Consider the following 57,521-nt stretch of genomic DNA (forward strand, 5'->3'; position numbering starts at 1 on the left):
GGACCAACCGCGGCGCAGGGACCAGGAACGGCGCGGGGACCGGCGTTGCGCGGATCGCGGGATGGGTTCGGGAAGCGGTTGGGTGGGTTGTTGGGTGGGTTCGGGGGCGGCGGGTTACGGCTCGGTCGCTTGTGGATCTCGGGCTTGGGGTGGGGGCGCTTCTTTCGCTGGCGGCTCTGCTTGTTCTGGTGGTTCCGGTGGTGGTTCGGTTCAGTGGGCTTGGGGACGCCGACATCGCGATCACCAACTGGGCTCGGTCGCAGTGGACGTCTGACGGCTATCTGTTCGCGCTCGATGCGGCGACCTTTGCGGATCCGGGGGTGTTGTTCGGGGTCGCGGCGGTGGTTTCGGTGGGGCGCTGGTGGTGGATGCGGCATCGGCGTGGGGCAGACGTCGGGCTGCTCACGGCGGTTGGGCCGGTGCTGCCGGTCGTGCTGTTGGCGGCCGTCTACGCGGCGGTGGCCCCGCCGGTCTGGGCGACCGGGCAGCCGCCGACTAGCGTGGTGTTCCCGGCGGTCAGTGAGTTCGATGGGTACATCCCGTTCGAGGTGGCCGGGATGATGGCGTCGCGGGCGGCCGGGCACACCGCTCAGCTCGCGGCCGCGGTCGGGCTGCTGGCCTGGATGCTCGCCGGGCATCTGCCCTGGAAGTGGCGGGTCACGGTGTGGACCGCGGCCGCCATCTACGTGGCGACCTGCGGCGGCGCCTGGGTCTACCTGGGGTGGAGCCGGATGAGCGAGACGGTCGCCGCAGTGGTGATCGGCGCCGCCTGGGCCGCGCTGAACGCCGCCATCTGGTCAGCGCCCCGCGCCAGCCTGGCCCCGGAAGCAACCGCCCCAGCACCCGCCATCGCCTAGCTCGTCGGCGGCCCGAAGCGATCCGTGACCGGACGCTGCCACCCCTGGGCCCCGTCATCGCGAAGCCAGCCGCAGCAGGCGGGCATATCCGCCATCGCTAAGGGCGGCCGAACCCTGAGCGACCGCCACACCCCGCCATCGCTAAAGGCGGCCGAACCTGGAGCGGACCGCCATACCCCAGCCGGAGGTAACCGCCTCAGCACCCTGCCGTCGCGCGGGGAACGTCTAGGGGAGGCGGGCGGCCGCGCCGTAGATGGAGACTTCGGCGGCGGTTGGGCGGGTGTCGGTGGACGGCTGCCAATCGCTTACCGCGACTATTCCGGGCGGGACCAGTTCCAGGTTGGTGAAGAAGGTGGCGAACTCGGCGCGGTTTCGGGCTCGGGCGTCGGTTCGGCCTGCGGCCAGCAGCTCCTCGTGTTTGGCCACCTGCTCCGGTGGGGCGTAGTCGAGCGTCAGATTGCTGGCCACCAGGTAGCTGCCGGACGGCAGCGCGGCCAGCAACTCGCCGACCACCCGCTCGGCCTCCGCATCGTCGTGCAGGAAGTGCAGGACCGCCACCAGCAGCAAAGCCACCGGCTCGCGCAGGTCAAGCACCTTGCGCAGTTCGGGGTGGCCGAGGATCACCTCGGGCGAGCGCAGGTCGGCCTCGACGTAACCGGTGCGGCCGGTGGGGCTGCCGATGGTCAGGGCCCGGGAGTGGGTCATCACGATCGGGTCGTTGTCCACATAGAGCACTCGCGCGGTCGGCTCGATCCGCTGGGCGATCTCGTGCGTGTTGTCGGGGACCGGCAGGCCGGTTCCGATGTCCAGGAACTGCCGCACGCCGGACTCGGCCAGGAACTGCACGCTTCGGCGCAGGAAGGCACGGTTTTCCAGCGCCGCTGTGCGCGCGGTCGGGAACGCCCGCACGATCAGGTCGCCGGACTCGCGGTCGGCGGCGAAGTGGTCCTTGCCGCCAAGCCAATAGTTGTAGCGCCGGGCCGGGTGCGCCACCGAGGTGTCAAAGCGGTCCACGATCAAACTCTACATAGGAATGTCAGTCGCCGTTCCACATCCAGGGCCGGTCGGGGTAGGCCAGCTGACGGCGTACGGCCAGAAGCGTCGCCGGACCATGCAGCGCCTGGCGCGAATGGCAAATGCCGCATCCTGGATGACGCGTCAGCGGCACGCAGTGCCGTTGCGCGATGGGGTGCTCAGGGTGTCCGGGCTGGCCGGTCCGCCCGGGTGAGGTCATACGCACCGTGACGGATGCGGTCGGCCGGCACCCCCATCCGGTCGAGGTGGTGCAGCGTCGACTCGACCATCGACGGCGAGCCGAAGACGTAGAAGTCATGGTCGGGCCAGGGCCCGTGCTGGGTGAGGAGGTCGGCGACGGTGCCCTGAGCACCGTTTTCGTCGGGTTCCTCGCTGGTCGCCCTGATCACGGTGAGCCACGGATGCCGGCGTTCCAGGCGTTCCAGGTCGGCCCGGTCGTAGAAGTCGCCGCCTCGTCGTTCGCCGCGGAACAGGTGGATCCAGCGGGTGCGGTTGAAGCGGGACAGCTCGTCGATGAGCGCCTTGGCGGGGGCCAGGCCGGTGCCGCCGGCCACGAAGATCACGTCGCGGCGCGAGTAGGGGTCGAGGGCGAGGGAGCCGTGCGGCTCGCTGAGCCGCAGCATGTCGCCGGGTTTCAGACGGCGGACCAGCGCCGCCGAAACCCCGCCCGGGCCGCCGGCCCGGACATGAAATTCCAGCGTTCGGTCCAGCCTCGGGGCGTTGGCGATGGCGTACGCCCGGGACTGCCACGGACGGTACGGGCATTCGATCGTCACGTGCTGTCCGGCGTGGAACGGCAGTGGCACGCCCGTACGGCACGTGAACACGGCGACGTCGGGACCACGTCGATCGTGCGTAAGCACCTGGGCGTGCCAGCCGTCCATAACGCCAGCGTCCTCGATCTGCCAGTTCGAGGGCGCACCGGAAGTGCGACTTGGCCTACAGGTCAGACAGCTCGACGCCCGGGTCGGCCAGGCGCGCCGGATCAACGACCGCGCCGGAGCGAATGAGGGCTTCGATCGGCTCGACCACGTCCCAGATGTTGACGTTCATACCGGCCGCCACCTTGCCGTCGACCAGCCAGAACGCGATGAATTCCCGAGCCGCGAGATCGCCACGGACGACCACGGCCGGTTCGGCGCCGGGCGCGACCCAGCCGATGTATTCCATGCCGAGGTCGAACTGGTCGGTGAAGAAGTACGGCAACCGGTCGTAGGAGACGTCCTGGCCGAGCATGGCCTTGGCGGCGACCGGGCCGGAGTTGAGCGCGGTGGCCCAGTGCTCGACCCGGATGCGGTGCTTGAGCAGCGGGTGGTCCACGTTGGCGAGGTCGCCGGCCGCGAAGATGTCCGGATCGCTGGTGGCCAGCCGCCGGTCGACAAGCACGCCGTTGTCGACGGCGAGGCCGGCGTCGACCGCGAGCGACACGTTCGGGGTGGCGCCGATGCCGGCGATCACCACGTCGGCCGGCAGCGTGCTGCCGTCGGCGAGCCGGACCGTGTCGCCCTCGACGGCCGCCACCCGGGTGCCGCCGAGCAGGGTCACGCCGTTGGCCCGGTGCAGGTCGGCGAAGACCGCGGCGATCTCGGCGCCGAGCACGTTCTGCAGCGGCAGCTCGGTGCTGCCGACCACGGTCACCTCGGCGCCGCGGCTGCGCGCGAACGCGGCGATCTCCAGGCCGATCCAGCCGGCCCCGGCGATCACGACCCGGGAGCCCTCGCGGACCGCCGAGGCGATCCGGTGCGAGTCGGCCAGGGTGCGCAGGGTCAGCGCGCCGGGCAGCGGCCGCGGGCTGGACCCGGTGGCCAGCAGCAGGCGGTCGTATTCGACCGCGCCGCCGGCGAACGAGACGGTCTTGGTGGCCCGGTCGAGGCCGGTGACGGTGGTGCCGGTGAGCAGCGTGACGTTGTGTTCCGCGTACCACGAAGGGGCGTGCACGTAGACGCTGTCCGGCTGGTCGTTGCCGAGCAGCAGACCTTTGGAGAGCGGCGGACGTTCGTACGGCCTCTCGGTCTCGGCCGCGATCAGCGTGACCGGACCGGCGAAGCCCTCGTCACGCAGGGTTTCCACCGCTTTGGCACCGGCCAGGCCGCCGCCCACCACCACGTAGGTCATGCCCCTATCCTGGCAGCAGCTCCTCGGCGATGCGATCGACCACGGTGGCGCCGTCGCTTGACCGGAACTTGCGGGCGAACAGCTTGCGGTGCCCGGCCTGCTCGGTGACCTGGGTGTGCGGGTGCTGTGACGGCGCCCAGCGGGCCACCTTGAGGCGGTCGAAATCTTCCTCGTTCAGCCAGCGGGGGTGATAGGAGTGCGCTCGCGGCCAGTCCAGGTACCATGCCCCCGAGGCGTTCAGCGGGAGCGCGGATTCACCGAACAGGGTGCGGCTGCCCAGCATCGATGCCGCGAACGACTCGTCCGGCACCAGCGTGCTGCTCCAGAACTTGATCAGGTCGGGCCGCTCGTCGACGAGTTCGAGCAGCCGGGTGGCGTGCTCCCGGCTGTAGATCTTCCACTGCGAGGCGGCCCGCAGGGTCAGCTCGGCCGGGATCTGCCGGGGCCACGGCATGCGCAACGGGAAGCCTTTGATGTAGAGGCTCTGGTTGTTGCGGGTGAGGTAGCGGTACCGGAACCGCCACATCCCGCCGTCCTTCTGCCGCGGGGTGTCCCAGTCCTGGTACGGCACCGGGACGTTCCACATCCAGGTGCGCCCTTCCCAGTGGGCGAGTTCGTCGTGCAGTTCCTCGACCGGCAGCAGCGGGAAGCAGGCGCCGGAGAGCACCGCGATGTGCCGCGCGTTGGTCCAGGTCAGCGCGTCCCGGACGGCCTGGAGCTCGGCCAGCACGAGCGACCAGCTCGACAGCGTGGTGGCCTGCCGCGCGCTGAACCGGACGTTGCCCGTCCGGGTGCTCTCCCGCATGGCGGCAAAGGTGGCCGCACGGGTGCGCGCATCGCAGTGCACCACGATCGGGATGAACGGCAACGCGTTGACCAACCGTCCGAGGTGCGCGGGATCCGCGTGCGCCAGGACCGCGACGGCCAGCGGCGTCATATATATCTGCCTCCGTAGTAAATGCGGGCGGTCTCTTCCAACCGGGCGGGTCGTTTGACGGTGGCGCGGCCGATCGCCGGAACACGCACCGGCACCCGAGCCGAGAACGTGGTGACCTCGGTGAGCATCGGCACCTCGACGGATTCCTCGACCACCGACGGCTCGTGCACCGGGGTCTTGCTGATCTGCCGGAAGATCATCACGAACCAGCCGACCGTCGCAATGCCCAGGATCACCCGGCCGGCCAGCACCGGAAGGCTCTCCGGGACGGTCGCGGCGATCAGGGCGATCGCACAGGCGCCGACCATCTGCAACAGGAGGCTGATCGGCGCGCGTCCGGGCGAGACGTCCCTACCGGCCCAGGCCAGGAACAACCACACCATGATGTACGCGATGAGAGTCGCGATCGCCGAGCCCATCAACCCGAAGTGCGGGATCAGCAGCAGGTTGAGCCCGAGGTTGACGATCGCACCGAGGAAGTTGGCCAGCGCGATCGATCCGGTGCGGCCGTAGGTCATCAGGGTGCGGGTCACGGCCAGCTGCGCGGCGAACGGCACCACCGTCACCAGTACGACGCTGACCAGGACCTGCAGGTCGTCCGGACGGTACTCAGCCGGGGCCCAGACCCGCAGCACCAGCGGCGCCCCGAAGCCGAAGCCGAGGATCACCGGCACCATCAACCGGCTCAGCGCGTCGCGGCTGTCCCGCAGTACGGCGCCGCGCTGACCCTCCTCCTCGATGCTGAAGAACCGCGGCATCCAGGCCGAGCTGAGCACCGACAGCAACAGCATCGGCATGCCGGCGACGTTGTAGGCGACCTGATATCGGGCCACCTCGGCACTGCCCAGCGCGGACTCGACCACCAGCCGGTCGGAGCTGGTCAGCACGAACGTGGCCAGCGTCGACGGCACCAGCGGCAGCGCGAAGAGCAGCGACCGGCCGATGAACTCGACGTCGCGCGGCCGGACGAACGCCGGCGGGATCAGCACCAGCGCGATCAGCAGCGCGAGCCCCTGGGCGATCGTCTGGCCCCAGATGAAGTTGTTGGCGGTCGGCGCGATGGCCTTGGACAACCCGAGGCTGACCGCCTCGGCGACGACCGACTGCATGAGGCCGACCACGGCGAACGCGGCCAGCCGGTCCTGGCTGCGGAGCAGGCCGAGCGAGACGTTGGTGACCGCCGACAACCCGGCCCAGATCACCGCGAGCTTGACCGTGCCGAGGCTGTCGGCCAGACCGAGCGGCCCGCTCCACAGGCCGACCGTCGCCCACCCGGTGAAGGTGAGTGCGGCGCCGGCCAGCAGGCCGAACCCGATCAGGCGGCGCGCGCCGAGCAGGTTGTCGTGGCCGGAGTGCTCACGCTGGACCGCTTCCTGCAGGCCGAACCCGGCCAGGATGAAGATGATCTGCATGACCGCGTTGGCCGAGGTGACCGCGCCGAACTGCTCGGCCCCCAGCACCCGGGTCAGGATCGGGGTCAGCAGCGCGGCGCAGAGCAGCTGCACCGCCCAGATCGCCAGGTAGGCCGAATCCCGTCCGAAGAGCTGAGCGACGTGGCTCTTCTCCTCGGGCTCGACTGAAGTATCGACTGACGTGCCGGCCATCAAGAACCCGTCCCCGTACCCGCGGTGTACTCCCAGACCACCGTATCGCCTTCGGTGAAAGCCTTCGTCCACAGCGACGAGGCGCTGAACGCGTCCCGCAGCGCCGTGAACTGCGCCTTGGTGTGCAGGCCGTATTCGAGACCGTAGTACTCGTTGGTCGGCGACCAGACCGCGTACAGGTGGAAGGCGCCGGTGGTGTTGGCGTCGCCGTACTTCACCAGCTGGCCGGTCATCCGGGTCATCGTGGTGTCGGCCGGATCGGTCAGCGTGTAGGCCTGCGGATCGATGTCCTCGCGGTCGATCGTGACGTAGGTGCCGGCCTCGGTCGGCGGTCCGTTCGGCAGGTCGCCGGGGCCGACGACGAGCAGGTAGCTCACCGTGTTCTGGCGCTGCAGCGCCTGCGCCTCGAACCACTTGACGGCGTCCCGATCGGACGGCCGCATCACCGCCGACGCGTCCATCCCGAACGCCGCGATGTTGAACGTCACCGCCAGGGTCACCAGCACCGCGCCCAGGCCGAGGTTGACCCGTCGGGTGCCGAGCTTCGCGAACGTGCTGACCGCGAGGATCGAGAGCCACGGGATCGCGAACAGGGCGGCCCGGAAGATCCCCTCATTGCCGTACGCGTTGACCGCGAGAACCGCGACGCCGACCGAGGGCGCCAGCGCGAAGGCCCAGGCGGCCGGGTCTTTCCACCGGCGGGCGAGGGTGACCAGGGCGAGCAGGCCGATCACCAGAATGCCGGCGGCCAGGGTGTAGGAGGCCAGGCCGACGATCGGCAACCGCTCGAGGCCGGTGGTGGCCGCGGTCTCCGGCGGGCGGAAGTTACTGGCGTTGCCGACGTCGCCCAGCGAGACGAACCCGCCCAGGTCGCTCCAGTGCAGGAAGGCCCAGGCGAACGCCTCACCGATCAGCGCGGCCGCGAACCACCACGGCTTGAGCAGCCGGAACACCGCGAAGACACAGAGCGTCCCGCCGATGATGTACGGGCTGAGCTGGTGCGTGACCGTGACCGCCGCACCGATGGCGAGGATGCCGCCGAGCCGCGGCCAGGTCGGCAGCTTGGACAGCGCCAGCCCGAAGATCGCCAGGCCGAGGACGAAGCCGACGGATTGCGGCGAGAAGTAGTCGGCGCCGATCGGGTCGGCGAGCACACCGAGCAGGACCGCCAGCCACGGCAGAACCCGGCCGCTGAGCACTTGGCCGGCCAGGTAGCGCATGGCCGCGATCCGGCTCACGCCGATCAGCACCGGCCACGCGGTGGCCAGCCCGAGCGGATCGCGCAGCCCGGTGACGTCGGAGAACCAGGCCATCGACGAGAAGTAGCCGGGCCAGCTGTTGTAGACGCCGACCGACGAGTCGAGGTGGTGGTTCTGCCGGATCTGCTGGATGAAGTCGAGGTGCTTGGCGGCCGACTGCGACCGGGGCGCGTCGTAGACCAGCGCGGCGGTGCCGGTCAGCACCAGCATCAGCAGGGTGACGCCGACGGCGAGCACCATCTCGTCGCCGGAGCGGGCCATCGCCAGCGCGATCAGGATGAGCGCGAGACCGACGTACCAAATCGGGCCGATCTGGGTGAGGAAGCCGCCGATGCCCGGGTCGAGGTGCCGGTGGGTGAGTGCCGCGATCAGGCAGAGAATCGCGCCGCCGGCCGCGATGGCCAGCGGCGGCCGGAAGGCCGGCCAGGGCCGGAGCGGCAGCAGCGGCCGATCGCGGACCGCCCGGAGTACGCCGAGAACGTGCACCGGCGCGGTGACCAGGATGATCATCGTGGCGGCCAGCGACGGATGCCAGGCGTCGCCGTACATCATCAGGATCGAGACCAGGATCAGGATCACCAGGGATCCCGAGGTGGCCGCCATGGTCCGCAGGGACAGGCCCATCCTGCGGTTCAGCGCCCAGGGGGCGGCCCCGGTGCCGAGCAGAAAATAACCGCCGAGACCGAGGACCCGCAGGGCCTCGATGCCGGCGATCAGGCCAACCAGGCCGACCAACAGGAACAGCAGGCTGAGGGAGGAGAGGACCAGACGGGCAGGGGCGGTTTGCCCCGGCGAGTCGGTGAAGGCCGTGGCCTTCGGTTCCTCGGCCGGCGCCGTGGTCAGGCGGTAGGCGGTGATGGTCAAGAGCCTACGGCCGATCGGCGTACGGCTTGGCGGGATCGGGCGTAAAGCAGCGGACCGGCCAGGTGACCGGCGAGCCGGCGCCGCCGGACCCCGCGGGGGGCCGGCACGACGCCGGTGAGCTGCCGGATCGTGGCCGGGTTGGCCCGGGCGAGGTGGAGCAGACCGGCCGGGATCCGGCGCAGAACCTCGCGGCGGGTGGTGTGGTCCAGCAGGAGCTTGGTCAGGTAGGCCGTCAGGCCGCTGCCGTAGCCGTACATCTGGCGCAGCAGCGACTCGTCGTCGGCCCGGTGGTGGTGCCAGGCGACCGCGGACGGCTCGTAGGCGATCGCCCGCCCGTCGAGCAGGATCCGGACGAAGATGTCCAGGTCTTCGCCACCCCGGGTCAGCGTGCCGGCGCCGAGGGCCTCGTCGAAGCCGCCCAGCCGCAGCAGCAGCTCCCGGTCGAAGGCGAAGTTGGCGCCGGTGCCGAACAGGCCGGCCGCGAACGGGTAGAGCACGCCGTAGCGTGCCTTCTCCGACATGTCGTAGAGCTGCGGCTTGCACCGGCTCCACCAGGTCGAGACCCGGGCGTCGAAGTAGGCCTCGGACCGGTTGGAGATCTGCGCGGTGCAGACCAGCCCGGTCACGCAGCCGACGTCCGGGCGGCGACTCAGGCCCCGCACCAGGCCGTGCACCCAGCCGGTGTCGACCGCGACGTCGTCGTCGGTGTAGGCGATGTAGCGGCCCTTGGCCGCGGCGAGGCCGGCGTTACGGGCCCACGACAGTCCGGGACGAGCCTCGCGGACGTAGCGGAACCGGGAGTCGTCGGCGGCGTACTTCTCGACCAGCCGCTCGGTGGAGTCGTCGCTGGGCGCGTTGTCGACGATCACGAACTCGACGTCGGGGTAGGTGACCGCGGCCAGCCGGTCGAGGCAGCCGGGCAGGGCTCCGCTGCGGTCCCTGGTGCAGACCACCACGCTGACCAGGCCGGCCGCTTCGGTCTTGTTCGGGCAGGTGCCGGGCTGGGCCGGGGCGATCCAGCCGGCCCGTGCGGCCTCGGCCGGAACTGGCAGGCCCTCGGCGGTCAGGTGCTCCGCGATGGCGTCACCGAACGTGGACCACAGGACCCGGCGGATCGCCTCGACGTCGGCCGGCGTGCCGGTGCGCGGAAGCGCCAGGTAGCCGAGTGGCTCGCCGTGCAGCCGGACGAGCACCCGCATGGTGGTCTCGTCGGTCGGGTCCACCATCGAGGTCGCCGGACCGTCGCCGGCTATCTCGAAATCGCAGCACCAGACCCCGGTGCGCGCGGTGGTGGTGGTCAACATACGGGGCTCCATCGGTGTCCAGAGGTGGCGCTCGGAAGGAAAGTTACGCGGCCGGCTCAGTGGCCGCCGACCGTCACCTGACCTCGATGGAGGGACTCGACCACGTAGCCGAGAACCGTGCTGCTCAGGCCGATCACGACGACTCCGGCGCGCAGCAGCCCGGCCGGGCGGCGGACCGCACCGGTGACACCCTTGATGACCGCGGACGGCAGGGTCACCCGGACGTATTTGCGCTCCGAGGAGAGACCGGCCTCGGTCCCCTGCAGCATCGAGACGATGCGCTTCGAGCGGCCCTCGTGGTAGCAGCGGCTCACGAAGTACTTCATCGTCTGCCGCACGGCCGGCACGTAGTGATCGACCGCGGAGAACGGATCGAACACCACCTTATAGGTGGAGTCGTGGGCCGAGACCCGGATGCAGAACTCGGTTTCCTCGCAGCCCACCGGCTTGGTGCCGACCCGGCCGATGGCGTCGGAGAAGCCGCCCACCTTGCCGAAGATCGTGCGGCGCACCGCCATCGAGGCGCCGATCGGGTTACGGATGGTGGTCTTCTCCTCGGGCAGGCCGCGGTAGCTGCAGCCGACGACCCAGCCGAATTCCTCGGGGAACCAGCGGGGTGCGCTGCCACCCTCCCAGTTGGGGCGGACCGTGGTGCCGGCCACCGCGACGTCGTCGCTTGCGAAGGCCGTACGGAGGCCGGTGACCCAGCCGGGACGCGCGACCGCGTCGTCGTCGAGGAAGGCGATCACGTCACCGCGGCTGGTCTCGACGCCGGTGTTGCGGGCGTCGGAGAGGCCCTTGCGGCCGGCGTTGGGGACGACGCGGGCGGTGGGGAACTCGGAGCGGGCGCGGGCCAGCAGACCGTCGTTGTGGTCGACCACCACCACGAGCTCGTCGCCCTCGCCGAGCTGCTCGAGGACCGAGACACACGCGCGCTGGAGGTCGTCCCAGCGCCAGTCCGCGTAGCTGCAGATCACTACGCTGATCGTGCGGCTCGCAGCCGGGGTCTGAGCGGGGTACAGATCGATCTGGTCCACCGGGTCCTTGATCCTCTCCAGCACAGCCATTCGCGAAACATGCCGTTCATTAACCTGCAATAGCCAGGTGAATTCACGGGTTGCGAACGTTCCGTACGAAGGCATGGGGGCATCCTCCGCGCGAGTCACAATACGGTCCCCGATGCCCCATTCTTGAATGCGCCGGAGAGAAATAACTGTCCGTATCCGGTGCCCGGCCCCACGGCGGGGGCTTCGACCGGTTTTACCCTTGCGGTTCAACCGTTCGCACCGTTACCCCCGCCGCAGGTACCGACTGGCGTATAAGCCTCAAATACTGACCAATACGGGCAATATCACGCCCGTTTTGGGTCATTAGTTAAAATTGAGGCCACCGGTACGCGTTCGCTTTAGCTCGAAGAATTCCGGGTACGACGCGAGTGCCACGGCACCGTCGAAGACCTTCACGGCCGTCTCGCCACGCGGAATGCTGGACAGCACCGGCCCGAAGAATGCGACTCCATCGATATGAATCGTCGGCGTACCGACGTCCTCACCGACCGGGTCCATGCCCTCATGGTGACTGCGCCGCAACTCCTCGTCATATTCACTGCTCGATGCGGCCTCGGCCAATTCGGCGGGAAGACCAACTTCGGCGAGTGCTTCCCGGATCACTACCGGGAAATCCTTGTTGTCCTGGTTGTGGATGCGAGTGCCGAGGGCGGTGTAAAGATCGCTGAGGACCTTCTCGCCATGCTTGGCGGCGGCCGCGGTGACCACCCGGACGGTGCCGAGGGAGCGGTCGATCAGCTCACGGTAGTTCTCGGGCAGATCACGGTTCTCGTTGAGCACGTAGAGGCTCATCACGTGGAAACGGAGATCGATCTCCCGGTGCTTCTCGACCTCGAGAATCCAGCGGGAGGTGATCCAGGCGAAGGGGCAGGCGGGATCGAAATAGAAGTCGACTCGAGTCACGCCTCGACGTTACGTCGATCCGGGGCCATCGACTCCACCGCGGCCATGATCAGATCGACGCAGAACGAGAAGTAGTGCTCGGTGTCCGGCGCCCGGGAATACGTGGCGCCGAACGCCACCATCATCGGGAACCGGTCGGCCGGCAGGCTCTCCAGCATCAGCCGCTTCTTCCGGCGCCACTCCGGGGCCTCGTCGACCGGCACGGTGGCCGGGCAGCCGGGCTGCGCGTTCACCGCCCCGATCGCGGCGTGCAACAGGTAGGACGCCACCCAGTAGGCCTCCTCGACGCCGAATCCGCCCGCGGCCAGCAGGGCGAGAGCGTCCTCGGTCGCGCGCTGGAAGCTCTCTCCCTCGTCCTTGGCCACCGAGTGCATCAGGTCGGGCAGGCTCGGGTGTTCCCGCATGACGGTGACGAGCACCTCGACCATGGCCCGCAACTGCTTGGCCCACGGGTCGGCGGCCGAGCGGTCGGCGCGGAGCGAGGCCAGCGCGTGGTCGACGATGCCGACCAGCAGCTCGTCCTTGCTCTTGAAGTGCCAATACAGCGCCATCGGCGTCACGCCCAGCTCCTGCGCGAGCCGGCGGATGGTGATCGCTTCCACGCCCTCTTCGTCGCCCAGGCGCAAGGCCCGTTCGACGACCGTTGCCCGGCTCAGCTTTTCCCCTGCCACTTGACAACCATACAACGTACAGGTGTCATGTACCTCGTACATGTACGACGTACAAGGACAACGTACAGGGGGAACCCGTGGAGAAGAACCGGCGGTGGTGGGCGCTCGTGGCGGTGGCGCTCGGCACCTTCATGACCTACCTCGACAACAACGTGGTCAACGTGGCCCTCCCGTCGATCCAGCGCGACCTGCAGCTGACCATCTCCGGCCTGGAGTGGATCACCAGCGCGTACGTCCTGGTCTTCGCCGGCCTGCTGCTGGCCGGCGGCCGGATCGCCGACGTGCTCGGCACCCGGGGTGCGTTCTTCGGCGGCCTGGCCGTCTTCACCCTCGCCTCGATCGGGGCCGGCCTCGCGCAGAACGAGGAGCTCCTGATCGGCGCCCGGGCCGTCCAGGGCATCGGCGCGGCCCTGCTGACCCCGGCCGCCCTGGCCCTGATCACCCAGCTCTTCCCGGACGCGCGCGAGCGCGCCACCGCGATCGGCATCTGGGGTGGCGTCGGCGCGCTGGCCCTCGCCATCGGCCCGTTCACCGGCGGCATCCTCAGCCAGCACGTCTCCTGGGGCTGGATCTTCCTGATCAACGCGCCGATCGGGGTGGCCACCGCCGTGCTGGCCGCGGTCTCGTTTCCGGCCGGTCGCCGGGGCGAATCCCGAGGCCTCGATCTGCCCGGCGTCGTCACCTCGTCACTGGCACTGTTCGCCCTCACGTACGCCCTCATCGAGGGTGAGTCGGACGGCTGGACCTCGGGCACCATCCTGGCCGCCTTCGGCCTCGCCGCGGCGGCGGCGATCGCGTTCGTGGTCATCGAGAACCGCTCCGCCAACCCGATGATGGATCTGAGCTTCCTGCGCAGCCGGGTGTTCTCCGGCGGTCTGCTGGTCATGGGCCTGTGGGCGTTCGGCGTCTTCGGCATCTACTTCTACATGGCCATCTACCTGCAGAACGTGCTCGGCTTCTCGCCCACCGAGGCGGGTTCGGCGTTCATCCCGATGGCCCTGATCATGGCGGTGCTGGCGACCGTCGCGCCGCGGATCGAGGCCCGGTTCGGGGCCGCGCGCACGGTGGCGGCCGGGCTGGCGCTGATGGCGATCGCGATCGGAGGCATCGCCAGCTACGGCGAGGGCACCAGCTATCTCGCCCTGCTCCCCTGGTTCATGCTCTACGGCATCGGCGGCGGCGCACTCGTCCCGCTGAACAACGTGATCCTCGGGGCCATGCCGCCCGGCCGGGCCGGTATCGCCTCCGGGATGCTCAACGTCTCGCGCGAGGTGTTCGGCCTGCTCGGCATCACCATCCTCGGCGCGATCCTGACCAACCGGTCCAACGCCGCGACCGGCACCGAGCTGCACCGGTACCTGGCCGGTTACCAGTTCTCACTGGTGGTGGCCGCGATCCTGGTCGGCCTCGGCATCCCGGTGGCACTGTGGTCGCTGCGCTCGGTTAAGCAGCCGGCCGCGGCCGAGACCGAGCTGGAGCCGGTGCTGGTCTGACCAAATCAGGCCGGCGGCAGACTCACTGTGAACAGGGTGCCGCCGGCCGGGGCCGGGCACGCGACGAGCATGCCACCGTGCGCCTCCACAATGGCCTTGGTCACGGCCAGGCCGAGCCCGGTGCCCTTGATCCCCTGAGCGGTCGCGTTGCTGGCCCGGAAGAACCGGCTGAACAGGTGCTGGTACTGCTCCGGCGGGATGCCGATGCCGGTGTCGCTGACCTCGATCACCACCCGGCCCGCCACCTCCTGCGCGACCACCGTGATGGTCCCGCCCTCCGGGGTGTACTTGATGGCGTTGGACATCAGGTTGTCGAGCGCCTGCCGCAGACGCTGCGCGTCGCCGAGCACCGGCAGGTGGGTGTCCAGCTTCTCGGTGATGGTCAGCTTCCTGGCGAACGCCCCAGGCCGGTGGTTGTCCACGACGTCGTGCACGAGGCTCCCGGCCGACATCGGGGTCGGCTCGATGTTCATGTGCCCGGCGTCTATCCGGGCCAGGTCGAGCAGGTCGTCGACCAGCCGCTGCAGGTGCCCGGTGGTGCGCTCGACCACCGACGCCTGCCGGCGGCCGACGTCGTCCAGCCGCGGGTTCTCCAGCATCATCTCGGTGTAGCCCCGGATGACCCCGAGCGGGTTGCGCAGCTCGTGGATGACCACCGCGGACAGTTCGTCCTTCATCCGGTCCAGCTCACGCAGTTGCTCGACCTGCTGCTCGCGCTGCTCGGCGAGCTCGCGGCGCTCGGTGACGTTGGTGCTGATCCCGTCGACCAGGATGCGGCCGTCCTCGATGCGGGGTTGCGCCCGGGTCCACACCCAGCGGACCACGCCGTCGTAGCCGATCATCCGGCATTCCAGTTCGGCGGGCAGGCCTCGGCCGAGGGTCTGGTGGAACACCGCGATCTTCCCGGCGTCGTCCGGGTGGACCAGGTCGGTGATGAAGGTGGCCCGGTTGTCGCCGGTGGTCTGCGGCACGCCGCCGAAGACCCCGGTGGCGTTCGGGCTGCCGTAGAGGAGCCGGCCGACCTCGCCGGGGACGACCTCGACGGCCCAGACGTAGTCGTTGAGCTGGCCGACGACCCGGTCGAAGTCGCGGCGGGCCTGGGACAGCGCGAGGGTCAGGTCCTCGGCCCGGCGGCGCTCCACGAACCGGCCCAGGTGGGCCGCGACCGTGTCGAGCATGGCCGCGATGTCCGGGTTGTGGGGCAGCTGGTCGGCCGAGTAGAAGGCCAGCACGCCGAGCACCCGGCTGCCCGAGCGCACCGGCACGCCGATCGCGGTACGCAGACCGGAGCGGGCACCGGTGTCGAACCGTCCCGCGTCCACCATGTCGGCCGGCGGCTTGCTCCCCCACACCTCGGTGCCGCGGTTCCAGACCAGGCCCGGCACGCCCGCGCCACGGGCGAACGTCAGCGGCTGGTCGCTGGTGAACGCGGACAGGTCGACGCCGCCGGTGACGTGCGAGCTGAGCCGTTCGATTCGCTCCCGGTCGTCGGTGACCTGCCAGTACTCACCGCAGGCCAGACCCAGCCGGTCGGTGATCACCCGGACCGCCTCGATGGCGGCCTGCTCGGCGTTGGTGGCCTCGGACAGCACCTGGGCCACCGCGTGCCGGGCGCGATTCAGCTCCTCCGCGCCGTACGCGTCGGTGATGTCGTGCATGGTGACGACCGCGCCCAGCCGGCGCCCGTCGCTGGTGTCGATCGGCCGGGCGTTGCTGAGAAAACGACGCGGCGTCCCGGCGTCCACCCGCACCACCAGGTGCTGGCCGCGCACGATCTGCCCAGCATTGGCGCGGGCCAGCGGGATCTCGTCGGCACCGAGCGGGGTGCGGCCGTCCGGCGCGTACAGGTCGTACTGCTGCGCCCAGGTCTCCCCGGACTCACCCGCCACCGCGTCGCGGCCGTGCAGCTCGCGCATCGCGCGGTTGAAGAAACTCAGGTTGCCGTCGCTGTCGCAGGCGGCCACGCCGGCGTCCAGGCTGTCCAGCAGCGCCTGCAGGAACGCGTGCTCGTTGTCCAGCTCCTGGCGCTGCCGTTCCAGCTCGGTCAGGGCGTCGATCCGGTCGGTGATGTCGTGCAGGAACGCGTGGAAGAACGGGACGTCCCGCTCGAAACACACCTGCAGGCTCATCTCCGCCGGAAACTCCCGGCCCTTGCGGTCGACCGCGGACAGCTGCAGGCGGGTGCCGGACAGCTCGGAGTGCAGGGTCTGCCGGACCCGGGCCATCCCGGCCATGTGCGCCTCGCGGAACCGCTCCGGGATGATCAGATCGGTGATCGAGCGGCCCAGGGCCTCCTCCGGGGTCCAGCCGAACAGCCGCTCGGCGGCGCCGTTCCAGGCCACCACGAGGCTGTTGGGGTCGATCGAGACGTACGCGTCGTGTGCGCTCTCCAGCACCGCCCGCATCCGGTCCGCGGCGATGGTCTGCTCGCTGTGTGCGAGACGCAGCGCGATCTCCGACTCGGCCGCGGCGGCGAGGTCGGCGACCGTGGCGAGTTCGTCGGTGGTCCAGTCCCGGACCCGGTCGTCGACCACGCAGAACGACCCGAGCACGTGGCCGCTCGGAGCCCGCAGCGGGAAGCCCGCGTACGCGGCCGCACCCAGCACGCTGACCGCCGGGTTGTCCCGCAGCCGGTGGTCGGTGCTGGTGTCCGGGACGATCATCGGGGCGTCGTCCTCGACCACGTACCGGCAGATCGAATAGGTCAGCGGCGTCTCGCGCCGGTCACCCAGGGCCGGCGGCAGACCGCACGCGCTGGAGAACTTCTGGTGTTCCTCGTCGATCAGCGTGACCATGGAGACGCGCGCGCCGACGAGCCGGGCGGCCAGCCCGGTCAACCGGTCCAGAGACGGCACCGGACCGGCGTCGAGCAGGCTGGTGGCCCGCAAGACGCTCAGCCTCTCGGCATCCCGGATTCGCGCGTGCTGCATGCACTGACTGATCGGCCGATGAGCGCCTCATCTGAGCAGCGTGCCTAGTGGCGCCACTTCTGATTACCCGTGCCGGAGCATTCCCACACCTGCAGGGCCACGCCGTCGGCACTGCTGCCGTCGGGCACGTCCGCGCACTTGACGACCTCGAGGTTGACCAGGTCGAAGGAGCTGTTCAGGTCCCACTGCGCGGCCGTCGACCCGTCGCAGGCCCCGGTGCCGACCCGGCCGCCGTTGCCGTTACCGAGAATCCGCACGCAGCGGCCCATGACCCGCAGGCTGCCGTCGCTCCGGACGTCGAATTTCTGGGCGTCGGTGCCGTTGCAGGTCCACATGATGATGGCGCCGCTGCCGGTGTCCATCTGCAGGCAGGTGCCGGTCTGCATGTTCTGCACCGGGCTGCCGACCGCGGCGGCCGGCTGTTCCGCCGCGCCCGCGGCGGTGGTCGTGGTGGTGGTCGCGGGATTGGCGGTGGTCGCGGTGGGTGCGACGGCGAGGGCCGTGGTGGCGGTTACGCCCGGCGCATTGGTCGCGCTGGGTGCCGACAAGGGCGCAGATCCGGAGGGTACGGGTACGGAAGGCGCCGGTGACCCGGGGTCGGACGACTGCTGTTCGACGCCTGCCCCCACGCCCGCGCTGGGCGGCGCGGCCACCTCCTCGGCCCCGGCGTCGCTGAGCACCGGACGCCCGGCGATCACGGCCGCCAGCAGCAGGACGGCGGCGCTGCCGACCCACCAGGCCACCCGGTTCCGGCTCGGCTTCCTCGGTGCCGGGACCTCGACCGTCTCGACCTGCTTGACCACGGTGGGTTTCGCGGGCAGCGGGGTCAGCACCCCGGCCACGCCGCCGGCCGCCGCCCGGAGCAGCTCCTCGGCCTCGTCGGCGCCGATCCGCTCGGCCGGCTCCTTGCGCAGCAACCCCGCCAGCACCGGCTGCATCACACCCGCCTGCTCCGGCGGCCGGGGCGGCTGGGTGGCCAGGGCGGCGAGCGTCGCCATCGGCGAGGACTTGTCGTACGGCGGGCGGCCCTCGACCGCCGCATACAGGGTCGCGCCGAGCGACCACAGGTCGCTGGCCGCGGTGATCTCCTCGTCCAGGGCGCGTTCCGGCGCCAGGTAGGACGGGGAGCCGAGCACGATGCCGGTGCTGGTCATGCCCGAGTCGCCGGTGGTCGCGGCCAGGCCGAAGTCGGTGAGCACCACCCGGCCGTCGTCGCTGAGCAGCACGTTGGCCGGTTTCACGTCGCGGTGCAGCACCCCGGCCCGGTGCGCGGCCCGCAGCGCGGCCAGGATGTCGAGACCGATCCCGGCGACCCGCTCGGGCGGCATCGCCCCGTCGTCCCGGACCGCCTCGAACAGCGAACGGCCGATCACGAGTTCCATCACGATCCACGGCGAACCGCCGTCGTGGATCACGTCGTAGATGCGTACGACGTGGGGGTGACTGACGCGGGCGATCGCCCGTGCCTCGCGGATGGCGCGTTCCCGCAGGTCGCGGATCTCGGCTTCGGGCAGGCCGCGGGGCAGCACGAGTTCCTTGAGCGCGACGTCCCGGCCGAGCAGCTCGTCACGCGCCTGCCAGACCCGGCCCATGCCGCCCTCGCCCAGCGCCTCTACCAGGCGGTAACGTTCGGCGATCACCTCGGACACGACGGAACCGTACCGGCCGTTCGCCATGGTCCCCGAGCGGCTGAAAACGGCATCAACAATTTGTCGACCGGGCCCGTATGCGCGATCCGCCCTGGTGAATGCGTGTGCCCACGTGGCCCTACGGGCGCCCGTTTCCCACATCGCGGGAACTGTGAGAACTTTCTCTATCCGTCCACCTTGGCTCGGACCAGCGCCGCCAGGCACGCACGGCACCCAGCACGGTGAAGGTGAGCGGCATGTCCTACTGACCTGCGTAGATGAAATAAGCCTTAAGCGTTGATCCGCTCATGGGAGCGCTCCCGTAACTCCACCTGTAGCGAAAGTTGTGCCCTAGGTGGAAGGCGCGGATCCCAATGTACAGATCTCGATCCCGGTTCACACGCGACCGACGATGGCAGATCGCCGCAGTCGCCGGCGTCGCGGTGGTCGTCGCCGGCGTCGGCCTGGGCGTAGCCTCCGCCGACGCGGCGGTCCCGACCGTCAACTGCCCGCAAGTCAAGATCGGCGTGGCGGTGCCGGCTCAGCAGCAGGCCGACGTGCAGCGCAACCTCGAGCTGCTGAACACCCAGATCACCGAGGCCAACGCCCGGCTCAAGAGCACGGTCGGCCAGGGTGGCCCTCAGTTCATCCAGAACGCGATCCTCGGCCCGCTGAAGGACAAGCGGATCGCCACCATCAACCGGATCGAAACCGCGATCGGCCGCAACGCGGCCAAGCCCGACCTGAACGCCGAGGGCCTCGCGCCCTGCACGCTCAACCAGGGTGGTGGCGCGTCGCCGCAGCAGAACACCGCGCCGCCCGCGACGGCCACCTCGGCCCCCGCCGCGGCGGGTGGCGGCGACGGCCTGCCGACGGTCGACTGCCCCGACGTGACGATCGGCGTGGCCGTGCCGGCCCAGCAGCAGGCCGACGTGCAGCGCAACCTGGAGCTCCTGCAGACCCAGATCGCCGAGGCCAACGCGCGGATCCGCAGCACGGTCGGTCAGGGTGGCCCCCAGTTCATCCAGAACGCGATCCTCGGCCCGCTGAAGGACAAGCGCTTCGCCACCATCAACCGGATCGAAACCGCGATCGGCCGCAACGCCGCCAAGCCCGACCTGAACGCCGAGGGCCTCGCGCCCTGCACGCTCAACGAGGCGGGTGGCGCCACCGCGGAGCCGACCACGGCGGCACCCACCACCGCCGCCCCGACCACCGAGGCGCCGGCCCAGCCCGGCGCGGATGCTCCCGCCGGTTCGCCGGTCGAGGTCAACGGCCAGCTCAGCGTGTGCGGCGTGCAGCTGTGCAACGAGGCCGGCACGGCGATCCAGCTGCGCGGCATGAGCAGCCACGGCCTGCAGTTCTTCCCGAACTGCGTGAACGCCGGCTCGCTGTCGGCACTGCGCAACGACTGGAAGGCCGACTTCATCCGGCTGTCCATGTACGTGCAGGAGGGTGGCCTGGAGACCGACCCGACCGGCTTCACCAACAAGGTGAACGGTCTGGTGGACCAGGCGACCGAACTCGGCCTCTACGTGGTGGTCGACTTCCACATCCTCACGCCGGGTGACCCCAACGTGAACCTGGGCCTGGCCAAGACGTTCTTCCAGAACGTCACCGCGAAGCACGCGGACAACAACAACGTCATCTACGAGATCGCCAACGAGCCGAACGGCGTCAGCTGGGACGGCATCAAGAACTACGCCGACCAGGTGATCCCGGTGATCCGGGCGAACTCGCCGGACAGCGTCGTGCTGGTCGGCACCCGCGGCTTCTCCTCGCTCGGCCTGACCGACGGCAGTGACGAGAAGGAGATCCTGGCCGACCCGGTCGACTTCAAGAACATCATGTACACGTTCCACTTCTACGCCGCGTCCCACGGCGCCGACCGCCGCGCGGTGGTGGCCCGGGCGGCGAAGGAGCTCCCGCTGTTCGTCAGCGAGTTCGGCACGCAGACCTTCACCGGCGACGGCAACAACGATTTCACCAGTACGGACGCCTGGCTGGACCTGCTGAAGGCCAACAAGATCTCGTACGGCATGTGGAGCCTCTCCGACGGCCGCGAGACCAACTCCGCCTTCAAGCAGGGCACCTGCGCCGGCACCAACTTCAACGGAGCCGGCGTCCTGACCGAGTCGGGCCGCTACATCCGAAGCCGAATCCTCACCGGAGTCGGCAACCCCAACTGAGTTCCCCGCACCGGCGCACGGCCCGCACCCATCCCCCCGGGTGCGGGCCGTGCGCTGTCGTGCATCCAAAGACATAGATGGTTACCGATCCTTGACTCAATTGAAACAAGTGGATACGGTCCCGGGTCAGGAAAGCGCTTACCTGTAGTCCCGTCCCCCCGCGGGCCGCTCCCCCGGTCTGGGTGAAATCCGCATCGGAGGTCCTGATGTCCACCCACGCTTCCCTGCGCTCCTGGCGAGCACCGCTGGCCGCTACCGCCACGATCGCCGCCGTCGCCGTCACGTTCCTGCTCTACGTTCCGGCCGCCTCGGCTGCCACCTTCAACCAGGAGGGCTGGTCCACCCAGGGCGGTGGCACCAGCGGCGGCTCGACCAGCACGACCGTCACCGTGACCAGCCTGTCGGCGCTGACCACCGCGGCGAAGTCGAGCACCTCGCAGACGATCACCGTCAACGGCAACTTCAGCTGCTCGGCCGACGTGACCGTGGCCGCCAACAAGACCATCGTCGGCGTCGGGTCCAGCTCCGGGCTCACCGGCTGCGGGTTCAAGATCAATGACGTCAACAACGTCATCATCCGGAACCTGAAGATTGCCAAGGTCAAGGCCGGTACCGGCAACGGCGACGCGATCCACATCGACGGCGCCACCCACGTCTGGATCGACCACCTGGACCTGTCCAGCGACACCACCAGCGGCACCGATTACTACGACGGCCTGATCGACATCACGCACGCGGCCGACTACATCACGGTGTCCTGGAACTACGAGCACGACCACATCAAGTGCAACCTGCTCGGGCACAGCGACGACAACGCTTCCGAGGACACCGGTCACCTGCGGGTCACCTATCACCACAACTACTTCCGCAACTGTGACCAGCGCGGACCGCGGGTGCGCTTCGGCAACCCGGTGCACGTCTACAACAACTACTACTACAACAGCGGCACGTACGGCATCGCGACCACCTGCAACGCCGGGGTCTACGTCGAGCGCAACTACTTCGAGAACACCCCGAACACGGTGGTCACCACGACCGGCTCGTCCCCGGCCGGCAACGTCAAGCTGCTCAACAACTACCTGGTGAACTCGGGCACGCCGGCCACCCGTAACGGTGCCAGCGTGGCCGCGATCCCGTACTCGTACACGGTCGACGCGAACAGCAGCGTCAAGTCGATCGTCACCGCGAGCGCGGGCACCGGCAAGATCTGACACTCCGTCCCCACCGCGAAGCCGGGAGGTATCCACCGCCTCCCGGCTTCGCACTTAACTCTCTTCGCGTACGCGTAATTGAGGCTGCCCGCCGGCGCAGGAAAGCTCCACCTTGACCCGGTCGTGGTTGTCGCGGTTTCCGCGGAATTCGCCCTCCCGGGCGTTCTGCTCGTGCACCGACCAGCCCTGGGCCGGCGCCATCGATTCGATGCGCTCGCAGGTCACCATGACCGTGCCGCCGGGCGTCTTGACCGCTTGCGCGGTTTGCGGGGACTGACCGGCCTGTTCGGAGGGCGCAGCCGAGGACGGGATCGCCGGCGAAGCAGAGGTCGTGCCCAGTGCCCGCTTCACGTCCTCCTCGCTGATCGGCGCACCCTGCCGCGACGTCAGCCCGGCCCCCACCAGCCCGATCCCGACGACACCGACAAGCACGGCCAGCACCGCCGCCAGGACCCACCCGGCGACGATGACCATGGGCCGACGGCCCAGCCGATCCAAGAAACGCATACCGCCTACTCTGCGGCCTCCGACGCTAAGGCAGGCCCCCGGGATGGATAACGGAGGGTTAAGAAGCCGCCGGTTGGCAGGTCACAGCGGCTAGCGTGCAGCCGTGGCGAGACTGTTGCTGATCGAGGACGACCCGGCGATCCGGGCCAACCTGCTGCGCGCCCTCCGCGAGCGCGGCCATGCCGTCGCCGCGTCGCCGGCCGCGATGGAGGGCCTGCAGACCGCGCTGGCCGAGAAGCCGGACCTGATCGTGCTGGACCTGGGCCTGCCCGACCTCGACGGCCGCGAGCTGCTGCGCATGCTCCGGGCCGTCTCCCGGGTGCCGGTGATCATCGCGACCGCCCGGGACGAGGAGACCGAGATGGTGCGGCTGCTCGACGCGGGCGCCGACGATTACGTGGTCAAGCCGTTTACGGCGGCCCAGCTCGATGCCCGCATCCGGGCGGTGCTGCGCCGCGGTGCCGCCAAAGAGGAGCAGGCCGCGGTGATCACCGTCGGCGAGTTGCGGATCGACCCTGGCGCACGCTCGGTGACCCTGGAGGGCAACGCGGTGGAGTTGACCCCGCGCGAGTTCGACCTGCTGCACCACCTCGCGCTGCGGCCCGGCCAGGTGGTGACCAAACGGGAGCTGCTGAGCGAGGTGTGGCAGGTGCCCTACGGAAGCACCGACAAGACGGTCGACGTGCACCTGTCGTGGCTGCGGCGGAAGCTCGGCGAGACCGCGCTGCAGCCCCGCTACCTGCACACCGTGCGTGGGGTCGGGGTCAAGCTGAGCGAGCCGCCGGCATGAGGGCCCGGCTCACCCTGCTGGTCGGCGCGACCACGGTGCTGGTGCTGCTCGCGTTCCTGGTGCCGGTGGCGCTGCTGGTTCGGCAGGTCGCCGTCGACCGGGCGCTCAGTCGCGCCGACGACGTGGTGCAGACCATCGTTCCGCTGGTCGGCGACCCCGATGCGCTCCGGTTGGCGGTGCCGGTTCAGCCCGTACCCGTCACGGTTTTCCGTCCCGGCGAAAGCCCGATCGGCGCGCCCAGCGCGACCACCCCCGCGGTGCGGCTGGCCGCGGCCCGCGGCACGGCCCTCACCGTCGTCACCTCCGAAGGCCAGGAACTGGTGGTTCCGGTGGTCGGCACCGGCGGCGTCACGGTGGTACGCACGATGGTCACCAACGCCGAACTCACCCGGGGTGTCGGCCGGGCCTGGCTCACCCTGGCCGCCCTCGGCATCGCCCTGGTCCTGCTCGGACTGCTGGTGGCGGACCGGCTGGCCCGGACCATCGTGGTGCCGATCACCCAGCTCTCGGCGGTCTCGCACCGCCTGGCCGGCGCCGAACTGACCGCCCGCGCCGAACCGTCCGGCCCACCCGAGCTGCGCGAGGTGGCCGGCGCCCTCAACCATCTCGCCGGGCGCATCCAGGATTTGCTGGCCGCCGAGCGCGAACGGGTCGCCGACCTGTCCCACCGCCTGCGCACCCCGCTGACCGCGCTGCGCCTGGAGGCCGAGTCGCTGCGCGACCCCGAGGAGGCCGCCCGGGTAGCCGCCGCGGCCGACGGCGTCGCACGCGCGGTGACCGCGGTGATCCAGCAGGCCCGCCGGCGTGATGTCACTCCGGTCGCGGCGAGTTGCGACGCGGCCGCGGTGGTCACCGACCGGATTGCCTTCTGGGCGGTGCTGGCCGAGGACACCGGCCGCCTCCTCACCCGGGACCTGCCGGTTTCCCCGCTGCCGGTCGCGGTAGCTGCCGACGATCTGGCGGCCGCGCTCGATGCCCTGCTGGGCAATGTCTTCGCACACACCCCCGACGAGACCGGCCTCGCGGTTGCCCTGCATGCCCGGCCCGGCGGAGGGGCGGTACTCGAGGTCTCCGATGAGGGTCCGGGCTTCGCCGCGGAGGCCGCTCCGCGCGGCGCCTCCGGCGGCGGATCCACCGGCCTGGGCTTGGACATCGCCCGGCAGGTGGCCGCCGGCTTCGAAATCGGCACATCCGCCTCCGGCGGAGCGTCGGTCCGGCTGGAGATAGCCGGTCCCTGACCCTTTGGGTACGCCGTGCGCACCCGCCCGCCCCCGGAATCAGCGAAGCGCCGGACGGTTGCCCGCCCGGCGCACCTCAAGGCTGTTCAGTAGTCCGACCGCTCAGTCGTCCGACCCGTGCCCGCCACTGCCGTGGTCGTCGCCCTTCTCGGACCCGCGGCCACCGTGGTCGTCGCCCTTCTCCGAGCCCCGGCCACCGCGATCGCCACCGTGGTCGTCGCCCTTCTCGGCCGCCTTCGACGCGCGGCGGCCGCCGTTGTCGTCGCCCGGCTCGGCCGTCTTGGCTGTCTTGCGGGTGCGGTCGTCGCTGCCGCTGTGCCGGGTGGAAGCACTCGCGGATGCCCCACCCTTGATCCGGTGCCGCAGCACCGTGCCGGTGACCGCGTCCACGTCGATGTCGTGCTCGACCCCGTTGACCAGCACGTCCACGTCCCACACGGCCCGGCCGTGCTCAACCTCCCGCTCCACCGACTCGACGAGCCCACCCCCGGCCGCCCGAACCGCGATCTCCTTGGCCGCTGCCACACTCACCGAGAGCCCGGCACCAGCGCCGGCCGAGACGCTCGCGCTAGGCGAGACACGCACGCTGGGCGAGCTGCTCGCGCTGGGCGAGGAAGTCGCCCGGGGTGCCGCGTCATCGGCGCCGGCCGCGAGCGCCGTGCCCGCGATCCCCAGTGCCGCCAGCGTCCCGCCGGCCACCATCGTCGCCATCCGCTTCTTGTTCATCGCTAAGTCCTCCCAGTCGTTCGGTACGACCCAAACAATCGCTGGGAGGGCCCTATGCGCACGCTGTGCGACCGTTAAAGCCCGGCTAAGGCGCCGCCACCCGCGGGCGCTCGGCGAGGAGTACCGGGGACGGAATCCTCGGTCGCCGGCTGGATAGGTCGCGGTCAGGCAGCGTTGCGGCGCGGCTGGGGGGCGCGCATCGCCTGCAGGTGGCCGAGGAGAGCGGCGGTGTCGCCGTGTTCGCCGTTCACCAAGGGCTCGGTGATCTGCTTGCGCTCGGCGGTGGGCAGCGGCTCGAGGGTCAGGCGCATGCCGAGCGCTGCGGCGATCTCGGCGACCGTGCTCAGGGTGGGATTGACCGAGCCGCTGGTAAATAGGCGGCGGATCGCGTCGGGGTTTGCGCCGATGGTGCGGGCGAGGGCGGCCTTGGACAGGCCGGCCGCCAGCCGGGCGTCATCCAGGGCGTTGACCACCGCGTCGATGGTGGCGATCCGAACCGACTCCACGACGTACGCCCGCAGGAACTCAGGATCTTTGAGGTCCTCGGCCAGGTCGTCCCAGAAGGCATTGCTGCCGATCGTCATGCCCGCCCCCGTCGCACCTCAGTCCTGCGACCGTAGCATAAATGTCACACCTACGCGGGGTAGAGGCGGCGGTAGAGCAGGACGCCGGCTATTGCGGTGGCGCCCAGGCTGAGGGTCAGGAGGGTGGCGGTTCGGCCGAACAGGAGCGCTACCAGCGGCAATGCGATATATAGCGACGCGCCCAGGATCGGCAGGGTGGGGAACGGGCGCTCATCGACGGGCGTGCTCATCCGCGCCGCAAAGTCGGGGTCCTCGTCCTGCAGGTGCCGCTCGATGTCGTCGAGGGCCTGGCGGTATCGGCCGTCCAGCATCGGGCCTCCGCCCGGTCACCCGGCACCCTTGCCGGGTCCGCCGGAGATGTGCTCAATGCTCGGAAATCGAGCGGTTAGGACGGTTAGAAGCCTATAACAGGAGGTGCGTAGAGGTTTCCTAGACGCGATATCCGAGGAGCTCGCATGACTACAGTCGCCCCCCGCCCGGTCACCACCCGGCCCTATCCGGTCCGGAGACAGGTCAAGGGCTCGGCGCTAACTCGGATTCTGCGGACGACCGACGCGAAGCAGATCGGGATCATGTACATGATCACGTCGGTCGTGTTCTACATGGTCGGCGGCATCATGGCCCTGCTGATGCGGGCCGAACTGGCCCGGCCGGGCATGCAGTTCCTCTCGCCGGAGCAGTTCAACCAGCTCTTTACCATGCACGGCACGGCGATGCTGCTGTTCTTCGCGACGCCGATCGTGTTCGCGTTCGCCAACTTCGTGGTTCCGATGCAGATCGGCGCCCCGGACGTGGCCTTCCCCCGGCTCAACGCGTTCGCGTACTGGCTCTATCTCTTCGGCACCCTGATCGCGATGAGCGGGTTCCTCACCCCGGGCGGCGCGGCCGACTTCGGCTGGTTCGCGTACTCCCCGCTCAGCGACTCGCTGCACTCCCCCGGCATCGGCGGCAACTGCTGGGTGGTCGGCCTGGCCATCGGTGGTCTGGGCAGCATCCTCGGCGCGGTCAACCTGATCACCACGATCCTGACCCTGCGCGCACCGGGCATGACCATGTTCCGGATGCCGATCTTCACCTGGAACCTGCTGGTCACCAGCCTCCTGGTGATCCTGATCTTCCCGTTCCTGGCGGCCGCGCTGTTCGCCCTGGCTGCCGACCGGGTGGTCGGCGCGCACGTGTTCGACTCGGCTACCGGCGGCCCGATGCTCTGGCAGCATCTCTTCTGGTTCTTCGGCCATCCCGAGGTGTACGTCATCGCCCTACCGTTCTTCGGCATCATCACCGAGGTCATCCCGGTGTTCAGCCGCAAGCCGGTGTTCGGCTACAAGGGCCTGGTCGCGGCCACCCTGCTGATCGGCGCGCTGTCGATGAGCGTGTGGGCGCACCACATGTTCGTCACCGGTCAGGTGCTGCTGCCGTTCTTCAGCTTCCTGAGCTTCCTGATCGCTGTACCGACCGGCATGAAGTTCTTCGTCTGGATCGGCACGATGTGGCGTGGGCAGATCAGCTTCGAGACACCGATGATGTTCGCGATCGGCTTCATGGTCACGTTCCTGTTCGGTGGCCTGTCGGGTGTGCTGCTCGCCGCCCCGCCCATCGACTTCCACGTCTCCGATTCGTACTTCGTGATCGCGCACTTCCACTACGTGCTGTTCGGCACGATCGTGTTCGCGGTGTTCGCCGGCATCTACTTCTGGTTCCCGAAGATGTTCGGCCGGATGCTCGACGACCGGCTCGGCAAGGTCCACTTCTGGCTGACGTTCCTCGGTTTCCACGCGACCTTCCTGGTGCAGCACTGGCTGGGCACCCAGGGCATGCCGCGCCGGTACGCCGACTACCTGGAGTCGGACGGCTTCACCACGCTCAACATGATCTCCACCATCGGGTCGTTCGTGCTGGGCCTGGCCACGCTGCCGTTCGTCTACAACGTCTGGCACTCCTACAAGGTCGGCCAGCTCGTCACGGTCGACGACCCGTGGGGCCACGGCAACTCGCTGGAGTGGGCCACCTCGTCGCCGCCGCCGCTGCGCAACTTCGACCGGATGCCGCGCATCCGCTCGGAGCGCCCGGCCTTCGACGCCAAGTTCCCGGAGCTGGCGGCCGGCGAGCAGTCGCTGGCCGGCCCGCCGGAGGGTGGCGCCAAAGTGCTGAGCAGAGCGTCCGACGGCGGCGCCACCTACCAGGAGGACATCAGCTCCGACCGGGACCGCTGACCGGCGCCTCCCAGAACGGATCGTCGCGGTCGGTGGTCAGCCGGGCCCGGGCCCGCTGCGCCCGGCGCAGCGCCAGGCGCCGGGCAATCAGGCCGGACGCCAGCCGGGCCGGGCGTTGCAGAACAAAAGGCAACAGCAGGAGTACGCCGAGAGCCACCGCGATCCACAGCAGCACCCGGCTCAACGTGCCGAGACCGCTGGCCGGTTTCGCGGTGGCCGCGTTCACGCCGACCCCGGCCGGCAGTGCCGTGGTGACCGCGGCGACCGGGCTGACCAGCCGATCCGTGGCCGTGCTGAGCACCTGCCGGGTCACCTCGGCGGCACGCAGCCCGGGGTGCGCGGCACGGACCAGGGCGACCGTGCCGGCCACGTAGGCCGCCGCGTACTCGTCGCCGCTGACCGCCCCGCCGATGCTCGCCACGCTGACCCCGGGGGCCAGCACCTCGATCGAGTCGGCGGCGTAGGGGAAGGCTGGCTGCTTGTCGGCCCCGACCGCGCCCACCCGGAGCAGACCGTCGGCCGCCTCGCCCTTGGCCCACGCGGGCAGTACGACCACCACGTCCCGGGATATCGCGTCGCTGATGGCCGCCCGCACGTCCGCATCCGAGGCGTCGGCGCCTACCCCGAGCAGCACGACCCGGGCACCGGCGGCGACCGCGACGGAGATGCCGGTCGCGGCCGAGCGCGGCTCGGTGCCGGCCCGGACCGGCACGATCCGGGCGCCCGGCGCCACCCCGAAGGTGTCGTCGTCGCCGGCCACGATGCCGGCCATCGCGGTCCCGGCGCCGTCGCAGCCGTTGTCCGCGCGCCCGGCGCCGGCCACGACGTCGGCGCCGGCGGCGACCCGCCCGGCCAGTTCGGCCGCGGAGCCGTCCACCCCGGCCGCGAGGACGGCGACCTTGACGCCCGCGCCGTTCGTCACCGCCCAGGCCCGGCTCGGGGTCAGCAGGGTCTGCGCCCAGGACGCCTCAGCCGGGGCGTCGGCCCCGCGGGCGCAGCCGGACGACGACCCGGCGCTCGCCGGCAGCGGGCCGGAGTGCAGTTCGGCGCCGACCGCGTCCCACGGCAGCAGGAGCTGCCAGCCCGCGGCCAGACGACCCGGCTCGGCGAGCCGGTCGCCGTCCGGCTGCACCCGGCCCGAGTTCAGGTCGAGGATCTCGCCGGCCCGGTTCGCGTCGCCGAGGAACCGGGTGGCGACCTCCCACAGGTTCTCCGGCGCGCTCTGATAGGACGCCGTGACCGTGTAGTACAGCTGGTTCTCCGGTGGCGCGGCCTGGGCCGGCGTCGCGAACCACAGGGTGCCCGCCGACAGGACCGCGGCCACCCACCACCTCATCGTCGGCATCTCACCACTCGGATTTCTCGAGGAGGGCCCACTCGTGGTCGTCGTTGGCCAGGCACGGCACCAGCGCCAGCCGGACGTCGGCGCCGCCGGTGCCCGCACCCGGCACGTCGAGGCACATCCCGGCGACCGTGTTGCGCAGCCAGTAGTAGACGAAGCCGCCCGCGGTCTTCTTCGGTTCCAACCGGAAGTACTGGTTGTCCTGGTCGAAGCAGCCGGTCTCGACGAGTTCGGTGCCCGATGCGACCGCCTCGGCGCCGGGCGGATCGATGCAGAACCCGTCGTCGGTGTTGCGGATCCAGTAGAGCTGGTAGCCCTCGCCGTCGACGGCCCGCGGCTCGAACGTCCACTCCTGGTTGTCATCGCCGGTCTTGGCGCAGGTGAACTGGGCGACCGGGCCGTCGCGCGGTCCGGCGCCGTAACCGGGCAGGTCGACGCACATCTTGGTGACCAGGTTGAGGATGAAGTACGGCCCGTAGCCGCGGCCGGTGGAGTCAGCCGCCTTGATCGCCGGCTGGTTGTTCCGGGCCGGTTTGGTGGGCTTCGGGCTCGGGCTCGTACTGGGAGTGGTCTTGGCCGGCGTCGGTGCCGCAGAAGTGGGTTTTGCAGCGATCTGCAGGCGCGGGTCCTTGGCGTACTCTGCCTCGGCCTTGGTCACCGCCTCGGCCGACGCCGCCCGGTCGAAGGCGGCCAGCGCGGCCGGGTACTGGCCGCCGGCCTGCTCGATCAGCTTGCACATCGCCCGGCCGAGGGCCGGGATGGCGACGCCCGGGTCCCACGGTGAACCGTCCTCGATCCAGGCCTGCGGCTGGAACTGGGCGATGCCCTGCTCACCGGCCGCGCCGAGCTTGGTGGCACTGAAACCGGAGGTCGCCATGAGCTGGGCCGCGACCCGGCTGGGCGGCAGCTCGGTGCAGTTCTTGCCGGCGTCGACGACCGCCTGCAGGTACGCGTCCGGCACCGGAATCGCCGCCGCCCCACCGGCCGCGGGCGAGGGAGCGCTGCCACCCAGGGCCGGTTGCAGGGCGTACCAGGTGGCGTACCGGGAGACGGTGTCCACATAGTCCTTGGCCTTGTCCGGGACGCCGCCCGCCGCGACCACCTGGTCCATCCCGAGCCGGAACGCGGCCAGCGCGATCCGCCACGGGTCCTCGTCCAGGTGCAGGGCGCGGGACTGGCCGACGAGCCGGCACATCAGGTGGGCGAGCCCGGTGATCGCGGCCGTCCGGTCGGTCGGCTCGGCGCCGGTCCAGGGCGCGTTCTGCTGCCACTGCGCCGGGGTCAGCGCGGCCACCCCGGTGGCGCCACCGGCCCGCAGGTCGCCGACCGGCCGGTCGGTGAAGTGCGAGGCCACCATGACCTGGCCGGCCAGCCGGGCCGGGGTCAGCGCGGTGCACGAGGTCGCGGCACCGGTCAGGATGCGCACGTCCGGTGCGGTGAGCTGGTTGCCCTGCAGGGGTTCGGCCGCGTTGGCCGCCTGCCGGGCCGCGAAGCCACCGGCCCCGGTGAGGACGGCGAGCGCCAGCACGATGCCCAGCGCCACCGGCCGGGTCGGTCTCGGGAGGCGGACCATTACCGGGGCATTCCTTCCAGGATTTCGTCCTCGGTCGGCAGGTCGGCGTCCGGGGCCCAGCGCAGGGTGGTGACGACCGCGTCGAACAGCAGCACGATGGCCTGCACCGGGTCGGCCTCGACGTCGCCGTCGCTGAGCACGGTGAAGGTCAGCACGCCCCAGACGCCGGGAGCGCCGGGCGCGGCCACGTAGTAGTTGACGCGTACGGCCGGGGCCTTGCGTTTGATCGGTTGACTGTCGACGACCTGGCGGACCCGGGCCGCCGGGCAGCCGTCGATCTCCAGCGCCATGCCGTCCGGGCCGGCCTCGGCGAGGATCGAGTTCAGCACCGACCGCGGGTCCTGCGGCTCGCCGTCGTCCTCGATCACCGACAGCAGCAGCGTGCCGGGCATCCGCATGCCGTGCATCTCGGTCACCGGCAGCACGACCGCCCGGGCACCCTGCCGTTCGGCCTGGTCGGTCGCGTCGGTGAGGTCGCGGTTCAGCATCCGCCGCCACGGCCCGGCCTTGTCCCGGGGCAGCGTGTCGGGCAGGGCGTGCCGGACGATCGCCTCGATCGTCCTGGCTCGCACCCGGCGCAGCTCGGGCAGGGTGGGCACGTGCACCCAGCCCTCGGGAACGATGAGCTCAAAGTCGAGCATTGACGAACTCCAACGGCTGGGCGGCGATCATGTGCAGCACGGCTTCCACCCCGGAACCGATCACCGCGAGCTGGTCCAGGGCCTTGACCCGGGTGGTCAGCAGGACGTCGACCGCCTGGTCGTCCAGCCGGAGCGCCGCGTTGACCCGGCCGTGCAGTCCTTCACCGTCGGAGCTGGCCAGCGCGAACACCCGCACACCGTCGCCCCGCTCGGTCGTGACGTAGTCAACCGCCGGTTCGCGTACGTCATCGGCCAGGCCTTCGGCACCCACCTCGGCCATCAGATAGGCCGGGTCTTCCGGCCGGGCCGGCCGGAATTCGGCCAGAATGAGCAGCGGAAGCCACCGCGGCCGGTCGGCGAGGAAACCGCCGCCCCAGATGAGCCGGAAGTTGGCGGGCATGCCGTCGGTGCGCGCGAGCAGATCGCGAGCCAGCGCGGCGCCCATCTCGGGGGCATCGACGCCGGCGCCGAGCCACTCGTCGAGCAGCTTCACCAGCGACGCGGTCCAGTCGTCGCTGCCGGCCGGCGGCACGAAGTCCCAGTACCAGGAAATGTCGGTCATACGTTCTCGAAGGCCGGGTTGGAGGTGGCCTGCAGACCACCGATGATCAAGCCGGCACCGAGGTTGAAGATCTGGTTGATGCCGCCCCACGACCCGAAGATCCACTTGAGACCGCCGGCCGCCCAGCTGAAGCCGCTGCCGAACGTGCCGAGACCGCTCAGCCAGCCGAGGTTCTTGAGGTTGCCGAGCTCGAACAGGCCGCTCAGCCAGCTCTTGCCGAGGTCGAAGAAGCCGGGCTTCCCCGCCCCGATCATCAGCGGCTTGCTGAAGTCGAAGAGCTCGATGATCTGCCCGTTCGGCCCGAGGCCCGGCTTGAACTTCAGGTACGGCAGCCCTTTGAGGAACTTGGTGAAGCCCTCGATCGACTTGCCGAAGGCGCCGAACGCCGCGCCGAGGCCGGCGAAACCCAACCCCACCGCATCCAGGACGACGCTGAGCACGCTGCCGTCGCCGCCGGCCAGGAGAATGCTGTCGGCCACCAGGAGTACGGCTCCCGCCGCGAATCCGGCTATCGCGAGCACGTTGAGCCCGGGTATCAGGAAGGCCAGCGCGGTCAGGACCATCGCGATGATCCCGAAGATCTCGCTGATCTTCTTGAAGATGGCCATCACCCGCCAATTGATCTTGTCGGTCAGCCCGTCGTCGTAGTTCTTGCAGTTCACCGCGTCGCCGAAACGTTTACCGGCCACGTCCAGGGCGTCCAGCGCACCGGTCAGCCGGTTCGCCGCCGCGGTGATCGCCGAGTTCGCCTCGTCCTGCGCGCGCTGCTTGTCCGTACCCTTCTGCTGTTCCGCCGGCGGGATGTTGCCGTCCGCGTCCTTCTGCGGATCGGGCAGCCCGTTGGCCCTGGTCAGCGAGTCGGTGCCGGCCGTCGAATCGCGCTCGGCCGCGTTCACCTCGTCGATCGCGTGCTGCAGGTCCGGCTCGTACTTCTTGGCCTCGTTGGCGACGTCGCGGTAGCGCACCGAAGCCTTGGTGAGGCTGTCCTTGAGCGACTCCGCGTCCTCCTTGAGCGGCTCCACCCACTGGCCGCGCAGGCCCTCGTCCCCGGCGTCGACGATCTTCTGCAGTTTCGCCACCGCGTCGTCGATGGTCATCGAGATCTTCTCGTAGCGCTTCTGCGCCGCGTCGATCTCGCCCGGATCGGCCTTGCGGAGAGTGCCGAGGCGGCCGTCGCTCACTTGTCGCCCTCCTCGAGGCTGGCGACCATCTTGGCCTCGGCCTCGGCCCACGCCTGGTCGGCACCCTCGACCGAGTCGCGGAACTTCTTCATGGCCTCGACCATCTTGTCCCGGCTGCCGGTCCAGTTGTCGGCGAAGTCACCCATCGACAGGTTCGCGTTGAGCTGCCCCCACTGGCCCTTGAACTCGTCCTGGAAGTCGAGCGCGCCCTCGAACTGGCTGATCAGTTCGCTGAGGTCCCGGGCCAGGTCGGCCAGGTCCTTGACCACGATGTCGGCCATCACATCACCGTTTCCCACGTTGGAATCTGAACGGTCTGCAGGGTGCCGTCGCCCAGGTGCACCCGGGCCATCCCGGGCACCACCCGGTCGGCCAGGTTGGCCCGGGAGAGGCGAACGCCGACCAGATCGCCGGCACTCAGGGTGGGCGGGGAGAGCAGCGCGCCACGGCGGTTCTTCTTGACCTCGACCTGCCAGCCGGAGAAGCCCATCGCGACCGAGGAGATCTCGCCGGCGATGACGACCGCCCGCCGCCGGCCGGACGCGGTCCGGATCAGCTGACGCAGCCAGTCCCGGCAGGTCACGTCCCGCCAGGCCTCGGCGTCGTCGACAAGCAGCGCGACCGGCCCCTCACCGGGATCGAGCAGCGCGGCGAACTCCTCCTCGGTGGGGCTGTCGCCGCTGATGATCCCGCGCACGCCGGCCCGGCCGGCCAGCTCGGTCAGCGGGGTCCGCAGCGGCGCGCCGATGACCAACTCGAAGCCTGCGCGCAGCATCGACTCGGCCATGACGCGCAGCGCGGTGCTGCGGCCGGAGCGGGACGGCCCGGCGATCAGGAACGTCGGCTGGTCGCCGAGCAGATCCATGCCGACCGGGGCGAGGTCGTCGCCGCCGACCCCGATCAGCGCGAAGCCCGGGGTCGGCTTGACCCGCTCCCAGGCCTGCGCAAAGGTCAGCTGGCTGGGCATCGCGGCGATCTTGGCAGGACGCAGCTTTTTATCAACCGAGGCCTCGCGCTCGGTGAGCGACGCGGCGATGGCGTGCATCGCGGCGACCTGGGCCGGGCCGCTCGGATCGGCGGCGATCAGGGATACCTGCACCTCGATCGCGCTGATCGCCCGGTAGCCGCGGCCGGGCGGCAGGTTCTCCGGGATCTTCCGCGGGTTCAGCCCGGCCATCGTGGCGTCGCTGCGGTCGGAGAGCCGCAGCACCAGCTTCTCCTCGCAGAGCGAGCTCATCCGGCCGCTGAGCAGGCTGTGGTCGCCGGCCACGATCAGGTGGACGCCGGCGCTGGCACCCTCGCGCATCAGGATGTGCACGATCTCGGTGAGCGTCCCGTTGTCGTGCTCGCTGAGGGTTCCCATGAACCCCTCCCAGCGGTCGAGCAGCAGCAAGATGTGCGGCAGCCGTTCCTCGGCCGGGACGGCCGCGCGCTGCTCGGTCAGGTCGGCGAACCCGCCCTCGCCGAGCACCCGCTGCCGGCGCTGCACCTCCTCGTGCAGCCGGCGCAGCAGGCGCGAGGCGCGCTCCACGTCGGTGCGCTGGGCGACCGCGCCGCAGTGCGGGAACTTGGTGAGCGGCAGCAGCGCGCCGTTGCCACAGTCCAGCCCGTACAGATGCAGGTCGGCGACGCTCGCGGCCGAGGCCGCCGCGGTGGCGATCGTGCGCAGCGCCTGCGACCGGCCCGACCGGGGTGCGCCGACGATGTGCAGGTGGCCGAAGGTGTCCAGGTCGAGCTTCATCGGGACCTGCTGCTGCGTACGCGGCAGGTCCTGCACGGCCCAGGTCCCGTCGGACAGATCGGTGACCGAGAACGCCGGCAGGGCCGGCAGCCAGGGCCGGCGCTGGGCCGGCAGACCCAGCATGTCGTTGGTCTGCCGGATCGCCGCCACCAGCACCGACAGGTCGGTCGCCTCGTCCGCCTCGGCCAGGCTGCGCGGGCGCTGCGGCACCGGCCGGCCCAGGTCCTGCCAGCCCACCGGGTGCAGGAACGGCGCGACCACCGCCTCGGCCTGGTTCGACCGCGGTCGGCGGCCGCCGACCCGGCCGGTCTGGAACGGGATCAGCGAGCTGTGCCCGAGCCGGGCGTACGCGCGACCCGGGGTCGACCCGGAGATGCTCGCCGCCTCCCGGGCGTCGATCACGTCGGCGCTCTCCCCCGCGTCGGTCACCCGCAGCGCGATCCGCAGGTTGGTGTTGGCCCGGATCTCCGCGTTCACCACGCCGTTCGGGCGCTGGGTGGCCAGGATCAGGTGGATGCCGAGCGACCGGCCACGCTGCGCGATGTTGACCAGGCCGGTGACGAAGTCGGGCAGCTCCCGGGCCATCGAGGCGAACTCGTCGATCACGATCAGCAGCCGCGGGATGGGTTCCGGCACCGGCCGCCGGGTCGCGTAGTCGAGGTAGTCCTCGAGGTCCTTGGCGCCGACCGCGGCCAGCAGGTGCTCCCGGTGGGTCAGCTCGGCGCCGAGCGAGGTGAGCGCCCGTTCGACCAGGTGGATGTCCAGGTCGGTGACCATGCCGACGGTGTGCGGCAGGTCGACGCAGTCCTTGAACGCGGCCCCGCCCTTGTAGTCGACGAGCACGAAGTTCATCGCGTCCGGCCGGTTCGCCACCGCCAGCGACGCCACCACGGTCTGCAGGAACTCCGACTTGCCCGACCCGGTGGTGCCCGCGACCAGGCCGTGCGGGCCGTGCTGGACCAGGTCGAGCGCGAACGGACCGTCCAGGCTGAGGCCGACCACCGCCCGGGTGCCGCGCGGCGACGAGGTCCACCGGGCGCTGATCGCGGCCACCGACGGATCCTCCAGGCCGAGCACCTCGAGCAGCCGGGCCGAGCCGGGCAGCGCGGCGTCGCCGTGCACGTCACTGACGTCGCGGATCGGGGCGAGCCGGCGGCCCACGGTCGGGAACCACTCGTCGATCACCTCGTCGACCCGGATGCCCTCGATCGTCGCGGCCCGCTGCTGCCGCAGCGTGGTGGGCAGGCCGTCGCCGCCGACCACCACGGTCGTGCACTCCTCCGGGAGGGTGCGCTCGTCGCTGTCCACGCAGACGAAGTAGACACCGACGGCCGGCCCGCCCAGCAGCACCGAGACCAGGCCGGGCAGGGACCGCAGCCGGCGGGCGCCGTCCAGCACCACGACCACGTCGGGGTCGCCGATCGCCGCGCCGGAGCCGGCATTCAGCCGGGCCTGCCGCCGGGCCTCGATCAGCTCGATCAGCTCGGCGATCCGCCGGGCGATCGTCTCGGCGTCGGTGCCGAGCAGGGTCAGGGTCTGCTGGCCCAGCAGCGGACGGGTGTGCGGCAGCCAGGCCGCCCACTCCCAGAGCGCGCTGCCGTCCGGGTCGGTGAGCACATAAAGCTGCAGGTCGCGGGGGCTCTGCGCGACCGCGAGCTGGCCGATCATCCAGCGGGCGAGGCGGCGCGGCCATTCGCCCCGGCCGGCTACGCCGACCACGCCGGCCTGCACGATCGAAAACGCGACGGGTACGTCGTTGAGCGGTCGCGGGGTCTGCCGGTCCAGCCCGGCCGCCTCCACCTTGATCGTGCTGGGCAGGTCGGCGATGCCGATCCGGGTCACCAGATGGTCGGGGTCGGTGCGGCGCCGCTCCCACAGCCGGGCCCGCGGGCCGGTGGCCACGATCAGCAGCTCGGCCGGGTCCGGGGCGGCGACCCGGCGGTCCTGTCGTTCCAGGACGGTGGTCTCGGCGATGTCGGCCTCGATCGCGGTGACCCGGGCCCGGTGCTCGGCGACCTGGGTCCGATAGGTGCGGCCACCCTGGCGGCGCGAGGACCACCAGTTGCCGACCACCATGACCGGCGACATCGCCGCGAACATCAGGTACATCGGGTTCCGCAACACCGTTGACATGACCACGCCGAACGCGGCCGGCAGCGCGGCGGCCAGCCACGGCAGGGCGTTCGGGGTGGGCGCCTTCGGCTCGGCCGGGATCTTGAACCTGTCCGGCCGCATCGGCGGCAGCAGCCGGGGCGGGCGGTTGTAGTCGAGGTACTCGCTCTCCGGCGACGGCTCGACCATCGCGTCCGGGCAGCGCACCGGGTGCGCCTCCAGGGCAGTGCCATCCGCGGTGAGCTGCGCGGTCTCCCGCCAGACCACCTCACCGCCGGCCAGGTCGGCCCGGTCCAGCAACAGGCCGTCCGCCGAACCCCGGACATACACCTCGGCGTCGAAGGTGACCCGGACGACCGCGGCCACCGGGGCCAGGCCGTCCAGCCGGACCGCGCAGGTCGGAGCCGAGCCGATCCGGTGCTCACCCGGGGTGAGGGACCAGATCCGGCCGGCCCCGGCGCCGGTCACGGCCCGGATCGTGACCAGACCGCCGGTGGCGTACGGGGCCGGACCCGGCCCGCCGACCCACAGCACCGAGCCGTCGTGCACGCCGGCGGCGGACAACGGAAGGTCGAGGTCGAGCGGCCGGTCGTCGCGGTAGATCGGGCCGTCCGCCGGGACAACGTCGAGGCTGTCGAGCAGGTTCTTGACGATGTCCCGTACCGGCGTGGCCGGATCGGCGTCCACCACCACGTCGGCCGACCACGCCCCCGGCGATGCGAGCGTGATCAGCATGCGCATTACTTGTTCAGCGAGCCGGCGAGCTGGGTGTCCATGTCGCGCAGCGCCTCGACGGCCTTGTCCAGCCACTCGGAGAGCAGGTCGAGGTTCTCCATCAGCTCGTTCGCCGCGTTCACGAACTCGGTGTGCACCTCGTCGAACTTGCCGGACGCCTGGTCGGTGACGAAGCCGGAGCCGGTCAGGTTGTCCACGATCGCCTTGCACTCGGTGAGCCGCGAGTCGATCTCGTTCTTGTTGTTACGCATCCGGGTCGCGCTGTCCGACATCTCCGTGTAGGTGATGTTCAGGTTCGCCATCGGGTCGTCCCTTCCCTGGTCCGGTCAACGCCGATCAACGTATGAATGACGACCGGCCCCGGTCCAGATCGAAGTACGCGAATGTAGGCCCCTGGGCCCACGGCTCTCGTTGACAGCCGCGGGCCCGGCCCTGACGATTCCGGCGTGCGAAGTGGAGCCTGGACCGTCGACCACGCGTTACGTGCCCTGGCCACCGGGTGCGCCGTGCTGCCCGCCGTCGGCGCGGTGGTGCTGGGCCCGGAGTCGGTGCGGCTGCGCCTGACCACTCCCGGCGAGACACCCCCGCCCGGCTGGACCGCGTCCGACCAGGGCCGCACCTGGGAGGCATCGCTGCACCAGCTGGCGAACGCGCCGGTGGACGACCGGATCCCGGAGCCGTACCCGCTGCTCGTCTCGGCCGGGGTCGTCGACGGCGGCCGGCTGCTGCTCAACCTGGCCGAGGCCGGGGGCCTGGTCGGCGTCGAGGGCGATCTGGAACTGGCCCGCGGTCTGGTGCGGTCGTGGTCGCGGCGGCTGACCACCAGCCCGTGGTCGGCGCGCGTCCGGGCAATCCGGGTGGGTTTTCCGCCCGATTCCGACTTCAACGGGTGGGATGTTGCACGGTTGGTGGAGGCCGCGGCCGAGCTGGACGACCCGTACGGCGGGGTCCTGCTGTTCGCCGAACAACCCCACGGCCGAGACGCCTACCAGGTCGAACGTCTGCTCGCCGAGCCCGCCCGGCGCTGGACGGTGGTGGTCGTCGGCGCCGTCGAGGCGACCTGGCGGCTCACCGTCGGTGTGGACGGCACCCTCGATACGGGCATGCTGGCCGAGCCGGCCCGAGCCGCATGAAGCATTCGTGAAGAAAGATCCCCCAGACTGACGCACGTGATCACGGTTCCCCCCAAACCGGGTGGCCGGGTGCGCATCGCGATCTCCAGTCCGGAGATCCTCGCCCGCATCCGCCACGAGTTCGCCAGCAAAGGCCTGGACGTGCAGATCGACGGCCTGCCCTCGGTCGAGGTGGTGGTCACCCCGGGCAGCGGGGTCGCACCCGCGACGGGTGCGCTCGCCGAGGCCCTCAACGGTCTGGCCGGCCCGCACACCCACCGCCGGGATCCGGCCACCGCCCGCTACCGGCTCGCCCTGGTTCCGCACGGCCGCCCGGCCGACCAGCCCCGGGACGCGCGCGGGCCGCTGTCGCCGCGCGAGGCCGAGGTGATGGACTGGATCAGCCGGGGCCGGTCCAATGCCGACATCGCCGGCCTTCTTCAGGTGCAGCCGAAGACCGTGAAGAACCACGTGAACCGGATCTTCACCAAGCTCGGCGCCCGCAACCGGGTCGACGCGGTGCTGATCTGGCAGCGTACCTAGGTCAACGCCGCTAGATAGGCACGGACCTCGCCGGCCTCCTCGGCGTCGATCTCCTCGAACCGGGCGAGAGCCCGGCGGGCGAGGGCGGCGCCCGCGCCGACCCGGGCCAGCCCGAACAGCGCCAGCCCTTCGTGGTAGCGGTCGCCGGCGTCCTGGCTGATCCGCAGCGCCTGGCCGAACGTCTTCTCGGCGGCCGGCTGCCGGCCGAGACCGTGCTGGGCCAGTCCGATGTTGATCAGCAGGTTCGCCTCCACCAGCTGGCTGCGGGACCGGCGCGCGTACTCCAGGCCGGGCACCCCCTCGTCGATCGCCTCGGCCCACCGGCCGGTCTCCGCGTTGAGTTCGCAGAGCACGTCGTGGGTGGCCGCCAGGTAGTAGTCGATGCCCTCCTGACGAGCCAGTTCGAGGGCCTCGCGGGCCGGTGCGCGGGCCGCGTCGTACTCCTTGGCCTCGCGCAGCGTCGACGCCAGGTTGCCGAGCAGGCTGATCCGGTGCTGCCAGTCGGCCGGCTGGTCGAGCAGTTCCAGCCCGCGGCGCAGCTGCTCGACCGCGGTGTCGTTCTGGCCCAGCCGGGAGTGCGCGACGCTGCGGTGGTTGAACATCATCGCGCGGGCCACCCGGTTGTCGGCGGTCTCCGCGGCCCGCATCCCGACGGTCAGCAGTTCCAGCCATTCCAGCGGCCGGCCGGCCGCGTAGAAGTAGTCGAACAGCAACAGCGTCAGGTGCCAGGCCGACTCGTGCTGCCCGTTGCGGCCGGCCCGGCGGGCCAGCGCGATGATGTTCGGCCACTCCTGGCCGCACCAGCGCAAGGATTCGCTCTGCCCGGCGAACAGCACCGGCGGAACGTCGGTGTGCGGCGGTTCCATCGGTGCGCCCCGGCCGACCTGCCGGTCGCCGACCATCGAGAGGGTGACGCGGTACCAGCCGAGAACGCGGCCGAGGGCGTCGCCCCGATCGTCCGGCGCGAGCTCCCCGGCCAGCTCCGCCGCGTACGCCCGGACCAGGTCGTGCATGGCGTACCGGTCGTCGTCCTCCTCGATCAGGCTGAGCGCGGACAGCCGGTCCAGCAGGTCCGCCGCTTCCTCGATGCCGGACCCGAACAGGGCGGCGGCGGTCGCCCGGGTGACGGTCGGGCCGGGGAAGACGCCGAGGAGGCGGAAGGCCCGGGCCGCGTCCGCGGCGAGCGCCGCGAACGACCAGGACAACACGCCGCGTACGGAGTAGAGCACGTCATCGGCGAGCTGCAGGGTGTCCAACCGGAACCGCTCCAACTGCCCGACCAGGTCCCCGATGCCGGTGCCCGCCGCCGACGCGACCTGCTCGGCCGCGATCTGCAGGGCGAACGGCGACCGGTCGCACAGCGCGATGAGCCGCTGCGCGGAGGCCGGCTCGGCGCTCACCCGGTCGGCCCCGATCAGCGTGCCGAGCAGCCGCAACGACTCGTCGTCGGTGAGCGCCCCGAGCGGGATCCGGCGGGCCGAGTGCCGGACGGCCAGCCCGGACAGCCGGTTGCGGCTGGTCACCACGACGAAGCAGGTGCTGCTGCCGGGCAGCAGGTCCTCGATCTGGTCGGTGGACGCGGCGTTGTCCAGGACCAGCAGCACCCGTTTGTCGGCCAGCATGCTGCGCCACAGCGCGGCCCGCTGCTCGCGGCCGCTCGGCACGTTCCGGGCCCCGGCCGAGGTGAGCAGCTGGTGCAGGGCGGCCTCGGGGGTCAGCGCCGAGTGCGACGGATCGAAGCCGCGGAGATTGAGGTAGATCTGCCCGTCCGGGTAACTGTCGCGCAGCAGGTGACCGGCCCGGATGGCCAGGGTGGTCTTCCCGATCCCGCCGACCCCGACGATCATGACGAGCCGCCGGCCCGGGGTCAGCAGGGTGAGCAGCTCCTCGGTGCGCCCCACGAAGGCGTCGTTGTCGTGCGGGAGCTGGGCCGGTCTCGGTGGCCGGCGGCGGTCGTCGGCCAGGATCTCGGCGTGCACGGCCTGGGTCGACGCGGACGGGCTGATGCCCAGCTCGGCGGCGAGCACCCGGCGCAGGTCGTCGTACTGGCTCAGGGCCTCGGCGCTGCGGCCGGTGCGGTGCAGCGCGGTCATCAGCGTGCCGCGCAACCGCTCGTCGAACGGGTGGGCCGGAACCTCGGCGAGCAGCCGGCCGACCACCTCGGCGGGCGGGGCGGTCTCGGCGTACTCGATGAGCAGTTGCAGCCGGCGCCGGGCCAGCCGGTCCCGGGCCTGCGCGACGAACGGCCCCGGCACCCCGGTGAAGGCCGGCCCGCTGTCCCAGAGCGCCGCTGACCCGGTCAGATCCTCGGCCGCGGTGACGTCGAACGCCTCTCGCTCGAGCCGCAGGCAATACCCCGACCGGTCGCTGGCCAGCTGATCCTTCGCCGGCCCGAGCGCGCGGCGCAGCCCGGAGAGATAGGTGTGCAGGCTGCCGGCCGCGGTCGCGGGCGGCGCCTCGCCCCAGATCCGGTCGATGAACTGCTCCCGGGTGACCGTCGTGCCGGCGCACAGGGCCAGCACGGCGAAGACGGCGCGTTGCTTCGGCGACCCCAGCTCGATCTCGTCACCGTCGACGAACGCACGGAAGGATCCGAGGCCCTCGACCCGCAACCGGCCATCCACCCATGCACTCCTCGCGCTCGCTGTCCCCCGCGCTCGCTCTTTCGTGCTTGATCGACGTTGACGATAGCGCGACGGGCTTTGCGGCCTATGTGCGCATTGGCAGAGGTGTTGTAACTTAAGCGGTTCAGCGACCGGCCGGAGGAGTGTCATGACCCTGACGGCCGCCGCCATCCTTGGCGGGCTGCGGCAACGGTCCTGGTCGGTGCTGACCGTCGCGGCCTTCCTGGTGCTGTCGGCCGCCGGCGCGGCCGGCCCGATGTTCGCCGAGGCCTCCGACAACGCCGCGTTCGGCGTCCGGCTGGGCGAGGTCACGGAGACCACCCGGCAGAACGACGCCGCGGTCGTGCGCATCTCGGCCAACGTCGGCCCGACCGCCTTCGCCCAGCAGGCGGTCATCGACGACCTGCGGTCGGTGCCCGGCCTGACCGACTTCGATCTGAGCGGCGCCTCGATCGGCGCCGAGCTGGCCCGCCCCGACTTCTGGGGATTCACGGTCAACGCAACCGAGCGCGGCCGGCTGTTCGCGGTCGGCTCGCCGGCCGCCGAGCTGACCGCGGTGGGTGCGCCCGCCGGCCGGGACGGACTGTGGCTGCCCCAACCGATGGCCACCGAACTCAGCGTGCAGCCCGGCGACCAGATCGTGCTCGCCCTCGTCCACGGCAATCGCGGCACCCCGCAACGGGTCACCACCACGGTGAACGGCGTCTACGCGGTCGACGCCGCCGGTCGGCTGCCGACCGGCCGGAAATGGTCACTGCGGCGCGGCGACACCCCCGAGGACACCGAGTACCGCACCCTCCCGGCGTACCTCCTGGTCGGCGACGTCCCGACGGTGGAACGCCTGGCGAAAGCCACCCATGACCAGATGTTCTGGTCGGTCGAGGCGACACTCGCGCCCGGCGCGACCCTCGCCGAGGCGAGGAAAACCGCAAACCGCCTGGAAGAGGTACGCCGGAAGTACGCGACCGCGCTACCGGCCGAGGGCGACGACCCGCTCGCGCTGCGTTTCGCCAGTGGCATCGGCCGGATCGTCGCGACCGCCCGGACCACCACCGAGGCGGTCCGGCAGCGCACCCGCCCGGTCGAGTGGGCGGCGATCGGGGTCGGTTTCGCCTCGGTGCTGGCCGTGGCCCTGCTCTCGGCCCGACGACGCGAGCGCGAGGTGCGGCACGCCGTCGCGGTCGGCCTGTCGCCGCTGCGGGTCGGCGGGCTGTGGCTGCTCGAACATCTGCTGCCGGCCGCGCTCGGCGCGGCCCTCGGCTGGCTCGCCGCCTGGCAGCTGGTGGCCCGGCTCGGCCCGCCGGGAAAGATCTCGGACTCGCTCGCGCCGGCCGCCCTGACCGGCGCGGCGGCGGTCGGCGCCGGAGTCGTCTCGGTGGCGGCAGTCGGTTTGCTTGCCGCTTTCCTACGCGTACGGGCATCGCCGCCGGCAACCGCACGAAAGCCGTTGCCGTGGCCCGCGATCATCGTGGTCGCCGCCCTGGTAGCGGCGGGCGGCCTGGTCAGCGCCGGCGGTCGCGCCTCCACCGTCGACCTGCTGGTCCCGCTGCTCGTGCTGGCCGCCGCCGGGGTGCTGGCCGGCTGGCTGCCCGGCCTGCTGGCCGGCGGTGCCCGGTTGCCCACGTCGCCGGGACGGGCGGTGGTGTGGCTGGCCCGCCGCCGGCTGGGTTCCGGCGGGGCCGAACGCCGGCTCGCCGTCACGGTGGTCACCGCCGGCCTGGGCATGCTGCTGTTCGGTCTGTCCGCCGTGGACTCCACCGCCACCACCGCCGACGACCGGATCGCGGTCGCGGCCGGCGCCGAGAACGTCGCGGTGCTGGACGGCGGGTCCGCCGAACTCGACCCCGCGGCCGTGTCGGTACCACCCAACGACCCACTTCGCGGCGCACCGCCGGACGCACCGGTTCCCGGCGTACGCACCCCGCCGCTGCCGGCCGGGAACACCCTGGTCTGGCGCAGCGACGTGCTGACCCCGCTCGACGACCTCCGGAAGGATCTGCTGGTCATCGACCCGGACCGGTTCCTGGAGGTCGCGCTCTGGGGGCACGGTCCCGACCTGGCGGCGGCCCGGGCGGCGGTGCGGGCGCTGGCCGCCGACCCCGGAACCGCCGACGCGACGAACGGCAGCGGCTCGGCCCGCGCGATCGTCGTCGGTGATCCGGCGTCCGCGCTTGTCGACACGATCCGGGTGTCGATCGGGGTGTCCACCGAGGACCTGATCGTGGCCGCCCGGGTGCCCGCGTTCCCCGGCATGCAGGGCCGCCCGATGTACGTCGTGGCGGCCACCCCGATGTTCGCCAAACTCGGCCCGGACGACCCGCGACTGCGCCCGCGCACCGCGATGCCGGCCGGCGCCCAGCTGTTCCGCACCCTGCTGTGGAGCTCGGCCCGGACCCCCGACCTGCCGACCGCCTCCGCGGTGACCAGCGCGACCCTGCTCCGGCAGGACGCCACCTACATCGCGACCGACCGGGCCCGCGGCTACCAGGTCGCGGTCGCCGGTTACCTGGCCCTGCTGGCCGTGCTCACCCTGTGCGTTTACGCCCAGCGCACCGCGGCGCTCCGCCGCCCGACCGACCTGATGCTGGCCCGGGTCGGACTCGGGCCGGCCCGAGTGCGGCGGGCCCGGGCGTTGGAGTTCGTGCTGCTGGCTGCGGTCTCGTTGGTGGCGGCGGTGGCCGGCGTGGCCGCGCTCGTCCCACTCGGCGGGCGACTGCTCGACGACCAGCCCGGCCTGCTCCCCCGGTTCGCGTTCCAGCTGTCCCCGCTCGGCCTGGCGGTCACGGTCGCCGCCGCGGCGGTGGCCGCGATGCTGGCGGTGGCGCTGACCACGGTGCGCTCGGCGAGCGCGGAGGAGGACGCCTACCGTGACGACTGAACCGTTGCTGGAAGGACGCGAGTTGCTCCAGCTCTATGCCGCACCGACCGGTCCCACCCAGGCTTTACGCGGCGTCGACGTCACCGTGCTCGGGGGCCGGATCAGCGCCATCACCGGCCCGTCCGGGAGCGGCAAGTCCACCCTGCTGGCCCTGCTCGCGTTGCGCGAACGACCGGCCGGTGGGGAGTTGCGGCATCGCGGCACGCTGGTCTCCAGCCTGTCCCGCCGCGAGTTGCAGCGGCTGCGGCGCCGGGAGATCGGTTGGGTGGCGCAACGGCCGACGCACAGTCTGTTTCCGCAGCTGGATGCCCGTGGACAGATCGCGCAGATGGCACGCTTGCGCGGCGTACGCCTCGCTCCGTTGTCTTCTTTGGAAGAAGTTGATCTTTCTGCGCGGGCCCGCGCTCTTCCCGCGGTGATGTCCGGCGGGGAGCAGCAGCGATTGGCGGTCGCGGCCGCGGCCGTCGGTGCGCCCGCGCTGCTGGTGGCGGACGAGCCGACCGCCGAGCTGGACGACGACTCGGCCGCTTTGGTCCTGGGATTGTTGCGGGCGCGGGCCGCGGAGGGCAGCGCGGTGGTGATCGCGACGCACGACGCGCGGGCGATCGCCGCGGCCGACATCGTGTTGCGCCTGCGCCACGGTGTCCTGACCGGGATGGTCGTGGCCGGGCAGGAACACACCACGGCCATCGACGGCCAGGGCCGACTGCAGTTGCCGGAGGAGGCGCTGCCGCTGTTCCCGGACGGCGTGGTGTCCGTCAAGATCGTCGACGGTCACGTCCAACTGCACCGGCCGGAGTGACCATGGCGCTGGTAGAGGTACGAAACGTCAGCCACACCTTCGTGCTGCACGACATCACCCTGGCCCTGGAGCCGGCGACGACGGCGGTCCTGGCCGGGCGATCCGGCTCCGGCAAGACGACGCTGTGCCACCTGATCGCCGGCGTGATGGCCCCCACCAGCGGTTCGGTTCTCGTTCACGGCCGGCCCGTCTTCCCCGCTCCGGCCTGGGAGACGGTGTCGCTGCTGCCGCAGCGGCTGGCCCTGGAGCCGTCGCTGACCGTGACCGAGAACGTCATGCTGCCGGCCGCGCTGCGCGCTTCGGTCCCGCCTCTTTCCCTGCTGGACCAGCTCGGCTTGACCTCCATCGCCCACCGCCCCGCGCAGGACACTTCGCTGGGCGAACAGCAGCGCACGGCCCTGGCCCGCGCGCTGGTGCTGAACCCCGCGGTCGCCGTACTGGACGAGCCCACCGCCCACCAGGACGACGACCACGTGGCGCTGGTCCTGGCCGCCCTGCGGGCCGCGGTCGACACCGGAACGCTGGTCATCGTGGCCACCCACGACCAGCGCGTGATCGACGTAGCCGACACCGTGGTCCGGCTGCATTCCGGCCGCCTCAGCTGATTTCCAGCACCTCGCGCAGCTTGGCCGCAAACTCGGCCGGCTTGCCGGCGTAGCCGAACTCCCCGCCGAGGAACCCACCGTGGTGGCTGGGGAAGACGGTCGCCTCCTGCCCGAGCAGCTTGGCCACCCCGTGCGCGGTGCGCGCGGTATAGGCGTCCTGCGTCTCCTCACCGACCGCGATGACGATGCGGGTGGGTGCCGCCTTGAGCGCGTCCGCATCCGGCTGGTAGTCGGTGATCGGCCAGGACTTCTTCGACAAAAGCGGATCATCCCGCTTCCCGTCGTCATCGGCCGGCATCCCGAACATCGCCGGATCCGGCGCGGGTTGCGCAAAGAACGCGTCGGTGAATTCCCCCTGCCAGGAGGTCATGACGATGAAGGTGGCCATGCCCGCCCCCGCGCCCTTGGCCTGATAGGCCTCGTAGAAGCCGGCCCGAGCCCGATCGGCCGCTTCGGCATCCGGAAGCACCGAGTTGATCGGCGGCTCATGCGCCACCAGAGTGCGAACATCCTCCGGGTACTTAGCCACGAGCTCGAGCGCGGTAACGGCTCCGCCGCTGCTGGCAAAGACATCAACCGGCCCAACCCGAAGCGCCCCGATCAGCTGATGCAGGTCAGCCGCCTGATCCTGCGGGGTGTGCTCTTCTCGCCCGTCTTTACGAACGCTGCGCCCAAGCCCGCGCGGGTCGTAGGTGACCACGGTCCGATCGCCGAAGTGCTCAGCCAACGCCACAAACCCATCAGCCGTCATGGGTTGCCCAATCATGACCAACACGGGAAGCCCACCAACCGGCGGAAACGCCCCCCGAACGTCATAGACCAGGTCAACCTCCGGCGTGGCAAGCGTGCGCGTCTGAATGTCCGTCATACCCCGAGGCTACGTTCCGTACGCCCACCGAGCACGGACCTTGATTGCCATCGATACCGTCGCTTACGCAGCTGGACGCACACGAACGGCGGACGGGCATGGCGAAACCTCGCACCCCACCGCACGGCGGTTCGCCGGAGCCAACGCCGCAGTCAGGCGGAGGCGGCAGCGGCGGCGATCCCCCGAAGCGGCGAACGACAGCCAGCGACGCGGGCGACGACCCGGAGAGCGTCCGCGCGGCAGAGGCAAGGCTCGCTCGCATCCGTCCCAGCAATCCCACCAAGGACAAGAACACCGTCGTGCTGCCCGGCACGGACGTCGCCGCCGACCTGGCGGACATCTCGGCCGGCCGGGGAAACTGGAACGCCGAAACCAACCGTTACGAGGTCAACGGCCGGTCGTACGGCGTGGAATCCACCGGGACCGTCTTCCCGGTGTCGGGGCCAGGTTTCGTGAATCTCTCGCGGCCCGAATATAAGGTGCTCAAGCAGCTGATCGGCGCCGACGGCGACCTAGACGCGGCACAGGCCGCGTTACGTCGCGACCCAAGCATCAGCGCCGCGGACTGGCGTTCGGCACTTGAGGTCTTCAAGCACCACAAGAGCTATCGGGGCGGAGCATGACCTACGGAATCTATTTCGACAGCAGGGTTACCGCCGAGGCATTGCGGCAGGCGCTGCACGCCGTCTACAACGTACCGCTGGAGCTGATCTACGCCGGCCCGCAGGAGACACTCAACGAGCACCCCGGCCCGGACCCGATCGCCCTGGTCACACCCACCGGCGGACAGTTCGGCCACGAGTTCACCGCAGGCGCCCGCCTCCGAGACCTGACGAACGCAACCGAGCTGGAGCTCGCCCAGACGATCTGCCGGGTAGCCCAGACTCGTGCGCTGCTGGACGACGGCACTCCCGCCCCCGACTACTGGTTCCTGGTAACCGCAACCGGCAACCACGGCCGAGTACAAACCGACCCCGAAACCGACAACCTAACCATCCTGTACGCCCTGGAGCCCATCCCCGGCGAGCCCGACCTCCCGGTAGTGCCCCCACCAGACTGGGCCCGCACCTGGTAAGCCAGGTGAAATTCCGCGGCCCACCTCCCCGGGAAGGCCTGGCGTATGCACGAAATGTGGAGGCGTGTCCAGTAGGCCGGGGGTGTGGGCGAGTTCTCTGAGAGAGTCGACACCTGGCAGGACGCGTTACCGCGCCACCTCGACTGGTCCGGCCATGCCGAGTATGACCTGAGTCGGCCCGCACGCCTGTCCAGCATGTACAAGGTGCCGGCACCCTTCGCTCAGGCTCTCGAGACCGCCGTCGCGAAGAAACGATGCTGGGGTGTTCGATTACTTCATCGAGGGAGCTGCGGAATACGTCGAGGTCACGTGTACAGGCGGGCAAGGTCGATGAGTTGGATGCCGGGATCGGCGGCAGCCATTGCAAGTAGGTCGTCGGTGAAGCCGCCACCGCTGAACAGCAGCAGCCGGCACCGGTCCGCGCGGATGTCGTTCCGGCCGTTGAGCAGGGTGCGGATGTGGGCCAGCCGCTGCAGGTGGCCTGTTCCGACAGTCTCGTTCCACTTGGCCTCGCCGATCGCGAGAAGTTCCTCGCGGTCCTGGTCGTCGCGGCCGAAGACGGCCACGTCCACTTCGTGCTGGGTTCGGGCGGCGGGGTCGTTGACGATGCCGGCCGCGACCCTGGTCGGATAGCCGCCGAACAGGGCCGGGTCGGCCTCCCAGCGGGCCCAGCTCCGGCAGATCGTCTCGAAATGCGGACCGACGACCTTGGTCAGGAAGGTGCGCTGCAGGCGGGGCCAGACCTGCCGGGCGCGACCGGTTCGTTCGAGGTCGCCCCACGCCGGGCGCATTACGGCGTGGTAGAAGGTCAGGAGCGGCTCAGCAGTCCGGTAGACGCCCCGGTTGCTCTTGAACGCGTCCTCCTCGCGCACGACCAGTCCGGCATCCTCCAGCACCCCCAACGCATGGGCCAGGTCGGACGGTTGCCGGCCCAGGAAATTGGCGATCTCGCCACGGCGGGTACGGCCATCGGCGATCGCGGCCAGGACCGAGTGGTACAGGGCGGGATCGCGGATGTCGGGTTCCTCCGCGAGTAGGTAACGGGCCTCTCGGAACAACGGGCGCGCCGGGTTCAGCACGGCACGGACGACCCAGTCGTCGAAGTCGTCGGGCCCGGCCGGAGAGTCGTCCTGGGTGAACTCGTGCCGATAGGCAGGCGTGCCGCCTAAGATCGCGTTGACGAGCAGAGCGGTGCGTGGGTCGTCGATGTCCCAGAACTGGGCGGCTGCCCGGTAGTCCAGCGTCCGGACCACCAATTCCAGACCGGCTCGTCCCCGCAGCGGCGCGGTCCCGGACAACAACCCGCCCATGAACGACAGCGCCGAACCACACAACAGCAGCCGTACCTGCGTGTTCGAGCGCTGTCCGGCCGGATCGAGCGCACGCTGAATGATCGAGGGCAGTGCTGGGCTGGCGCGGGCCAGGAACGGAAATTCATCGATCACCACCGGCATCGGTCCGCGCCGGGCCATCGACATCGTCCTTATGATCGCTTCGTCCCAGTCGACGAAACGCAGCGGTGTCGCCTCACCGAGGTGATCGCCGAGCGCCTGCCCATACTGCCGCAGCGCATCGGCCTCGGATGACTCGGTGGCGGTGAACATGAACCCGCCACCAGCTTGGACCAATGCATCGAGCAGGAACGTCTTGCCCTGACGCCGACGACCGGAAACGACACCCAGGGTCGCACCGCCCTGCGGCAGGCGAGCGAAGCGGACCAGTTCGTTCCACTCGTCGTCCCGGTCGAAGATCTCGCTCGGCTTTTGCACGACCCTCCCCATGTAAGCGTAGTTACTATAACTATACTTACATGGGCGTCAGGCGGCAGGATCGGGCTGCCCTAGACGAGGCAGTTCGGGGCGCGACGGTGAGAGTTTGCGGAACTGGCGACCAGCGCTCCCTCGGAAGGCCCCGCACCGGGCCCTTCGTACGCGAGATGCCCGGCGAGCTGCCGCAGGAGGCGCACCCCCACGGTGCCAGTGCTCGAACGAAGTCGTCAGCCCGCTTGGGGCTCGACTCTCTCGATGGACTCGAAAATGTCGGCATCGACCTCTTGCTGCCAGGTCGGCAGGGCCTCCCACGGCGCTACGTAGGCTGGCTTGGGGTTGTCGATCCGCAGAAAGATCTGGGCGGTCCAGCTGGCTGCCACGAATTGGCTCTTCTGAACCCGAGTGAGACGGCGAGCGGCGCCTTCACTGATGCGCAGCAGCTCGGCGATGAGTTGGTAGACCGCGGCCGCGCTGTGCCGCTCCCATTCCGGGGTTTCGTCCCATGGCGCGACGTAGCCCGCTTTGGGTTCCCCGGGGTAGTGCTTGTTGACCCCGGCGATCCAAGCCTCGCGGAAGATCTTGCCGGCTTCTACGGCCACTGAAGGAGCCTTCCCATCGAGCTGCTGGTCAGTGCGAAGAAACGACCAGGTGAGCGATTTCGGTGTCCAGGTTGCGTACGTGCGGATCTTGCTTGAACCGGGCCAACTCCGGCCGCAGGTTTTGCAGTTTACGAAGCACGACACCGGACCCGGTCTGCCGGGCATGGTCGAGGGCCGCCGCCCCATAGGTGACCAGCCGCAGCACATCCGGCCGTTGTGCGCTGACCGCCGTAAGGTCGGCGAGCGCGATTCCCCGACGCCGTCCGGACTGATGCTTCTTCAAGAGCTCCAGCAGGATCGGCTCTGCCAAATCTGGCCGGCGCTGTTGGACGTAGCAGCTTGCGCGGTCCTCGGCGAGTCGCGAGCCGTCGAAGCGCAGCCATCCACCGTTACCCGGCCGGGGGAACACACGAACACGGTCAGCCTGCTCGAGTGATCGTTCGCACGCGGCGTGATCACCTACGCCGGCCAAGGCCTGGGCCAGGACGGCGGAAACCCAATTGCGGGTCGCAAGCTCCGAATCGCCATTGCGAGCCAGATCGGCGCTCAAGGCAAGCAGCGGAACGGCGTCTCCAAAACGCTGCTCGTACACGCTGATGTAGGCGTGTCTGGTCAAGGCGCAAGCCCAAAGATCTATGGCGCCGGCCTCACGGGCAGCGGTCGCGGCGAGCGTGTAGCAGTAGCCGGCGTCGGCGTAGCGGTTGGCGTCGAAGAGGACCTCTCCTGCGAGTTGGAAAACGTCCGCGTGCAGCGCACAGACCCGTTTCCGTACGGCCGTCGACTGCGGTCTGCGTAGCGCGTCCGTCAGCCGACGAGCCTGAACCCAGACTGCCGGACCCACTTCAGCCTTGTTCTGCGCCATCACGAACGCCGCCCACAAGCCGGCATTGAGCGCGGCGAAATCGGCAAGGTCGGCCCGCCCAAGACGTCCGGGAGCCGAAGCCTTCAGCCTTTCGAGGTCAGGCTCAGCCGACCCGCCGAGACCGATCACGGCGGTGGCGGAGGTGACCAGGCGTAGCAGTTCTCGTCGCTTCATCTCACTCGATCCTGGGTCCCGGCCCCGAGAACTTCCATTCTGATCATGGCCCGAGTCAAGTGAGCCCGATTCGCGGACGGCGAAGCTGATCGAGACCTCGGTGTCGAGGGCCGCCGCTATGGCGTGCAGGGTGGCGAATCGCGCGGTCCGGCGCTGCCCTTGCTCCAGTCGCCGGATGACGTCGACGGATACCCGCACGTTCGGCCAGCTGCTCCTGCGTCAGCCCGCTGGCGTGTCGCAGGGCGGCGAGCTGCCGACCGATCACCGGCGCCTCCGTTCGCTGGATAACCCCCCGACCGTATCGCCCCGGTGGCAGCGCCAGAAACCACCGAAGGGCCGTGTATGCCGCCCCGGCCTACCCCGGCAGGCCGTGACGTCCCGTCCTCGCTATGCCATCCGGTCCCTTCATTGATGCCGATGAACGCGAGTTCATAGAGGTAGGGAAGCAGCACCCGTCGCAGCACTACAGGAGGAATCATGACCGCGCCGACCACGACCCGCACCCTCAACGAGCACCGGAACCATCTGCCGGCGACGCTGGCCGACCGGCTCGTCGCCCGGATCGCCACGGAGCACCCCGAGCTGTCCGACGATATGCCCGCACGCATCCTGGATCAGACGCTCGCGTTCCTCAAAACCTGCGCGACGGCGACCGAGCCCATCGGGCCGAGCGAGCTCGTCGACATCGGCTGGCACACCTTCATCCTCTACACGCACGAGTACGCCGAGTTCTGCGACCGGATCGCCGGCCGGTTCATCCACCACGTCCCCGACGACGGTCCGAACGGCGACGAGTGGCCAACCGTGCCGAAGGTGAACGCGGCGACACTGTCGGCCACGGTCGCCGCGATGGGCCAGGCGGGGCATCACGTTGACGTCCCGCTCTGGTCCCTGACCAGGGCAACCGACTGCACGCAGTGCCACGCCGGTTGCACCGACAGCCCGACGAGATAGCGATTGGTTCGCGGCTGGGGACGTAATCTGTCCCCAGCCGCGAACGTCAGGAGTCCGCAACCTTGCCCCGCTGCCAATGGCACGAACTGCCGCCTGCTGTCCGAGCCGAGGTTCAGAGTCGCACCGGCCCGATTCTGCGGGCGACGTCGGTCGAAGCCGGGTCGATCTCCGACTTCGCCGCAGTGGTGGAGACCCACGACGGCCGCTTCTTTTGCAAGGGTGCGATGGCTGACAACCCGATGGGCTGGATGCATCGCAACGAAGCCCGGATCAATCCGTACCTGCCGGCTCAGATGCCGCGGTTGCTTTGGCAGATCGAGGCCGATGGCTGGCTGTTGCTGGGTTTCGAGTACGTCGAGGGCAGGCATCCCGATCTGAGTCCGGACTCGCCAGATCTGGCCGCGGTGGCCGCCACCCTCAATGCGATGGCTGCGGCGCTTACGCCGTGCCCGGTGCCGAAAGTGCAGGCCGCCACCGTCCGGTGGGCAAACCGTGTCGCACCCGAGGTGGTCGACGGTCAAACGCTGGTGCATACCGACGTCACGCCGCACAACTTTCTGATTCACGGAGGCGGTGTGGCGGTCGTGGACTGGTCGATGCCGTGCCGGGGAGCGGCCTGGATAGACACCGCCCTCATGGTGGTCCGGTTGATCCGGGCTGGGCATTCCCCGGAACAGGCGGAGGCTTGGGCCGGCCAGATCTCAGTGTGGTCGTCCGCCCGGCCCGGGGCGTTCGACGCCTTCGCCGCCGGTGTCGCCGCGCTCAGCCGTGACCGGCAACAGCAACGACCATCCGCCACCCACCTCGGCCCTCTCGCCGACGCCGCGGGGAACTGGAGCCACTACCGCAGCGGCGAAAAGCCGGGCGCGCCGCCGCAGAAATCGCACCTTCCGGAACCGGTGTTCGAACAGTCACGTGAACGCTTCCGAAGATGACGCCATATGACAACGTCGCGCCCGTTCTCTGACCTGATGCAACTTGCGATTCATTCACGACTACCAGAGCCTGCCAACGTTGTGCGGCCCGTCTACGCGTCGTAACGTGGCCCTGTCGGGACAGCGATCCGTTTGCATCCCGTACAAATAACTCGCCGCATTGTTGTCGGAGCCCACTTACGGCCAGCAGCGCCCAAGGGCTGAATCTCGCGCGCGGCACCTCAAACTCTCGCCTGGCCCGCCAGCCTTGATGGATCGCTCGTCTCGCGTTCCCTGTGACACCGCGCCCGAAGCGGGCGTCACCTCACCGCGCGAGAGGACCACCCATGTCGGAGATGGATCGCAACCCGCCTGTCCGGCCCCTGCGGCATGGCGAGGTCTGGACCTGGACCGACTGCGAGCAGCTCCCGCAAGCCGTGTTCGACGGCCTGTCGGTGCAGCAGATCGCCGCCGAGTTGATGCGCACGCCAGGCGCCGTAGGGGCACAGCTTCCTCGATTGGTGCCGGACGACGCGAAGATTCAGCGCACGACTCAAGCCCTCATGGACTGGCTTCGACGTCGTTTGACGGAGAATCCCGAGTACGACTGGCAGGCCATCCTCAACTCGCACTCGGACGGCCTATACCGGCTCTGGAGCGGAACTGAGAACGACATCCTCAGTGACGGCTGGGACCACCGGACCGCCCTGCCGGAAATCGTCGCCAAGATTCAGATCTCCGAGCCGGCGATCGCCCACCACTTGATCGGGCTCGGCTTGGCCGCAGACATCGGCGAGATAGTCGATCGACTCGGCGCCACGTCCGGTGGCAGCGTCGATGCACGCGCCCGCCAATTGCGGGCCGAACTGGCGGAGGCCATCTACGTCCTCGTCGTCGTACGAGCGGGAAGGCCGATCACCAGCCTTCACCACAGCCACGAAGAGGCGGAGAGGGCTTTCCGTCAGATTGTCGAGGGCGCCGGCACCACTGAATCGCGTCCATGGGTGCTTCGGCGCAAACTCGACGGCCGCGATGCCGGGCAGAGCTGGACGCCCTCGGCTTCCGAAGACTGACCCCCACCGAAGCCACGCGCCGGGCACCTCGTGCGCAAGGTGCCCGGCGACGCTGCCGCAGGAGGCGCACCCCGCGGTACCGGTGCACGAACGATCGCGTGACCCCGGCTGAACATCAAGTCGACCGCCGAAAGTGTTTTCCCAGCTCAAGAGACGTCGCGAGTGCTCCGGACGTGCTCGGCGAGTGGATAGCACTACATATCAGCGCTGGGCACCCGCGGTCACTGCAGGGCACGCCGATCGCATGTGCGCGGAATTTGCTCCGCGTGTCCTCCGACCAGTGACGGAACCGCCGCTGGTGGAGCAGATGGCCTCGGTTGGCACCCGACGGGACGCCCGGGCACTCGCGAGTATCGCCTGCTAGGTACGATATGGGCCGTAGGCCCTCGTAGCTCAGGGGATAGAGCATCGGTTTCCTAAACCGTGTGTCGCAGGTTCGATTCCTGCCGGGGGCACCACAGTCAAGGCGGGGCTGGTAAGCGCACCGTTACCACCGTGCCCGTGGGGGCGTTGCCGGTCAGGTGGATGTGGCCCTCGTGCAAGTCGATGATCGCTCGGGCTCGGCTCAAGCCCAGGCCACTCCCCACCGTGCCGTGATGCCGCACGTTGCTGCCTCGGAAGAAGCGGTCGAAGACTCGGGCCCGTTCGTCGGTTGGGGTGCCGATGCCGCTGTCGGCCACCTGGAACTGGATCGCCGCCTCGTCGCTCGTTGCGGTGACCTGCACTGTGCCGCCCAGCGGGGTGTAAAGGACCGCGTTGGCGAGGATGTCGTCTACCACCTGGCGTAACCGGTCGGGGTCGGCTGTGAGCCAGATCGTGGACGGCAGGTCGGTGTGCAGGCGGATGCCGTTTTCCGCTATGCGGGGGCGGACGGCGTTCACCGCCTCGGTGATCAGGGTGCACAGGTTGACCTTTTTGGGGTGCACCGGCAGGTGGCCGGCTTCCAGGCCGGCCAGGTCCAGCAGGGTGTTCACGGTGTGTTGCAGGCTTCCCGCGTTGCGGGCGATGGATTCGACCATCACCTGCTGGTCGGCGGTCAGGGCGGTCGCCTCGTCGTGCAGCATGCCGGCGTGCGCGGTGATCGACGCCAAGGGTGTGCGTAGCTCGTGGCCTACCAGGGCGATGAAGTCGTCCTGGGTGCGGCCGAGCTCGTGGCCCAGACGCTCGGCGCGGCGCAACGCTATCCAGAGGCCGATCTGGGCAGCTACCCCGTCGAGGAGGACGGTCAGTAGTTCCTGGTGGCGTTCCGGGGAGTGGGCGTAGCAGGTCAGCACACCCAGGAGCGTGTCGCCGTCGCAGACCGGAACCGACATCATGGTGCGGATGCCGTGTTCGGCGGCGACCCGGACGCGGTTTTGTTCGAACGGGGTCAACAGGTCGGTGTAGACGGTGATGTCGTTGACCCAGATCGGGCGGCCGGTCTGCCACACCCGGCCGGTGATTCCGGCGCCCTTGACGGGAGCGTGTCCGAAGAAGTCCGCCGATTCGCCGGTCCAGTCGCACCAGTGGCCGACGGCGCCCAGGGATCCGGTTTTCTCGTCGACCAGGAAGAGTTCCGCGGCCGGCCACCCGAGTGCGACGGCGAGGGCTTCCAGCAGCCGTGGGGCTGCCTCGCTTCCGGTTCGGGCGGCTCGCAGGCTCCGCTCGACCGCGTGGTGGCAGGTGCGGAAGCGGCTGGCCAGGCGCAGCGCGGAGCCGTCGTCGACGCCGGCCGAGGCCGGGTGAACTCCGCCGAACCTGGCCACGGCGAGCAGGGAGGCCACGTCCTCGGGTGCCCACCGGTGCGGACGCTGGTCCATCGCCAGCAGGGCACCGATCACCCGGCTGTCGTTGTCGTGCACCGGAACGCCGAGAACCGCCCGCAAGGCCAGCTGAGTGCCGAAGCCCGGCCACGAGTCGTCGTCGCTGCACACCACGCGCGCTCCGGAAATCACCTGCTTACCGAGCGGATCGTCGGACGGCAGCCGGTCGCCGTTGACGAATCCGAAACGGCCGAAGATTTCCACGGCTTCGTCGTGCACCATCAGGAGCACCGCCATCGGCGCTCGCACGACACGCGCCGCCAACTGGGCCAGCGCGTCACCAGGCACCAGGTCGTGCACCGCCACCATCAAGGCCCCGATCTGCCGAAACGAGACCGGACCAGCCCCCGACATCCCCCTTTATAGGCCAGCCGGAGGCGGGGCACTTGCTGAAAGGCAAATAGAACTACTAGAGGGTGTCCCGGCGGCGGGCCAGCTCGGTGCGATTGCGGACGTCGAGCTTGCGGAAGATGTTGCCGAGGTGGAATTCGACGGTTTTCACCGAGACGAACAGGCGCTCGGCCGCCTCCTTGTTGCTGAGGCCGTCGGCCACCGCGACGGCCACCCGGATCTCGGCGCCGGTCAGGGCGGCCTCGCCGGGTTTCGAGGCGAGCGGGGGTGGCGGCGTGTAGGACGGGCGGCCGCCGGTGACCGCGAGCAGATCGACCTCGGCCAGGGCCAGCATGCCGCCGGCGCCGATCGCGGCGTACCCGGCGCAGGCGGCTTCCAGCAGTCGCACCGCGGGTGCCCGCCGACCCTGGCGGCCGTGATGCGCGCCCAGCAGCCAGGCCATCCGGGAGCGGGGCAGCCGCTCGGCCGGCTGGGTCAACTCCGGCAGCACCGACTCGAACTCGT

General features: G+C 70.2%; 48 protein-coding genes and 1 tRNA gene (1 of these 49 running past the window's edge). 18 read left to right on the plus strand and 31 right to left on the minus strand.

What is annotated here, in order from left to right:
• The first annotated feature begins 197 nt into the window (after positions 1–197).
• Positions 198–857, plus strand: coding sequence for a hypothetical protein (locus Ate02nite_RS11525; RefSeq protein WP_203803614.1), 660 nt, complete (start codon positions 198–200; stop codon positions 855–857).
• A 225-nt stretch (positions 858–1,082) separates the two neighbouring features.
• Here the strand turns inward: Ate02nite_RS11525 and Ate02nite_RS11530 are convergent, their stop codons facing one another.
• The 10 genes from Ate02nite_RS11530 to Ate02nite_RS11575 all read right to left on the minus strand — a co-directional run bounded on the left by Ate02nite_RS11530 (position 1,083) and on the right by Ate02nite_RS11575 (position 12,616).
• Complete coding sequence (locus Ate02nite_RS11530) at positions 1,083–1,871, minus strand: SAM-dependent methyltransferase (RefSeq protein ID WP_239147312.1); 789 nt, start codon at positions 1,869–1,871, stop codon at positions 1,083–1,085.
• 179 nt (positions 1,872–2,050) lie between these two features.
• On the minus strand, positions 2,051–2,776 hold the full coding sequence (locus Ate02nite_RS11535; RefSeq protein WP_203803619.1) for an FAD-binding oxidoreductase: 726 nt from the start codon (positions 2,774–2,776) through the stop codon (positions 2,051–2,053).
• Between the two features lie 55 nt (positions 2,777–2,831).
• Entirely contained in the window at positions 2,832–4,007 is a 1,176-nt protein-coding gene (locus Ate02nite_RS11540) for an NAD(P)/FAD-dependent oxidoreductase (protein WP_203803632.1), read from the minus strand.
• Between the two features lie 4 nt (positions 4,008–4,011).
• Positions 4,012–4,944 (minus strand): beta-1,6-N-acetylglucosaminyltransferase, encoded by a 933-nt coding sequence (locus tag Ate02nite_RS11545; RefSeq protein WP_203803633.1) that lies wholly within the window; start codon positions 4,942–4,944, stop codon positions 4,012–4,014.
• Positions 4,941–6,548, minus strand: a complete 1,608-nt coding sequence (locus Ate02nite_RS11550; protein ID WP_203803642.1) for an oligosaccharide flippase family protein — start codon at positions 6,546–6,548, stop codon at positions 4,941–4,943. The genes Ate02nite_RS11545 and Ate02nite_RS11550 overlap by 4 nt, the downstream gene beginning before the upstream one ends.
• A complete protein-coding gene (locus Ate02nite_RS11555; protein WP_203803644.1) occupies positions 6,548–8,671 on the minus strand; it encodes a hypothetical protein in 2,124 nt (707 codons plus the stop codon). The genes Ate02nite_RS11550 and Ate02nite_RS11555 overlap by 1 nt, the downstream gene beginning before the upstream one ends.
• Entirely contained in the window at positions 8,668–9,975 is a 1,308-nt protein-coding gene (locus tag Ate02nite_RS11560) for a glycosyltransferase family 2 protein (protein ID WP_203803646.1), read from the minus strand. Before Ate02nite_RS11560 ends, Ate02nite_RS11555 begins: the two co-directional genes overlap by 4 nt.
• Before the next feature lie 56 nt (positions 9,976–10,031).
• Positions 10,032–11,042: a glycosyltransferase family 2 protein gene (locus Ate02nite_RS11565; RefSeq protein ID WP_203803648.1), complete on the minus strand. Its 1,011-nt coding sequence runs from the start codon at positions 11,040–11,042 to the stop codon at positions 10,032–10,034.
• Positions 11,043–11,345: 303 nt separating this feature from the next.
• Positions 11,346–11,945: a mycothiol-dependent nitroreductase Rv2466c family protein gene (locus Ate02nite_RS11570; protein WP_203803662.1), complete on the minus strand. Its 600-nt coding sequence runs from the start codon at positions 11,943–11,945 to the stop codon at positions 11,346–11,348.
• A complete protein-coding gene (locus Ate02nite_RS11575; protein WP_239147313.1) occupies positions 11,942–12,616 on the minus strand; it encodes a TetR/AcrR family transcriptional regulator in 675 nt (224 codons plus the stop codon). Before Ate02nite_RS11575 ends, Ate02nite_RS11570 begins: the two co-directional genes overlap by 4 nt.
• Positions 12,617–12,693: 77 nt before the next feature.
• On the opposite strand from Ate02nite_RS11575, the gene Ate02nite_RS11580 reads away from it, so the two are divergent.
• The gene (locus tag Ate02nite_RS11580) at positions 12,694–14,109 is read left to right on the plus strand and encodes an MFS transporter (protein WP_239147314.1); all 1,416 of its coding nucleotides are present in this window, start codon (positions 12,694–12,696) and stop codon (positions 14,107–14,109) included.
• Positions 14,110–14,114: 5 nt separating this feature from the next.
• Here the strand turns inward: Ate02nite_RS11580 and Ate02nite_RS11585 are convergent, their stop codons facing one another.
• Together Ate02nite_RS11585 and Ate02nite_RS11590 are read right to left on the minus strand one after the other, a co-directional pair.
• The gene (locus Ate02nite_RS11585) at positions 14,115–17,039 is read right to left on the minus strand and encodes a sensor histidine kinase (protein ID WP_203803667.1); all 2,925 of its coding nucleotides are present in this window, start codon (positions 17,037–17,039) and stop codon (positions 14,115–14,117) included.
• A 44-nt stretch (positions 17,040–17,083) separates the two neighbouring features.
• A complete protein-coding gene (locus tag Ate02nite_RS11590; RefSeq protein ID WP_239147315.1) occupies positions 17,084–18,688 on the minus strand; it encodes a serine/threonine protein kinase in 1,605 nt (534 codons plus the stop codon).
• A gap of 353 nt (positions 18,689–19,041) precedes the next feature.
• On the opposite strand from Ate02nite_RS11590, the gene Ate02nite_RS11595 reads away from it, so the two are divergent.
• A complete protein-coding gene (locus Ate02nite_RS11595; RefSeq protein ID WP_203803677.1) occupies positions 19,042–20,856 on the plus strand; it encodes a glycoside hydrolase family 5 protein in 1,815 nt (604 codons plus the stop codon).
• A gap of 206 nt (positions 20,857–21,062) precedes the next feature.
• Complete coding sequence (locus Ate02nite_RS11600) at positions 21,063–22,067, plus strand: pectate lyase family protein (protein ID WP_203803679.1); 1,005 nt, start codon at positions 21,063–21,065, stop codon at positions 22,065–22,067.
• A 54-nt stretch (positions 22,068–22,121) separates the two neighbouring features.
• Here the strand turns inward: Ate02nite_RS11600 and Ate02nite_RS11605 are convergent, their stop codons facing one another.
• A complete protein-coding gene (locus tag Ate02nite_RS11605; RefSeq protein WP_203803681.1) occupies positions 22,122–22,574 on the minus strand; it encodes a hypothetical protein in 453 nt (150 codons plus the stop codon).
• A gap of 103 nt (positions 22,575–22,677) precedes the next feature.
• On the opposite strand from Ate02nite_RS11605, the gene Ate02nite_RS11610 reads away from it, so the two are divergent.
• Both Ate02nite_RS11610 and Ate02nite_RS11615 read left to right on the plus strand, forming a co-directional pair.
• A complete protein-coding gene (locus tag Ate02nite_RS11610) occupies positions 22,678–23,364 on the plus strand; it encodes a response regulator transcription factor (RefSeq protein ID WP_203803683.1) in 687 nt (228 codons plus the stop codon).
• Positions 23,361–24,602: a sensor histidine kinase gene (locus Ate02nite_RS11615; RefSeq protein ID WP_203803692.1), complete on the plus strand. Its 1,242-nt coding sequence runs from the start codon at positions 23,361–23,363 to the stop codon at positions 24,600–24,602. Before Ate02nite_RS11610 ends, Ate02nite_RS11615 begins: the two co-directional genes overlap by 4 nt.
• Positions 24,603–24,704: 102 nt before the next feature.
• Here the strand turns inward: Ate02nite_RS11615 and Ate02nite_RS11620 are convergent, their stop codons facing one another.
• From Ate02nite_RS11620 to Ate02nite_RS11630, 3 genes are all read right to left on the minus strand, one after another.
• A complete protein-coding gene (locus Ate02nite_RS11620) occupies positions 24,705–25,328 on the minus strand; it encodes a PepSY domain-containing protein (protein WP_203803694.1) in 624 nt (207 codons plus the stop codon).
• A gap of 164 nt (positions 25,329–25,492) precedes the next feature.
• Entirely contained in the window at positions 25,493–25,912 is a 420-nt protein-coding gene (locus Ate02nite_RS11625; RefSeq protein WP_203803696.1) for a helix-turn-helix domain-containing transcriptional regulator, read from the minus strand.
• 50 nt (positions 25,913–25,962) lie between these two features.
• The gene (locus Ate02nite_RS11630; protein WP_203803699.1) at positions 25,963–26,223 is read right to left on the minus strand and encodes a DUF3040 domain-containing protein; all 261 of its coding nucleotides are present in this window, start codon (positions 26,221–26,223) and stop codon (positions 25,963–25,965) included.
• A 144-nt stretch (positions 26,224–26,367) separates the two neighbouring features.
• Here Ate02nite_RS11630 and ctaD point away from each other — a divergent pair, with 144 nt between their 5' ends.
• On the plus strand, positions 26,368–28,125 hold the full coding sequence (gene ctaD / locus Ate02nite_RS11635) for an aa3-type cytochrome oxidase subunit I (protein ID WP_203803702.1): 1,758 nt from the start codon (positions 26,368–26,370) through the stop codon (positions 28,123–28,125).
• On the opposite strand, the gene Ate02nite_RS11640 is transcribed toward ctaD, so the two are convergent.
• From Ate02nite_RS11640 to Ate02nite_RS11675, 8 genes are read right to left on the minus strand one after another with little or no spacing between them, the layout of a single operon-like run.
• Positions 28,103–29,461: a S8 family serine peptidase gene (locus Ate02nite_RS11640; protein WP_203803705.1), complete on the minus strand. Its 1,359-nt coding sequence runs from the start codon at positions 29,459–29,461 to the stop codon at positions 28,103–28,105. The two genes, ctaD and Ate02nite_RS11640, sit on opposite strands and share 23 nt — an antisense overlap.
• Before the next feature lie 10 nt (positions 29,462–29,471).
• On the minus strand, positions 29,472–31,040 hold the full coding sequence (locus Ate02nite_RS11645) for an RICIN domain-containing protein (protein WP_203803708.1): 1,569 nt from the start codon (positions 31,038–31,040) through the stop codon (positions 29,472–29,474).
• On the minus strand, positions 31,040–31,681 hold the full coding sequence (locus Ate02nite_RS11650; protein ID WP_203803711.1) for a hypothetical protein: 642 nt from the start codon (positions 31,679–31,681) through the stop codon (positions 31,040–31,042). The genes Ate02nite_RS11645 and Ate02nite_RS11650 overlap by 1 nt, the downstream gene beginning before the upstream one ends.
• Positions 31,668–32,243, minus strand: coding sequence for a hypothetical protein (locus tag Ate02nite_RS11655; protein ID WP_203803713.1), 576 nt, complete (start codon positions 32,241–32,243; stop codon positions 31,668–31,670). The genes Ate02nite_RS11650 and Ate02nite_RS11655 overlap by 14 nt, the downstream gene beginning before the upstream one ends.
• A complete protein-coding gene (locus Ate02nite_RS11660) occupies positions 32,240–33,424 on the minus strand; it encodes a hypothetical protein (protein ID WP_203803715.1) in 1,185 nt (394 codons plus the stop codon). The genes Ate02nite_RS11655 and Ate02nite_RS11660 overlap by 4 nt, the downstream gene beginning before the upstream one ends.
• On the minus strand, positions 33,421–33,705 hold the full coding sequence (locus Ate02nite_RS11665; protein ID WP_203803717.1) for a hypothetical protein: 285 nt from the start codon (positions 33,703–33,705) through the stop codon (positions 33,421–33,423). Before Ate02nite_RS11665 ends, Ate02nite_RS11660 begins: the two co-directional genes overlap by 4 nt.
• The gene (locus Ate02nite_RS11670) at positions 33,705–38,012 is read right to left on the minus strand and encodes an FtsK/SpoIIIE domain-containing protein (protein ID WP_203803719.1); all 4,308 of its coding nucleotides are present in this window, start codon (positions 38,010–38,012) and stop codon (positions 33,705–33,707) included. The genes Ate02nite_RS11665 and Ate02nite_RS11670 overlap by 1 nt, the downstream gene beginning before the upstream one ends.
• Before the next feature lie 5 nt (positions 38,013–38,017).
• Positions 38,018–38,314: a WXG100 family type VII secretion target gene (locus Ate02nite_RS11675; protein ID WP_203803721.1), complete on the minus strand. Its 297-nt coding sequence runs from the start codon at positions 38,312–38,314 to the stop codon at positions 38,018–38,020.
• Positions 38,315–38,458: 144 nt separating this feature from the next.
• Between Ate02nite_RS11675 and Ate02nite_RS11680 the strand changes: the two genes are divergently transcribed.
• Both Ate02nite_RS11680 and Ate02nite_RS11685 read left to right on the plus strand, forming a co-directional pair.
• Complete coding sequence (locus Ate02nite_RS11680) at positions 38,459–39,145, plus strand: hypothetical protein (RefSeq protein WP_203803723.1); 687 nt, start codon at positions 38,459–38,461, stop codon at positions 39,143–39,145.
• Between the two features lie 36 nt (positions 39,146–39,181).
• A complete protein-coding gene (locus tag Ate02nite_RS11685) occupies positions 39,182–39,667 on the plus strand; it encodes a helix-turn-helix transcriptional regulator (protein ID WP_203803725.1) in 486 nt (161 codons plus the stop codon).
• Here Ate02nite_RS11685 and Ate02nite_RS11690 read toward each other — a convergent pair.
• Positions 39,664–42,291 (minus strand): AfsR/SARP family transcriptional regulator, encoded by a 2,628-nt coding sequence (locus Ate02nite_RS11690; RefSeq protein WP_203803738.1) that lies wholly within the window; start codon positions 42,289–42,291, stop codon positions 39,664–39,666. The genes Ate02nite_RS11685 and Ate02nite_RS11690 overlap by 4 nt on opposite strands.
• A 148-nt stretch (positions 42,292–42,439) precedes the next feature.
• Here Ate02nite_RS11690 and Ate02nite_RS11695 point away from each other — a divergent pair, with 148 nt between their 5' ends.
• From Ate02nite_RS11695 to Ate02nite_RS11705, 3 genes are read left to right on the plus strand one after another with little or no spacing between them, the layout of a single operon-like run.
• Positions 42,440–45,169: an FtsX-like permease family protein gene (locus Ate02nite_RS11695; protein ID WP_203803741.1), complete on the plus strand. Its 2,730-nt coding sequence runs from the start codon at positions 42,440–42,442 to the stop codon at positions 45,167–45,169.
• Positions 45,159–45,971: an ATP-binding cassette domain-containing protein gene (locus Ate02nite_RS11700; protein WP_203803750.1), complete on the plus strand. Its 813-nt coding sequence runs from the start codon at positions 45,159–45,161 to the stop codon at positions 45,969–45,971. The genes Ate02nite_RS11695 and Ate02nite_RS11700 overlap by 11 nt, the downstream gene beginning before the upstream one ends.
• A 2-nt stretch (positions 45,972–45,973) precedes the next feature.
• Positions 45,974–46,576, plus strand: coding sequence for an ATP-binding cassette domain-containing protein (locus tag Ate02nite_RS11705; protein ID WP_203803761.1), 603 nt, complete (start codon positions 45,974–45,976; stop codon positions 46,574–46,576).
• Here the strand turns inward: Ate02nite_RS11705 and Ate02nite_RS11710 are convergent.
• Positions 46,569–47,444 carry an alpha/beta fold hydrolase gene (locus tag Ate02nite_RS11710; protein WP_203803763.1) on the minus strand — a complete coding sequence of 292 codons (876 nt, stop codon included), beginning with the start codon at positions 47,442–47,444 and terminating at the stop codon, positions 46,569–46,571. The genes Ate02nite_RS11705 and Ate02nite_RS11710 overlap by 8 nt on opposite strands.
• 98 nt (positions 47,445–47,542) lie before the next feature.
• Between Ate02nite_RS11710 and Ate02nite_RS11715 the strand changes: the two genes are divergently transcribed.
• Both Ate02nite_RS11715 and Ate02nite_RS11720 read left to right on the plus strand, forming a co-directional pair.
• Positions 47,543–48,067, plus strand: a complete 525-nt coding sequence (locus Ate02nite_RS11715; RefSeq protein ID WP_203803766.1) for a hypothetical protein — start codon at positions 47,543–47,545, stop codon at positions 48,065–48,067.
• Positions 48,064–48,519 (plus strand): hypothetical protein, encoded by a 456-nt coding sequence (locus Ate02nite_RS11720; RefSeq protein WP_203803769.1) that lies wholly within the window; start codon positions 48,064–48,066, stop codon positions 48,517–48,519. The genes Ate02nite_RS11715 and Ate02nite_RS11720 overlap by 4 nt, the downstream gene beginning before the upstream one ends.
• A 305-nt stretch (positions 48,520–48,824) precedes the next feature.
• Here the strand turns inward: Ate02nite_RS11720 and Ate02nite_RS11725 are convergent, their stop codons facing one another.
• The 3 genes from Ate02nite_RS11725 to Ate02nite_RS48695 form a co-directional block, all read right to left on the minus strand.
• A complete protein-coding gene (locus Ate02nite_RS11725; RefSeq protein ID WP_239147316.1) occupies positions 48,825–50,288 on the minus strand; it encodes an AAA family ATPase in 1,464 nt (487 codons plus the stop codon).
• Positions 50,289–50,515: 227 nt separating this feature from the next.
• The gene (locus Ate02nite_RS11730) at positions 50,516–50,887 is read right to left on the minus strand and encodes a hypothetical protein (RefSeq protein ID WP_203803775.1); all 372 of its coding nucleotides are present in this window, start codon (positions 50,885–50,887) and stop codon (positions 50,516–50,518) included.
• A gap of 28 nt (positions 50,888–50,915) precedes the next feature.
• On the minus strand, positions 50,916–52,121 hold the full coding sequence (locus Ate02nite_RS48695; RefSeq protein WP_498370483.1) for an NsdA family TPR-like regulatory protein: 1,206 nt from the start codon (positions 52,119–52,121) through the stop codon (positions 50,916–50,918).
• Positions 52,122–52,400: 279 nt separating this feature from the next.
• Here Ate02nite_RS48695 and Ate02nite_RS11740 point away from each other — a divergent pair, with 279 nt between their 5' ends.
• The 4 genes from Ate02nite_RS11740 to Ate02nite_RS11755 all read left to right on the plus strand — a co-directional run bounded on the left by Ate02nite_RS11740 (position 52,401) and on the right by Ate02nite_RS11755 (position 55,322).
• Positions 52,401–52,877 carry a glycine-rich domain-containing protein gene (locus tag Ate02nite_RS11740; RefSeq protein ID WP_239147318.1) on the plus strand — a complete coding sequence of 159 codons (477 nt, stop codon included), beginning with the start codon at positions 52,401–52,403 and terminating at the stop codon, positions 52,875–52,877.
• A gap of 182 nt (positions 52,878–53,059) precedes the next feature.
• Complete coding sequence (locus tag Ate02nite_RS11745) at positions 53,060–53,812, plus strand: phosphotransferase (RefSeq protein WP_239147319.1); 753 nt, start codon at positions 53,060–53,062, stop codon at positions 53,810–53,812.
• 326 nt (positions 53,813–54,138) lie between these two features.
• Positions 54,139–54,864, plus strand: coding sequence for a hypothetical protein (locus Ate02nite_RS11750; RefSeq protein ID WP_203803791.1), 726 nt, complete (start codon positions 54,139–54,141; stop codon positions 54,862–54,864).
• A gap of 382 nt (positions 54,865–55,246) precedes the next feature.
• Positions 55,247–55,322: transfer RNA gene (locus tag Ate02nite_RS11755), tRNA-Arg, on the plus strand.
• Between the two features lie 3 nt (positions 55,323–55,325).
• Here Ate02nite_RS11755 and Ate02nite_RS11760 read toward each other — a convergent pair.
• A complete protein-coding gene (locus Ate02nite_RS11760) occupies positions 55,326–56,975 on the minus strand; it encodes a sensor histidine kinase (protein WP_203803800.1) in 1,650 nt (549 codons plus the stop codon).
• 100 nt (positions 56,976–57,075) lie between these two features.
• On the minus strand, positions 57,076–57,521 hold the final stretch of the coding sequence (locus Ate02nite_RS11765; RefSeq protein WP_203803802.1) for a helix-turn-helix transcriptional regulator. 916 nt of this gene lie beyond the right edge of the window; only the last 446 of its 1,362 coding nucleotides appear in the window; the start codon falls outside the window, past its right edge — the gene reads right to left on this strand; it ends in the stop codon at positions 57,076–57,078.

It is taken from the genome of Paractinoplanes tereljensis (assembly GCF_016862435.1).
Classification (GTDB): Bacteria; Actinomycetota; Actinomycetes; order Mycobacteriales; family Micromonosporaceae; genus Actinoplanes; species Actinoplanes tereljensis.

Excerpts from the sequence above, each read along its gene's own strand:
- Ate02nite_RS11535 (WP_203803619.1), bottom strand. The coding sequence starts at position 2,776 with ATGGACGGCTGGCACGCCCAGGTGCTTACGCACGATCGACGTGGTCCC.
- Ate02nite_RS11540 (WP_203803632.1), bottom strand. The coding sequence starts at position 4,007 with ATGACCTACGTGGTGGTGGGCGGCGGCCTGGCCGGTGCCAAAGCGGTG.
- Ate02nite_RS11545 (WP_203803633.1), bottom strand. The coding sequence starts at position 4,944 with ATGACGCCGCTGGCCGTCGCGGTCCTGGCGCACGCGGATCCCGCGCAC.
- Ate02nite_RS11550 (WP_203803642.1), bottom strand. The coding sequence starts at position 6,548 with ATGGCCGGCACGTCAGTCGATACTTCAGTCGAGCCCGAGGAGAAGAGC.
- Ate02nite_RS11560 (WP_203803646.1), bottom strand. The coding sequence starts at position 9,975 with ATGTTGACCACCACCACCGCGCGCACCGGGGTCTGGTGCTGCGATTTC.
- Ate02nite_RS11565 (WP_203803648.1), bottom strand. The coding sequence starts at position 11,042 with ATGGCTGTGCTGGAGAGGATCAAGGACCCGGTGGACCAGATCGATCTG.
- Ate02nite_RS11585 (WP_203803667.1), bottom strand. The coding sequence starts at position 17,039 with ATGCAGCACGCGCGAATCCGGGATGCCGAGAGGCTGAGCGTCTTGCGG.
- Ate02nite_RS11595 (WP_203803677.1), top strand. The coding sequence starts at position 19,042 with ATGTACAGATCTCGATCCCGGTTCACACGCGACCGACGATGGCAGATC.
- Ate02nite_RS11600 (WP_203803679.1), top strand. The coding sequence starts at position 21,063 with ATGTCCACCCACGCTTCCCTGCGCTCCTGGCGAGCACCGCTGGCCGCT.
- Ate02nite_RS11605 (WP_203803681.1), bottom strand. The coding sequence starts at position 22,574 with ATGCGTTTCTTGGATCGGCTGGGCCGTCGGCCCATGGTCATCGTCGCC.
- Ate02nite_RS11615 (WP_203803692.1), top strand. The coding sequence starts at position 23,361 with ATGAGGGCCCGGCTCACCCTGCTGGTCGGCGCGACCACGGTGCTGGTG.
- Ate02nite_RS11620 (WP_203803694.1), bottom strand. The coding sequence starts at position 25,328 with ATGAACAAGAAGCGGATGGCGACGATGGTGGCCGGCGGGACGCTGGCG.
- Ate02nite_RS11625 (WP_203803696.1), bottom strand. The coding sequence starts at position 25,912 with ATGACGATCGGCAGCAATGCCTTCTGGGACGACCTGGCCGAGGACCTC.
- Ate02nite_RS11630 (WP_203803699.1), bottom strand. The coding sequence starts at position 26,223 with ATGCTGGACGGCCGATACCGCCAGGCCCTCGACGACATCGAGCGGCAC.
- ctaD (WP_203803702.1), top strand. The coding sequence starts at position 26,368 with ATGACTACAGTCGCCCCCCGCCCGGTCACCACCCGGCCCTATCCGGTC.
- Ate02nite_RS11640 (WP_203803705.1), bottom strand. The coding sequence starts at position 29,461 with ATGAGGTGGTGGGTGGCCGCGGTCCTGTCGGCGGGCACCCTGTGGTTC.
- Ate02nite_RS11645 (WP_203803708.1), bottom strand. The coding sequence starts at position 31,040 with ATGGTCCGCCTCCCGAGACCGACCCGGCCGGTGGCGCTGGGCATCGTG.
- Ate02nite_RS11650 (WP_203803711.1), bottom strand. The coding sequence starts at position 31,681 with ATGCTCGACTTTGAGCTCATCGTTCCCGAGGGCTGGGTGCACGTGCCC.
- Ate02nite_RS11655 (WP_203803713.1), bottom strand. The coding sequence starts at position 32,243 with ATGACCGACATTTCCTGGTACTGGGACTTCGTGCCGCCGGCCGGCAGC.
- Ate02nite_RS11665 (WP_203803717.1), bottom strand. The coding sequence starts at position 33,705 with ATGGCCGACATCGTGGTCAAGGACCTGGCCGACCTGGCCCGGGACCTC.
- Ate02nite_RS11670 (WP_203803719.1), bottom strand. The coding sequence starts at position 38,012 with ATGCTGATCACGCTCGCATCGCCGGGGGCGTGGTCGGCCGACGTGGTG.
- Ate02nite_RS11675 (WP_203803721.1), bottom strand. The coding sequence starts at position 38,314 with ATGGCGAACCTGAACATCACCTACACGGAGATGTCGGACAGCGCGACC.
- Ate02nite_RS11695 (WP_203803741.1), top strand. The coding sequence starts at position 42,440 with ATGACCCTGACGGCCGCCGCCATCCTTGGCGGGCTGCGGCAACGGTCC.
- Ate02nite_RS11705 (WP_203803761.1), top strand. The coding sequence starts at position 45,974 with ATGGCGCTGGTAGAGGTACGAAACGTCAGCCACACCTTCGTGCTGCAC.
- Ate02nite_RS11710 (WP_203803763.1), bottom strand. The coding sequence starts at position 47,444 with ATGACGGACATTCAGACGCGCACGCTTGCCACGCCGGAGGTTGACCTG.
- Ate02nite_RS11715 (WP_203803766.1), top strand. The coding sequence starts at position 47,543 with ATGGCGAAACCTCGCACCCCACCGCACGGCGGTTCGCCGGAGCCAACG.
- Ate02nite_RS11720 (WP_203803769.1), top strand. The coding sequence starts at position 48,064 with ATGACCTACGGAATCTATTTCGACAGCAGGGTTACCGCCGAGGCATTG.
- Ate02nite_RS11740 (WP_239147318.1), top strand. The coding sequence starts at position 52,401 with ATGACCGCGCCGACCACGACCCGCACCCTCAACGAGCACCGGAACCAT.
- Ate02nite_RS11750 (WP_203803791.1), top strand. The coding sequence starts at position 54,139 with ATGTCGGAGATGGATCGCAACCCGCCTGTCCGGCCCCTGCGGCATGGC.
- Ate02nite_RS11760 (WP_203803800.1), bottom strand. The coding sequence starts at position 56,975 with ATGGTGGCGGTGCACGACCTGGTGCCTGGTGACGCGCTGGCCCAGTTG.